This window comes from Caloramator australicus RC3 (assembly GCF_000297115.1).
Taxonomy (GTDB): domain Bacteria; phylum Bacillota; class Clostridia; order Clostridiales; family Caloramatoraceae; genus Caloramator; species Caloramator australicus.
This window is the reverse complement of the sequence record NZ_CAKP01000002.1, coordinates 1-42,264: the sequence shown is the minus strand read 5'-3', so window position 1 is coordinate 42,264 and position 42,264 is coordinate 1. Positions and strand designations below refer to the sequence as shown.

Genomic DNA, 42,264 nt, shown 5'->3' with positions numbered 1-42,264 from the left:
CCTTTTTTCTCTTATCATCTTCTTTAATCGCTTTATCTAATTCTTCTAAAAAGTCTTTTATTATATTCCTTCCAAGTTCATCAGTCGATTCTTTAACTACCTCAACAAGTTTTGTAAAATCCCATTCTTTTGACAGCATTTCTTCTACATTTTTTATTAATTTAGTAGTGAAATTTATTAAATGTTGTTGTATAATATCATGTTGTATAATATTATTCAAAAGAGACACCCCCTTATTGATTTGTGTTTTTTCCACTTTTTATTTTACCACAGGGGTTGTCTCTTTTAAATTTTTTGTCCTTTTTCGTCCTACAATAATTTTACACTATGAACATGCTTTGCTACATAGAAAATTTTCAAAATTCAGGATATAATTAAATTACCTAAGTTTTGGGGGGGACATGTATGGATAAAAAAGTTACAATTTGGGCTAATTTAGCCCTTTTACTTGTTGCAGCGATTTGGGGGGGGGGATTCGTTGCAACTAAGAATGCTTTATCGGAAATCACTCCTTTATATCTTATGGCCTTTAGATTTACTATTGCTTTTTTTATTTTAGCTATTATTTTCTTTAAAAAAGTTAAAAATATTAATAAGGCAGAACTTATAGGTGGGATCGTTATAGGTTTGTTTTTATTTTCAGGCTTTGCAAGTCAGACTATAGGCCTTCAGTTTACAACGCCAGGGAAACAAGCCTTTTTAACGGGAACAAATGTAGTAATGGTTCCATTTTTATATTGGGCCCTTTACAAAAAAAGGCCGGATCTTTATTCCTTTATAGGTGCAATTTTGTGCTTTATTGGGATCGGCGCCCTTACTTATAACAAAGGCATGTCTATAAATTTTGGCGACCTTTTGACCTTAATTTGTGCTGTATTCTTTGCAGGGCATATAGTATCAACGGGATACTATGCCGAAAAGTTAGAACCTATAAATTTAACAGTTATTCAATTTGGAGTTGCTGCTATCCTTTCAATTTTAACAGCTATTTTTATGGAACCTTCCATTAAACATATATCCTTTAACGGATATCTTGCAGTATTATATCTTTCAATTTTATCTACCTGTATTGCCTTTTTACTCCAGACGGTTGCTCAAAAATATACAAAATCAACATCAGCTGCTATTTTTCTTAGCATGGAGGCGGTTTTTGGAAGCATATTTTCTGTAATTTTTATAGGTGAAACCTTTACATTGAGGACTATTATAGGATGTGCTTTAATACTTATCTCAGTTATTACAGTAGAAACAAAATGGGAGTTTTTAAGAGGGCGATAAAATGTGTGGAAGGTATTGGCTTGAGGATGATCTTTTGGAGATTTCAAATTATTTTGGCGCAAGACCTATCGATTTTAAAGATTTCACAAGGGGTGAGGTTTTTCCCACAAATTCTGCACCGATAATCACAAAAAATGTGGATAAAATTTTAGAAGGTGTGGATAAAATAATTTTAATTTATAAATGGGGGTTCCCGCTGCAAAATAAAGCTGTATTTAACGCAAGAACTGAAACGGTTGATAAAAAGCCTTTTTTTAAAGACTCCTTTATAAACAGAAGATGCCTTGCTGTTGCTAATGCTTTTTTTGAATGGAAAAAGGAAGGCAAAGATAAAATAAAATACAAAATAAAAAAGGAAAGTAAATTTATTTTATTTGGTGGCATATATAATAGTTTTAAAGTTGGGGAGAGTATAATTAATGCATTTACTATCCTTACAACATCACCAAATAAAGAAATGAAAGATTTGCATGATAGAATGCCTCTTATAATTGATGAAAGAGATATAGATGCATGGCTTTTTGGTGACTTAAAGGAAGCCTATAGGATAATTGATTCTAACCATAATAATAAATTATTCTTTGAACGGGAAGAAAATGAACAATTGAAATGGATATAATTAACGCTTCTCCTTATTAATTAGGAAGGGTAGTTCATATAAAATGATAGAAAACATAAAGACAGGCGACTAGTATTTTGCCTGTCTTTTAATTTGAATGAAATGGATAAAGTAATTGTAAAGGGCAAAAAAAGCCAAGAATATTGCACAGTATAGGAAATAAAGCCCAAACATTTTGTTAAATATGAGAATACCAATGGCAACATAAAATAGAACTGTTGCAGCCTTGCCATAGTATTTTGCAGCAACTACGGTTTCATATTTTTTAAGTAAAGTAAAGCCCCCTATGATCATAGAAATTTCCTTTATAAGAACAATATAAAAAACCCAATGGGGGATTATATTTGTATAGGATAAGGAGAATAATACAGTTAAGAGCATAAGCTTATCGGCGAGGGGATCAAGCAAAGTTCCCCACTTGGTGACCATGTTATATTTTCTTGCAATATAACCATCTAATACATCTGTGGCACCGGCTATAAAAAATATAATCATGGCAAAAAGAAAAGAATTATTTATTTTAGAGAAGTATACAAATAAATATGTAGGAATAAGGATAAATCTTAATGTAGTTAAAGCATTAGGTATATTCATGGCACCCTCCTTATGCTTTGATAATACAATTATACCACAAAAATTGTAGATTAAAACATAAAAATTATTTGAATGAATATTATTGATATTTTTAATATAATTCGTAATAAGTCGAACATAAGTTAAATTATTATCATCATAATTGACTAAGATGACAGACTATGATAAATTATAAATGCAAACACAAAAAGGGGGAACAAATATGTTTGATGTTATAATAGTAGGCGGAGGACCATCTGGAATCTTTACAGCCCTAGAGCTTATAAAAAATAACCCAAATCTTAAAATCGCTTTATTTGAAAAGGGAAAGAGCATAATAAAAAGAAAATGCCCTATCACTGAAAAAGGAGTTAAATGTCAGCACTGCAAACCCTGTGCTATAGTTTCAGGTTGGGGTGGTGCAGGGGCCTTTTCCGACGGCAAGCTTACTTTAACGACGGAATTTGGAGGAATACTTGATGAATATATTGACATAGATGAACTTAAAAAACTTATAGAATACATAGACGGAATCTATCTAGAATTTGGAGGCCCCGATGAAGTTCATGGGGAGATAAACGATAGGGTTTTAGATCTTATGAAAAGGGCAGCAGCTGCAGATCTTAAGTTTATCCCTGCTAAAATAAGGCATCTTGGGACGGATAACTGCTTTAACATATTAAAAAAGATGGAGGAATACTTAAGGGAAAGGATAGATGTAAGGACAAATACAGAGGTAAAAAGAATAATAGTTGAGGATGGAATAGCAAAGGGAGTAGAGCTAAAAAACGGTGAAGTGGTTGAAGGAAAGTTCATAGTTGTTGCGCCAGGAAGGGAAGGCTCTGACTGGTTTTCTAAAGAAATTGAAAGATTAAAATTAGAAACATCTACAAATCCTGTAGATATAGGTGTTAGGGTTGAATGCCCTGCCATCGTTTTTAAGGATATTACCGATGCCGTTTATGAATCTAAACTTATATACTACACAAAATCCTTCGATGATAGGGTAAGAACCTTTTGCATGAACCCATACGGAGAGGTTGTTGTGGAAAACAACGACGGAATAAAAACGGTAAATGGACATAGCTATGCCCACAAAAAAAGCGAAAACACAAATTTTGCCCTTTTGGTTTCAAAGAATTTTACAAAACCCTTTAATTCACCGATAGAATATGGAAAATATGTTGCGAGCCTTGCAAATATGCTTGGAGAAGGAGTAATAGTTCAAAGGCTTGGAGATCTTTTAGAGGGAAGAAGGACGACGGAGGAAAGACTAAGAAGGGGACTTGTAAGGCCAACCTTAAAGGATGCAACTCCAGGGGATTTAAGTTTGGTTCTCCCATATAGATTCTTAACGGATATTATAGAAATGCTTCAGGCCCTTGATAAAATTGCACCTGGTATTTATTCAAAACATACGCTATTATATGGAGTAGAGGTAAAATTTTATTCTCTAAGGGTTAAGCTTTCATCTAATTTGGAAACACAAGTTAAAAATTTATTTGCTGGAGGAGATGGTGCAGGAATAACAAGGGGGCTTGCACAGGCTTCAGTTTCAGGAGTTATTATCGCAAGGGAAATACTAAAGAGAATTTGAGGTGGTAAAATGAGTTTAGTTGTTATTGGTGCCCAATGGGGAGATGAAGGAAAGGGAAAGATTACAGACTTTTTAGCAGAGGGTGCTGATGTAGTTGTAAGATATCAGGGAGGAAATAATGCAGGACATACTGTTATTGCCAATGATAAAAAATATAAGCTTCATCTTATTCCATCAGGGATACTTTACGATGACAAGCTATGCATTATAGGAAATGGTGTCGTTATAGATCCAAAGGCCCTTTTAGATGAGATTGAATATTTAAAAAATGAAGGCATAAGGGTTGATAATAAAAAGCTTTTAATTAGCGATAGAGCCCATGTTATAATGCCCTACCATAAAAAAATCGATGCCCTTTCAGAAAAGAAAAGAGGTTCAAAGGATATAGGAACTACAGGAAAGGGTATTGGACCTTGCTATACCGACAAGCATGAAAGAACTGGGATAAGGATATGCGACCTATTAAATAAAGAGGTTTTTTATGAAAAGCTAAAAACAAACTTAGAGGTTAAAAATAGGCTCATAAGGGAAATTTACGAAGATGAAGAAATGAATTTTGATGAAATTTATAATACCTACATAGAATATGCAGAAAAGTTAAAGGATTTTATAACCGATACGTCAGTTGTTCTTTATGATAATATAAAGGAAGGCAAAAAAGTATTGTTTGAAGGAGCTCAAGGCACCCTTCTTGACATAGACTATGGAACATACCCCTATGTAACCTCCTCCCATCCAATTGCAGGAGGCGTATGTATAGGCTCTGGCATTGGTCCTACTATGATAGATAGAGTTGTTGGAGTATGCAAGGCTTACACAACAAGGGTTGGGAAGGGTCCCTTCCCAACGGAGCTTTTTGATGAAGTTGGAGAATACATAAGGGAAAAAGGATTTGAATATGGAACTACAACAGGAAGAGCAAGAAGATGTGGCTGGCTTGACCTTGTTATTTTAAAATATGCAGCAAGGATATCAGGACTTACAAGCCTTGCAATAACAAAAATTGACACCCTTGCTGGCCTTGAAAAGATAAAGGTATGTACAGGTTATGAGTTCGAAGGAAGGGTGATTGATAACTTTCCAGCCTCCTTAGAGGATCTTGCAAAATGCAAACCTATATATGAGGAATTTGACGGTTGGGATGAGTCGATAAAGGATGCAAAAACCTATGATGACCTTCCAGAAAACGCAAAGAGATATTTAAAATTCATCGAAGAATATACAGGGGTCAGAATATCAATAGTTTCCGTAGGACCAGAGAGGGAAAATACTATAGTTGTAGGGAAATATTAAAAGGGCCTGGTTTCAGTATTAGTATTGTATTAAGAAATATAATGTTTTCTTTATTAATAGAGAAGGAACAAAAAAGATAATACAAGATAGATGATATAATTTTATAACAAGATAGCCATCAAAAACTTGTATAATCCTTGTTCTGTAACAATAGTTTAATAAAAAAGTCTATGGTTATTTTTAATGAATCACCATAGACTTTTTTAATTATCATTTAATTTTTCTAAAATATAATAGTAGAATGCATAGATTAGTTTATTAATGTATAAATAACCTGATTATATTTCCAAGAATTATTCCAACAACTCCAAAGTCTGCATCACCGAAGGTTGTATTAGCAAAACCTAAATCTCCCAAAACAGGAAGTAGCATTACTGGAAGAAAAGTAATTAAAAGACCATGAGCTAATGCACCCCAAAAGGCTCCCTTTCTTCCTCCTGTTGCATTTCCAAATACTCCAGCAGTTGCTCCACAGAAAAAGTGGGGAACAAGACCTGGCAAGATCACGGGAGCCTTAAGTGTAATTAGTATAAACATACCTATGATACCACCTAGAAAGCTTGATAAGAAACCTATTAAAACTGCGTTTGGAGCATAAGGATATACAACAGGACAGTCTAAAGCGGGTTTTGCATCGGGGACAATAGAAAGAGCAATACCTTTAAATGCAGGAACTATTTCAGCAAGTATTAGTCTTACACCTGAAAGAATTATATATACTCCACCTGCAAAAGTTATTGCTTGGATAGTAGAATAAACAATAAAGTTTTGTCCGCCGCTTAAATTTTTTTCTACGAAATTTTTACCTGCTGTAAAAGCAACAATAAGATATAATATTGTCATTGTTAATCCTATTGCAACTGATGTATCTCTCAAGAAACTAAGCCCTTGAGGTAGTTCTAATTCTTCGGTTGATCTAGAATTTTTACCTACTATTTTACCTATCCATGCTGAAAAAACATATCCAATAGTTCCAAAATGACCAAATGCAACCTCGTCTTGGCCTATAATTTTTTTCATTGTTGGATGTGCAATAGCTGGGAATATTGCCATTACAAATCCTAAAATTATGGATCCTAAAATTATAAGAGCGATTCCTTTTATACCACCTGAGATTAATATGGCTGTTATTAAACATGCCATATATAGTGTGTGATGACCTGTTAGAAAAATATATTTTAACTTGGTGAACCTTGCAATAATTATGTTTACTATCATACCAAATGTCATAATAAGAGCAGTTTGGATTCCATATGTTTTTAAAGCTAAGGCAACAATAGCTTCATTATTTGGAACTATTCCTTTTAAACCAAAGGCCTGTTGAAACATAGAACTAAAATCAGATAAAGATGATACCACTATGCCAGCACCGCCACCAAGGACAATAAATCCCATTATTGTTTTTAATGATCCCTTTATTACTTCAGATTTAGACTTTTTTTGTATTATAAGTCCTATCATAGCAACGAGTCCAACTAAAATAGAAGGAACACTTAATATGTCAAGTAAAAATTTTAACATAAATTATCCCCCTTTAAAAATCAATATCTAATTTTTTAAAAGCATCTATTAATTTTTCTTTTATTTCATTTAAGTTTATTATGCTATTAAGGATAATTACATAGCCGTCTAAAGATATCATTTGATTTGCCAAATCTTTAGTTGCAATATAAATATCTGCTTTAATCGCCTTTGCAGAGGCCAAATCTGAATGCTCAACTTCGGCTTTCAAATTAAGTTCTTTTAAAACTTTATTAACATTCATTTCCAACATAAAGCTGCTCCCAAGTCCGTTACCACAGCATACAAGAATTTTCACCTTCATCCCCCCTTTTTTTTATGTAATTGAATATTTGTTTATTATATTTAAAACTTCTTCTTTTGATTTAGCGTTTATTATAATATTGAGGTCATTTGTATTCATTAATAAATTTATAAGCTGAGATAATGCCTCAAGATGAGTTTTACTATCTATAGCTGCTAATGTAATAATTAATTTTACAGGGTCGTTTAATTCGCTGCCAAAATTGATGGGGTTTTTTAATGTTATTAGACTCATAGAAAGTTTCTTTACACCATTTTCAGGTCTTGCGTGTGCTAAAACTATGCCAGGAGCTATTACCATATATGGTCCTAGAGATTTAAAATTATTTATAATAGCTTCTTCATAGTTTTTTGTAATACAATTATCATTTAATAAAATTTTAGTCCCGGTTTTTATAGCATCTTCCCAATTTTCACAAACAATGTTTAACATAATTCTATCTTTATTTAGTAAATCATTTAACATATATATACCTCTTTCTATAATGTTTTTGAAATATAAGTAAACGTTATAAAAGATTTTCTTAGTTTAATTTTATTCTTACGTTGATAATAATATGTGGATTTAAATAAGTTCATCACATTAAATTTATATAATATAATGTTATTAGAACATTCCTTTTGGGGGTGGAGAAAGTTGGAGTTCTATGAAATCTTAAAAATTTTTAATAACAATGTTGTTTTAGCTAAAAAAGACGAAAAAGAATACATATTAATAGATAAGGGGATAGGATTTAACAAAAGAAAAGGTGAATTAATTAATAAAGATAGATTTGAAAAGATATTTATTCTTGAAAGAGATATTAAAGATAGATTTGATAAATTAATATTAAACATAGATGAAGAAATTGTAGGGGTATGTGAAGAAGTAATTAGTATGATTTCAGAAGAATACGAGGAATTAGACAGAGAAATACATGTAAAATTAGTAGATCATATTGCTTTTGCAATAAAAAGATTAAAAAACAATGACGAGATAGAAAATCCATTTATAATAGAAATAGAAACATTATACAATAAAGACTATGAAATTGCAAAAAAAGCTGCATTTATGATTAAAAAAAGATTAAATATTGAAATTCCTGATGGTGAAATTGGATTTATTGCACTTCATATAAATGCTGCAAAAAATAAAGGTAAGGTTTCAGATACTTTGAAGAATATATATATTTGTAATAGTGTAATTGAAATATTAGAGGATGAATTAAAAGTGGAAATAAATAAACAATCGATAGATTATGCAAGATTTATAACTCATATAAAATTTGCAATTTATAGGATAATTAACAAAATACCGATAAAAAATGAATTAAAGTCAGCTATTAAAAGAAAATATAAGGATTCTTATAAAATAGCACAAATAATAGCAAAATTTATGGAAAATGAATTAAAAGAAAAAGTATCTGATGATGAAATAGCTTATATGGCTATGCATGTTGAAAAATTCAAGAACAAAACCTTATATTGATTAATCCCTTATTATGGATTATAATAATATTGTAAATCAGCGTGTAACTTTAGGCAAAAGCTGAAGGTGAGTCCTTCAGCTTTTTTTGCTTAGGAGGGGTTTTATGAGGATTATTATTGAGGATAGTTATGAATCTATGAGTAAGAAAGCAGCTTTAATGCTTGCAGGTCAAATTCTATTAAAGCCTGATACTATATTAGGACTTGCAACTGGAAGTACGCCTATAGGTATGTATAAAGAACTTGTAAGGATGCATAAGGAAGAGGATTTAGACTTTTCAAATGTAGTTACTTTTAATTTAGATGAGTATGTTGGTTTAGATAAAAATGATAAAAATAGTTATCATTATTACATGTTTCAAAACTTTTTTAATCATATAAACATAAAGAAAGAAAATATTTACATACCAGATGGCATGGCACAGGATTTGGAAGAGGAATGTAAAAGATATGAAAGAATTATTGAAGAAAAGGGTGGAATTGATCTTCAAATACTCGGTATTGGCAAAAATGGGCACATAGGATTTAATGAACCAGATTTAAAATTTGAAGCAACAACCCATGTTGTAAAACTAGATGAAGAAACAATAATGGCAAATTCGAGATTTTTTAATAGCATTGCTGAGGTCCCAAGATTTGCAATAAGCATGGGCATAAAAACAATAATGCATTCAAAAAAAATAATACTTCTTGCAAGTGGGGAAGAAAAAGCGGAAGCAATATATAAAGCAATATATGGGCCGATAGTTCCGAAACATCCTGCATCAGTTCTGCAACTTCATCCAGATGTAACATTCATTTTAGATAAAGATGCAGCAAAGTTTATTAAACTCCGTTGACAGACAGTAAAATATGGTATAAAATAAAATTAATAGAATATTCTTGAAATTTTGGCGTGCAATTGACTTTGTCAAGCAAGAGCCAAAAAGGTAGCATTTTACCTTTTTGGCTCTTTTTGATTTTAAATTTAGGAGGGGGATTTTAATGAGTAACAACAAATTGCTTGCTAATCTTCAAAAGCTTGGGAAGGCTTTGATGACGCCAGTTGCAGTTTTACCTGCAGCAGCACTTTTGTTAAGGCTTGGGGCACCAGATGTTTTTAATTTAAAATGGATGTTTGCTGCAGGAGATGCAATCTTTGGTAACCTTGCTCTTTTATTTGCTATCGGTATAGCCATTGGTTTTGCTGAAGAAAACAATGGAGTTGCTGGACTTGCAGCTGCAGTTGGTTACTTTGTATTAACTAAGGTTGCTACTACATTTAATGACAAGATAAACATGGGAGTATTATCTGGTATTATTGTCGGTATACTTGCTGGATATCTATATAATAAATATAAGGCCATTAAATTACCAGACTTTTTAGGTTTCTTTGGTGGAAAGAGGTTTATTCCTATCGTAACTTCTTTTTATTCTTTAGTTATTGGAGTTATTTTTGGGTATGTATGGCCACTTATTCAAAACTTTATCAGTTCCTTTGGTAATGCTATCGCCTCATCTGGAGCCATTGGAGGATTTTTCTTTGGATTGTTAAATAGGCTACTAATACCATTTGGTCTTCATCATGTTATTAATTCTTTTGTATGGTTCCAATTTGGTGAATTTAAAGATGCAACTGGTAAAATTGTAACAGGGGATTTATCAAGATTCTTTGCTGGTGATCCAAATGCAGGAACATTTATGACAGGATTTTTCCCAATAATGATGTTTGCACTACCTGCAGTTTGCTTTGCTATGATAATGGCTGCTAAAAAAGAGCATAGAAAAGAAGTTACAGGAATGCTGTTAGGTGTTGCGTTTACATCATTTTTAACAGGAATAACTGAGCCTATTGAATTTTTATTCATGTTCCTTTCACCACTTTTGTATGTAATCCATGCTCTTTTGAGCGGGATTTCACTTGCAGTTACGACAGCTCTTGGAATGAGGTGTGGATTTGGTTTTTCAGCAGGGTTAATAGATTATGTTTTAAATTTTGGTATATCAAGTAAACCTATAGGACTTTTAGTAGTTGGGGTTATATTCGGCATAATTTATTACTTTATTTTCTACTATATCATAATTAAGTATGATATACCGACTCCAGGAAGAATTGAGGAGGAATCATCAGTAATATCCAAATTGTCCTCATCAGCTTTAAAAGATAAGGCGGCTGAGATATTAAGTGCCTTAGGAGGAAAAGAAAATATAGTTAATATAGATGCATGTGTGACAAGGATTAGAGTTTCAGTAAACAATCCAGATGTGGTTAACGAAAACGCATTAAAGACTCTTGGGGCCACAGGAGTTATAAAGATGGGTAAAAATAATTATCAAATTGTTGTTGGAACTTCAGCAGACCCACTTGTAACACATATAAAGTCGATTATGAGCAATAAAAATTTAAGCGTATAACATTCCTCGGGCTTTGCCCGAGGATTTTTGGGGTGATAACATGAAAAGATTTATTGATAGTTTCTCATCGGATATTTTAAAGATGAGTAAGAAAGAGTTAATAGAATCTATTATGGCAAGCGAAGGCAGAGTAATTGCAGCTGAAGTGATAAGTCTACTGCAGCCTTTACTTTTAAATATAAGCAATGCTGAATTGGCTGCTGCCTTTGGAGCAGATTTAATCATTTTAAATATGTTTGATTTAAACGAACCATTAGTTCAGGGAATTAAAGTTGAGGATAATTATGACTATATAAAGGAAGTGAAAAGGTTAACAGGCAGACCAGTGGGTATTAATTTAGAACCTGTAGATTTTTCAATGAATATTGAAAGCATAAGCAAAGGAAGGATTGCATCAAAGGAGAACGCTAAAAAGGCAAAAGAAATGGGTGTAGACTTTATAATATTAACTGGCAATCCTAAAACGGGAGTTACTAATAATGAAATAAGTAGATCTATAGAAGAAATAAAATCTGTAGTTGGTGAAAATATAGTTTTGTTTGCAGGTAAAATGCACTCATCAGGGATTAAAAAAGAACAAGGCAGCAAATTGATAACTAAAGAGGACATTTATTCATTTATCGAAAAGGGTGCAGATGGCATTTTAATTCCAGCACCTGGAACTATTCCTGGTATTACATTGGATTATGCAAAAGAACTTATAGATTATGTTCATGATTTAGGAGCGATTGCTATGACTACAATTGGAACTTCACAAGAAGGAGCAGAAGAGAATACTATAAAAAATATAGCTTTAATGTGCAAAATGGCAGGAGCAGATATTCATCATATTGGAGATTGCGGATTACCGGGAATTGCGATCCCTGAAAATATATTAGCTTATTCGATAACTATAAGAGGCAGAAGGCATACATATTTTAGAATTGCAGCATCTATAAACAGATAAAAAGGAGGAGTAAAATTGTTTGGACTTTTTAGTAAGAGACAGATTGAGATAAAATCACCGATAAAAGGAAAAGTAATAGATTTATCACAAGTTCCAGATGAGGTTTTTTCAAGTAAAATGGTAGGAGATGGTTTTGCAATAGATCCAAAAGATAATACTATATATTCTCCAGTTGAGGGAGAAATAATTCAAGTTTTTCCAACAGGACATGCCATTGGAATAAAAACTAAAGAAGGATTGGAGATATTAATTCATATTGGAATTGATACTGTTGAGTTGAAAGGGAAGGGATTTGTCACTTTTGTAAATGAGGGAGATTATGTATGGATTGGAGATAAACTTATAACCTTTGATTTAGAACTTATAAAAAATAAAGCTAAGTCAACTATAATTCCTGTTTTAATTACTAACATGGAAAAGGTTAAGGAAATGAACGTAAATTTTATAGATGCTGAAGAAGGCGATGTTATTGCTAATGTAAGATTAAAATAAGGAGGTATTTCTGTGAAGGAAATTTTAGTAAAAATAAATAACCCAACGGGGCTTCATGCAAGGCCGGCAAGTATACTTGTAAAAGAGGCTATGAAGTTTAAGTCGAATATTTATTTAATCAAAAATAACAAAGAATATAATGCAAAGAGCATAATGAATGTTATGGCAATGGGAGCAGCAATGGGAGATGAAATAAGGATAAAAGCTGAAGGTGAGGATGAAAAAGAGGCTATAAATTCACTACAGAAACTCTTAGAAGATTTAAAGGATTGAGGTGGGAGAATGTATAAAGGCATTGCTGCTTCTTCTGGAGTAGCGATTGGACGGGCACATATTATAAAAAAAGAAATAGAAGTTAAAAAATATAAAGTAGAAAATGCTAAAGAAGAGATTGATAGGCTAGATAGAGCAATTTCTATAACTAAGGATGAAATAGAAAAAATAAAAGATGCTTCAGTTAATACAATAGGAGAAAAGATTGCTAAAGTTTTTGAAGCACATTTGATGATTTTAGAAGATGTTGAATTTATTAATTCAATTAAAAATAGAATTTACGACGATAAAATTAATGCTGAATATGCAGTAAAATTAGTAAGCCATGAATATGCTCAAATATTTCTTAATATGGAAAACGAATACTTTAAGGAAAGAGCGTCTGATATAAAGGATGTTGGAAATAGAATAATAAATATTTTAAGTGGAAGCAATAACAACTCTATAGCCAATATACCTGAAAAATGCATCATCGTAGCTGATGATATTACTCCATCTGAAACAGCACAAATGAATAAAGAATTAGTTTTGGGAGTTGCAACTAATTTAGGTGGGAAAACATCTCATGCTGCAATTATAGCAAGAACACTTGAAATACCAGCAGTTTTAGGATTGGGGAATATAACAGATGTAGTAAAAGAAGGTGACATTTTAATACTTGATGGTGATGAGGGTATTATAGTTGTTAATCCTGATGATGAAACTGTAAAAAGGTATAAAGAAAAACAGCAGAAAATTAATGATGAAAAAAGTGAACTTTTAAAGTATAAAAATATTATAGTAAACAAAAATGGAAGGTTAATAGAAATAGCAGCAAATATAGGAAGAAAAGAGGAAGTTGATTTAGCTATAAAATATGGTGCAGATGGAATTGGACTTTTTAGAACGGAATTTTTATATATGGACAAAGAGACTCTACCAACAGAAGATGAACAATTTGAGGCATATAAGTATGTTTTAGAAAAGATGGATGGGAAACCAGTTATAATAAGAACTCTTGATATAGGTGGAGATAAACATTTGCCATATTTAAATTTAGAAAAGGAACAAAACCCATTTTTAGGATTGAGAGCAATAAGGCTTTGCCTTAATAGAATAGATTTATTTAAAACACAGTTAAGAGCTATCCTAAGAGCATCAGTTTATGGTAATCTTAAAATTATGTTTCCAATGATTTCGGGCTTGGAGGAGTTAAGGAAAGCAAAAGGGATATTAAAGGAAGCTGAAGAAGAATTATCTTTTCAGGATATTAAATATTCTAAAGATTATAAACTTGGAATAATGATAGAGGTTCCTTCGGCTGCAATAATATCTGATATACTTGCAAAGGAAGTTGACTTTTTTAGTATAGGAACAAATGATCTTATACAATATACATTAGCGGTTGATAGGATGAATCAAAATGTATCATACCTATATGAACCATCACACCCTTCAATATTGAGATTGATTAAAATTGTTATTGATAATGCACATAGAGAAGGAATATGGGTTGGAATGTGTGGAGAGATGGCATCGGATTTAAGTATGACAGAAACTCTATTTGAAATGGGATTGGATGAGTTTAGTGTATCTCCACCTATGATTTTAAACTTAAAAAAGAAATTAGGAGGGACCTATGAAGGGAATTAAAAACGGTAAAATAATCCTTGAAAATGGTGTATTAGAGGACAGGGTTATACTTTTTGAAGATAAAATAATAGATATAGTTTCAGAAAAGGAATATAATCTATCAACGATAGAGCTTATGGATGTGGGAGGAAACTTCGTTTCACCAGGATTTATAAACATTCACGTTCATGGATGTTCAGGATATGATTTTATGGATGAGGAAGGATTAGAGGAAATATCGAAGGACCTTTTAAAAACAGGGGTTACATCCTTTCTTGCAACAACGATGTCGTTGGAGTTTGAAAAAATTGAAAAAGCACTAAGAAGAATTAAAGATTTTATGCTAAGGGGAAGATATAAAGGCTTACTAGGAGTTCATCTAGAGGGACCCTTTATAAGTAAAAAATATAAGGGTGCCCATGATGATAGATTTTTAATAGATCCTGATTTTAAGTTGATAGAACCCTATAAGGATGTTATTAAAATAGTTACTATAGCACCAGAGCTTGAAGGGGCAGAGGAATTTATCAAAAAATGTTGTAAAGAAGGTATAATAATATCAATCGGACATAGTGGTGCAAGCTATGAGAAGACGATAAAGGCAATAGAGCATGGTGCTAAAAGTATAACTCATACCTTTAACGCAATGCCTCAGATTCATCATAGAAATCCTTCGGTTTTAGGTGCTGCCTTTATAACTGATGTTTATTGTGAAGTAATACCTGATAATATTCATATCCATCCTTATCTTTACGAAGTCTTAATTAGAATTAAAGGAAAAAATAGAATAATTCTTGTTACTGATTCAAACAGGGCTTGCCTTCTTGGGGATGGGGAATATGAGCTTGGAGGACAGGCTGTAATAGTAAAGAATGGCAAGGCAACTTTAAAGGATGGAACTATTGCAGGAAGCGTTCTTAAGATGAATGAGGGAATAAGAAACTTTTACAAAAACACAAACCTTGAGATGTGGGAAGCAGTAAAATTAGCTACAATTAATCCTGCAAGACTATTGGGGATTTACGATAAAAAGGGAAGTATTGAAGCTGGGAAAGATGCGGAGTTTTGTATTTTAGATGAGGAATTTAATATCGTAGATGTTATTATATAAGCTTGAGGTTTTATAGGTGATCTAAGCACTTTTTCAGAAATTTTATTCTGATAAAGTGCTTTTTTATGCGAAATTGTTAGAAAAATTTAATATTTTTAGAATATTTAAAGATAATTTCTATAAATAAGAACCTAACTATTTGTAATGTCAATATTTAAGGAGTATAATGGTTATTGTTAAACTTTTAACTTAAGGACGGGGGGATTCTATGTTAGATCTTGTAAAAAATATCAATAGCATTCTTTGGAGCTATGTTTTAATTTTTCTATTATGTGGGACTGGAATCTATTATACTATTATTTTAAAGGGAGTCCAAATAAGAAGATTTAAGGATGGGTGGAAAAGGGTTTTTGGTAATATAACATTAAAGGGAGAAAAGGCAGGAAAGGAGGGCATGACATCCTTTCAAGCTCTTGCAACGGCAATAGCAGCTCAAGTTGGAACAGGCAATCTTGCCGGTGCAGCAACAGCCATTGCATCAGGTGGACCAGGTGCAATCTTTTGGATGTGGTTAAGTGCCTTTTTTGGAATGTCAACCCTTTTTTCAGAAGCAGTTCTTGCACAAACTTTTAAGGATAAGGTAGAGGATGAGGTTACGGGTGGACCTGCCTATTATATTAAAAAAGGTTTAGGAAGCAATTTTCTTGCTTATTTATTTTCGGTTTCAATTATTTTAGCGCTAGGATTTATGGGCAACATGGTTCAGTCAAATTCCATCGGAGCAGCCTTTAGTAATTCCTTTGGAATAAAGCCTATTTACGTTGGGATAGTTCTTGCAGTTATAGCAGGTTTTATTTTTATAGGCGGGATAAAAAGGATTGCCTCAGTAACAGAAAAGATGGTTCCTTTAATGGCCTTATTTTATATAATAGGAGGAATAATAGTTATTGTTTTAAACATAGACTCACTTATTCCTGCTTTTAAGATGATATTCCTTGGAGCTTTTAATCCTAAGGCAGCAACAGGAGGAATAATAGGTGCAACTGTTAAAGAAGCCGTAAGATATGGTGTTGCAAGGGGACTTTTCTCCAACGAAGCAGGTATGGGTTCAACACCCCATGCCCATGCTGTTGCAAAGGTAAATCATCCAGTTGAACAAGGGGTTGTTGGTATTATAAGTGTATTTATAGATACATTTGTTATTTTAACTTTAACTGCCCTTGTAATTTTAACTACAGGCTCAATTGAAACTAAAACAACAGGGATAAAGTTAACTCAGGAGGCTTTTATTAGAGGTTTAGGATCCTTTGGAGGAGTGTTTGTCGCAATTTCCCTTTTATTCTTTGCCTTTTCAACAATAATAGGTTGGTATTTCTTTGGAGAGGCCAATGTTAAATTCTTATTTGGCAAAAAAGGGTTAATGCCATATAGAATATTGGTTATTATATTTATTGCATTAGGAACAGTCCTTGAAGTTCCCTTAGTATGGGAACTTGCCGACCTTTTCAATGGAATAATGGTTATTCCAAACCTTATAGCCTTACTAGCTCTTTCAAGGACAGTTAAAAAGGCACTTGAAGATTATGAAAAAAAGAATTAGACCTTGGGTCTAATTCCTTAATTTTCTAAAGAATTTTGAAAAAATTTTTAGAGCAAATTATTGACTATTTTTTTATGTCATTGTATAATAGAAAATGTTGTGTGGCCCCTTGGTCAAGTGGTTAAGACACCACCCTTTCACGGTGGTAACAGGGGTTCGAATCCCCTAGGGGTCACCATTTGGGCGCCTAGCTCAGCTGGGAGAGCATCTGCCTTACAAGCAGAGGGTCACAGGTTCGAGCCCTGTGGTGCCCACCATACGGCCCAGTAGCTCAGTTGGTTAGAGTGCCGGCCTGTCACGCCGGAGGTCGAGGGTTCGAGCCCCTTCTGGGTCGCCATATGCCGGCTTAGCTCAATCGGTAGAGCAACTGACTTGTAATCAGTAGGTTGTAGGTTCAAGTCCTATAGCCGGCTCCATAAAAGCCCTAGCTTTTGCTAGGGTTTTTAGTTTTTACAAAAAAGGTAGGCTCTTGCCTACCTTTTTATGATACGGAAGATTTAGTTATCCACTTTTTAATTCTTATATCGTCTCCAAAGAATTTATAAACATCAAAGGAACCGAATATCCTTGATTTTATCCTCTCGGCATATATGGAGTCAAAGTCTTCAAGGGGAAGATTTGTGGAAATTATCATCTTTTTATTCTTTAAAAGCCTTGCATTTAATATGTTAAATAGTTCTAATTGAGATAAACCTGTGCTGTTAGGTTCGGTTCCTAAGTCATCTATAATTAAAAGATCGCAGTCTAATATATCTTCAATTACTTCCCTTTGAGAATTATCGTCGTATCTAGAATTTTTAATAATGTTAATTAGATCTGGCGCAGTCTGATATATAACAACCTTTCCCATATCCAAAAGGTCCTTTGCTATACAGTGGGATAAAAAGGTCTTACCAAGACCAGAACCTCCATAGAAAAAGAGGCTTCTGTCTATATTATCAAAGTTTTGGACAAAATTAAGACAATCGGTAAAAATCCTTTCCATGTTTTTTCTTGGTGATGTAGCTTCTCCAGGATAAATTTCAGTTGAATAAAGACTTATATCAAAGGTATCGAAGTTTTCCCTTTTAAGAATTTCTTTTAAATTTGACTGCTGGTAAAGTTTATCTATCAGCTTTTGTTTAAAGCAGGAGCACTTTTCCGAACCTATAAATCCAGTGTCTTTACATTTTTCACATTTATATTTGATTTCCATGTAATCAAGTGAAATTTTATAAAAGGATAAAAGCTCCCCTTTTTCTATTTTTAAATTAGTTATTTTTTCCTTTGTTTCTTGTATTATTTTCTCTGCTTGTTCACCGCTTACAACAGCCATTGCCATCGAAATTCCAAGCTTTTTTATTTCATCATCTATTTCTTTAATTCTTGGGATTTTTGAATAAACCTTTTCAATTCTTTCCTTTTGTTTTGCCTTTGCCTCATTTTGAAGCTTTTCATACTCCTCCATAATTTCAGCTATTATCCTGCTTCTCACTGTTATCCCTCCTTGAAAGGAGCATTTTTTCAAGTTCCTTTATATCGTATTTTCTCTGACCGCCGTAGCTGTTGAAATAATTTTGAGTTTGCTTGTTTGCAACCTTTTGTTTTTTATCATATCTTTTTATTTTATCCAATGAATCTATGTTGTTTTTGTGCCAGTCGTTCAATATGGCATCTATATAATTAAAATTAATTTCATTTATCCTTTTAACGCAAATTCTACAGGCTTCCTTAATAAGTTCATCGGAAAATTTATAATCATAAATCCATTTATCAAGAAGTTCCTCTTGAGGTTTTGATATTTCTAAATCTTTAATCCCCATAAAATTAAGTATTTCTTTAAATCTATTCCACCTTTCATCAAATCGGTTTAAATGTGCCTGTGCATCTTCAATGGTTTTAATATTGCTTTCATGCCAAGCAATAGCAACCTTTTCTATGTATCTTATGTCGGTTTTTTGCTTTGATGCACAGTATTCTACCAAAAGATTAACAACCTCCGGTGGAAATTTAAAATCCTCTACAAATCCAATAAACGTTGAAATTTCCTTAGTTGACAAAGGCCTTGCAATTATTTTTTCTATATTTATAAGCATTTCTTGAAGGCTTTGGGAAAAATCGTTTCTCCTTGAGTGGGTAAAGGACAAGGAGCCGTCGCTGTTAACAAGTAGTATTCCTATTTCCTGAAGGTATTCAATTGCCTTTATAACATCACCCTCGAGCATATTAAGATCCTTTGCTAATTTATATGTTGGGATTTCAAGACCATCATAGGCTAATTTTAATATCATAAGGTAAACCTTTAAAAAGTCACCGTTTATATCCTTGAGATGTTTTTCAAAAAATTCATAGGGAACAGGAATAAAATCCAGCAATGGAGAATTAATTTTAATATTTGCCATGGTGATACACCTCTTTTTATTGCTTTAATATATTATATCAGTTTAAGGGGGTTAAAACAAATAGAAATAAATAGTTAAAATGTTGCATAAAATATACTAGGTTGCAAAAATTTTTTTATTATTGTATACTAAAAAATGTGAGCTAAAGAGAAAGGGGGAAAGAAGGTGCAAGGAGAAGGTAAAGTTGATTTTTTATCAAAATTATCCAAAAACCTTAAATTTTACAAAAAAATCGACATTTTTTCTATCCTGGGCTTTTTAGTTGGAATATTCGTTGCAATAAGCTGCATTGATATAAATATAGACAAGGAGTCTGCCTACATAATAAAGATAAACGGCAGCAATATTGGTGTGGTTAAAGGTATTGAGACATATAAAAATGTTTTAAATTCCATTAAGGAAACCGAGGGTGAAACTCCTTTAAATTCAATATCCTATGAAAGGGTAAATTTTCTAAAGACTAACTTTTTATCTGAAAAGGAATTGGAATATAATATAAGAGAAAGGCTGGGACTTAAGGCAAGGGTATATAGCATCAAGATAAACGGAGAGGAAATAGCAAAGGTAAAATATTATGAGGATTATCAAAATCTCTTAGACAAAATTAAAAAATACTATTATCCAAAGGTTCAGGGGGATGTGAAGATAATCTCAGCTACTATAAAGGAAAACATTGAGGCTGTTGAAACCTTTGACTACTACAAAAATACAATGGATATAGATGATATCCTTCAAAAGATTGCAGACGGACAAATGCTAACCTATGAATATGAAGTAAAACAGGGAGACACCGTTTGGGACATTTCCTTGAAAAACGACATTTCTATCGAGGATATTAAACTTGCAAACCCTGATCTTAATATAGATAAGATCCAGATAGGACAAAAGATTAAATTCATAAAGAAAAAGCCATACGTTAATGTTGAAATTGTAGCTATTATAAATGCCAAGGAAGAAATACCCTACGATACAAAGAAGATAATCGATAAAAGCTTAAAACAAGGCATAGAAAAAGTTAAGGAAGAAGGAAAAAATGGTCTTGCCCATGTTGAAAAGAAGGTTTATATATTAAACGATGACGTAATTCAAGAGGATGTTTTATCTTCCAAAGTTTTAAAAGAACCTAAGGACGAAATTTTAATCGTTGGTGGGAAGAAAACAAGTTCCTCCTACATGGCCTTTGGAGGCTTTATAAGGCCATCAAGGGGAAGGATAACATCAAGATTTGGATATAGATGGGGAAGAATGCATGAGGGTGTAGATATTGCAGCCCCAACAGGGACACCTATATACGCTGCAGCTTCAGGGAAGGTTGTATTTGCCGGCTGGAAAAGTGGCTATGGAAAGTGCGTTATTTTAAAACATGGTGATGGCTACCATACAGTATACGGACATGCAAGTAAAATATATGTTAGCATAGGCGAATATATAGATAGGGGACAAAAGATAGCAGCAGTAGGAAGCACAGGTCGTTCAACAGGGCCCCACCTTCATTTTGAGGTTAGAAAAAACGGCGTTCCTAAAAACCCTTTAAAATATATAAGATAACAAGAGCCCTTTATCTTTTATATAAGATAAAGGGCTCTATCTTTTACTTTAATATCTTGTCAAAAACAAATAATCCTTTCCCTTGTGAGTATTTATCTTCCCCAATTCCTATTGTTGAAAGGCTTAAAATTGATTTTATGTCCTTTGGAGTTAAATCGGGGGTTTTCTCTAAAATTACTGCAATTGCACCTGAAATTATAGCAGAAGCGATGGACGTCCCGGATTTAACAGTATATGCATTTAACAAATTTGATGTTCTGCCAGGGATATATGTTATATCGGAAGCCAATGATTTAACGTTGGATGCCAGCATTACAATATCTGGCTTTACGGTTTTTTTAAAAGTAGGTCCCCTTCCAGAGAAACTACAAACTCTTATATTTTTCATATTTCCACCGAACTCGACACCGCCGACGGTTATTACCTCATCGATATTTCCCGGGCAATAAATGGAAAAACTTTGGGGTCCTGAGTTTCCGGAAGGAACCACTACTGTGATATTCTTTGAAAGAGCTATTTTAATTATCTCCTCTAATGGATTGATGTTTACATTTATGTCGAATTCAAAGGGAAGATTAATTATCCTTATATTGAGACTTTCAGAATTGCTTATTAGAATATCAATAGCCTTAATTACATCCGATAAAAATCCCTTTCCAGAGGCATCGAAGGCCTTTATCATAACAATATTAGAATCAGGTGCTATTCCTTCGATATCTGAGGTATATTTAGAGGCTGCAATACACCCTGATATAAATGTTCCATGTCCATTATCGTCATAGGGCTTTTCAATTCCGTTTATTAAATCCTTAAAAAAAATTATAGCATTTCGCTTAATTGTAAGGTCTGGATGAGGATATACTCCAGTGTCTACTATACCTATTCCTATACCCTTTCCTGTTAATTTGAAAAGTTTAGGATAACTTAAACCTATAAGTTTTTCAGCATTTTTCAAGCAAAGATTACCCTTATAGTCATAACATATAAAGGAAACCTCGGGATATTCAGTTATATAATCTATAGAAAGGGATGAAAGCTCACAGGATATAGCTTTTATGTTTTCATATTCCCATTTTATTTTACCGTTTGATGAGGTTATTTTACTTTTTATTTTTTTAGAGTCTTCCCTTAAGGATATGATAACTGGAATTTTGCTTTTTAAATTGATCTTCATTAAGTTTTTTAAATAGGGGTCAATTTTTTATTTAAAAAAACATATTAACCCTCTAAAAATTTATGCATTATATTATATGCAAAATTCCTTTAAATGTTACTTATAAATTCCTTAAAGGCCCTTGCTGCAGGTGAAAGGGTCCTTTTTTGATGGAGGACTAAATAAATATTCCTTTTTAAGTCTAGATTTTTGACATCATGCTTTTTTATATAACCTGCCTTAATATAATCTTCACAGGCAAGTTCAGAAACGACAGAAACGCCAAGTCCATTCTTTACAAATTGCAATACTGCCTCGAGGCTACTTGTTTCAATAGCAACTTTTATCTTTTCTAAAAGTCCATTAGAATTTAAAAATTCTTCGAAAACATTCCTTGTGGCAGAACCGCTCTCCCTTAAGATGAATTTTTCTTTAATCATATCTTCTAAGCTATCTATTGAAGGAACATCGGGAGAACTTATCAGTATAAGATTATCATCAGCTATTTTTTTATACTCAAGTCTTTCATCGCATATAGTCTCTCCAACTATACCAAGCTCAACATCTCCATTTAAAACAAGTTCTATTACGTTTTTAGTGCTGTCCTCCTTAACGTCAAAGTCTACAGAGGGATAATTTTCTGTGAATTTTTTAACCAAAGATGGTAATAAAAATCTACAGGGCGTTGTGCTGGAGGCAATATTTAATTTTCCTGAAATATTTTTTTGAAATTCGTTTATGGAATATATTGCGTTGTTTCTAATGTTTAAAAGGTTTAGGGCATAGTCGAAAAATATTTTTCCTGCGGGAGTTAAATTAACTTCCTTGCTGCTTCTGTCAAACAAAGTTGTATTAAGTTCCTTTTCAAGGTTTGATATATGGGCGCTTATAGTCGGCTGGGATAGGAATATTGCTTCGGCTGCTTTAGAAAAACTTTTAAATTTAGCTACGTTGATAAAAGCTTCAATTTGTTTAAAATCCATTGATCCACCCCCTAATTTAAATATATTTTATTTTATAAATACTTTCAATAGTAAATATTTAAAAAAACGATAAACTTTATAATTTACCAGAAAAAAGTAGTTACATTAAGAAGAAGAAAATGATATAATAAAAGTTACGGATTTATAGTTTATAGAAGAGCAAAGGATGGGTGGAGATGGATAAACTACAGATAGAAGGTGGAAAAAGGCTGTTTGGAGAAGTGAATATAAGCGGTGCCAAAAATGCTGCTGTTGCTATACTTCCTGCTTCTATTTTAGCGGATGATGGCCTTTGTAATATAGATAATATCCCTGATATACATGATGTTAAATGCCTTGAAAATATAATGATAGATATGGGGATATCTTTAACTTCTGAAAGGGATGGGCATGTTAAGATAAATCCAAATACAATTAAAACATATAGCGCCCATGGTGAAAATGTAAGGACGATGAGGGCATCCTATTACCTTTTAGGGGCACTTCTTGGAAAATATAAAAAAGCAGAAGTTGCCTTCCCAGGAGGATGTTCAATAGGGGTAAGGCCTATAGATCAGCATATAAAGGGATTTGAAGCCTTAGGAGCAAAGGTTACAATAGAACATGGATATATCAAGGCTGAAGCACCAAATGGGCTTAAGGGTGCAAATATATATCTTGATGTTGTTTCAGTTGGTGCTACTATAAATATAATGCTTGCAGCCTGCAAGGCAGAAGGAATCACTGTAATTGAAAATGCTGCAAGGGAGCCTCATGTCGTTGACGTTGCAAACTTTTTAAACTCGATGGGAGCAAATATAAAGGGTGCTGGAACTGATGTTATAAAAATAGTTGGGGTAGATAAGCTAAGGGGATGCGACTATACTGTAATACCGGATCAAATAGAGGCAGGAACATACATGGTTGCGGCAGCCATCACAAAAGGAGATGTTCTAATTAAAAACGTTATCCCAAAGCATCTTGAATCTATGACTGCAAAGCTTATAGAAATGGGAGTTAATGTTGAAGAGTGTGAGGACTCTATAAGGGTTAGCTGCGATAAAAGACCAAAGGCAGTAAATATAAAGACCCTTCCTTATCCAGGATTCCCAACGGACATTCAGCAGCCCTTTACAACATTACTTTCAGTATCAGAAGGAAGAAGCATTGTTACAGAGAGCATTTGGGAAGGAAGATTTAAACATGTTGATGAGCTAAAGAGGATGGGAGCGAATATAAAGGTTGAAGGGAAAATAGCAATAATAGATGGAATTGAAAGGCTCTCAGGGGCTGAGGTTATGGCAACTGACCTTAGGGCAGGTGCAGCCCTTGTTATAGCTGGTCTTGCAGCGGAAGGGACGACAACAGTTACACATGTAAGGCATATAGATAGAGGCTACGAAAAAATAGAAGAAAAGTTAAGAAAACTAGGTGCTAGCATAATTAGGATAACCGACAATAGAGAATATTTTGAATAAAGGTGGGATTTTCCCACCTTTATTTTATTGCCTTATTTTTTATAGCAGCATCGTAAACAGCCTTTGCAACTTCCTTTTGTACTTTAAGGTCAAAGGCCTTTGGAATAATATAATTTTCATTTAATTTATCTTCTTCTACGGAATTTGCAATAGCAAGGGCTGCTGCTATTTTCATATCTTCATTAATTTCCCTTGCCCTTGCATCTAGGGCACCTCTAAAAATTCCAGGAAAGGCAAGGACGTTGTTAATTTGATTATCAAAGTCAGACCTTCCTGTTCCTACAATTCTTGCCCCGGATTTTTTTGCCTCATCAGGGAAAATCTCTGGCGTTGGGTTTGCCATGGCAAAAATTATTGAATCTTTGTTCATAGTTTTTACCATTTCAGCTGTTAAAACATTAGGAGCAGAAACTCCAATAAATACATCAGCACCCCTTATAACATTCTTTAAAAGGCCCCTTTCACCGTTTGGGTTTGTAAGGTTTGCAAGTTCCCTTTTAGCATTATCAATATCACTATTAGGATCTAAAACTCCTTTTTTGTCGCAAAGTATAATGTTTTTAGCGCCTGCCGACAAAAGAAGTTTAGTAATTGCTGTTCCTGCGGCACCTGCACCGTTTACAACGATTTTTATTTCATTTAGTTTTTTATTTACTATCTTAAGGGCATTAGTAAGGGCAGCTAATGTTACAACTGCCGTTCCGTGCTGATCGTCGTGAAACACTGGAATGTCAAGTCTTTCCTTGAGTTTTCTTTCTATTTCAAAACATCTTGGTGCAGATATATCCTCTAAATTTATGCCACCAAATCCCTTTGATATTCTAACGATTGTTTCAACTATCTCATCAACATCTTTAGAATCTATGACAATAGGAAATGCATCAACATCTGCAAATTTTTTAAAAAGGACGCATTTACCCTCCATGACTGGAAGGCTTGCTAAAGGACCTATATCACCAAGGCCTAATACGGCACTTCCGTCGGATATTACAGCAACAGTATTCCACTTTCTTGTATATATGTAGGCTTTATCTGGATCTTTTTGTATCTCAAGACAGGGCTGTGCAACTCCAGGCGTATAGGCGAGGGACAGTTCATTAGAATTATTAACTTCAACCCTTGATATTACTTCTATCTTTCCTTTTACTTTTTCATGAAAGGATAGGGCTTCATCGTAAATCGACATAATATCACTCTCCTTATAATAAAAAAACTTATATTCTAATGATATTATACGATATTTGAACCCTCCCCAACCTAAAGAGGTTGTGGATTCTGTTTGCACTAGAGGGTATTATACATACGCACTCTAGTCGGGATGTTCAAATTCCCTCTACTCCTACCTAATGTTAGGTTCGGAGATACCCTTTTTAGTATATTTATCCCTCCGTTTACATCTGCATTTATTACATTCCCACATTTACAAATATATAGACCTCTATACTTCCTGTTTGTTTTATTTACATCTCCACATATTGAACAAGTTTGTGATGTATATCCTTCATTTACATATATTACGTTTATACCTACTTCTTTAGCTTTATACTCTATCATATTACAAAGTTTTCCAAAAGGTATCTTGTGTAGTTTTTCGTTGTTTTGTCTGCCTATATCTATTTTAGTTATATTTTTGCTTAACTTACCTATTGCTATGGTTTTTACATCTTTACTTAGGGCTTCTCTTACTATGAAAGTTGAAACTTTATGAATATAGTCCCTAACATAGTTCCTTTCTTTAATTATTAGGTAATGTAACTTTTTAGAGGAAGGTGGTTTTATCTCAACTTCTTGCACACCATTAAGCGATAAGTTTTTCGGTAAACTTATCCATAGGTAATCGGACTTAATGGAGTGCATATTTTTTAGATATTGTTTTGTCTGTTTAGAAAGGGAAAGCCTGATTTGTCCATTATTAATCTGTAACCCTTGTTTTTTCCACCTAACAGGGAAATGCCCATCTTTTGGTTGGAATCTTGGTTCTTTTGTATGCTTTTTATAGCAGTTTTCCCAAGCGATTTGTAACTTTTCAAGCACTGCCTGGGCAGATTGAGAATGTAAATTTTTATACCAAAAGTTTTCCTTGAGGGTAGGTTTTAACTCCTTAGGTTTTATGTTCCCCTGCTTTATATTGTAGTTTGCTATATTCCAAAGTTTAGAGGCAGAATATGTTAGATGCTTTAATATTATTTTTTGTTCCTTTGTAGGTTTAAGCTGGATTACTATTACTCTTGTTACTTCCATCATTGCACCCCCTTTCGTTTAGTATATACTTCTTATTATATACTATATTTTCAATTTTCCAAGTTAGTATATACAATTCATCTCCCACCTAAAGAGGTGGGAGTTTTCTTGCAGTAAATTGTGATAAATTTTATTGGCTGCCCTAGGAGAAAAGGATTATGTAACTAAAGGGCATACTGAAAGGGTAAAGAAAATGGTCCAAAGGATGGCAGAAAAATTAAAATTGGGAGAAGTTCAAAAAAATAATCTATTGCTACTTGCTGATATGCATGACATTGGAAAGGTTGCAATATCAGATGATATATTAAATAAAAAAGAGCCACTTACAGAAAAAGAATGGGAAATATTAAAAAGTCACTCTGAAAAGGGATATAGAATAGCAGTATCCTCTCCAGAGCTTGCAGGAATAGCAGATCTTATACTTAAACATCATGAAAGATGGGATGGAAAAGGCTACCCATTAGGCCTTAAAGGGGAACAAATTCCAATAGAATGTAGAATACTTGCTGTTGTTGATGCATACGATGCAATGACAAATTCAAGACATTACAATATAGTTAAAACCCACGAGGAGGCCATAGAGGAGATAAAAGGATGTTCAGGCACTCAATTTGACCCTAAGATTGCGAATGTGTTTTTGGAGGTTTTTGAATAATAATGCAATCCTAAAAGGCAAAAAGTCTTTTAGGATTTTTTATTGACAAGAGCAAAAATTATGATATAATGATTATTGTTAATACTTGAAAATGAATATCATTACATAAAAGGAGGAAAAACATGAAGAAAATATTGGTTATTGCACTATCATTAATGATTTTAGTAGTTATTTTTTCTGGATGCTCTAAGCAAACACAAACAGCAAATCAAAATAACGAAAAGAGAGTAGTTAAAACTATAAAGGGTGATGTTGAAATACCAGCTAATCCTCAGAGAATAGTTGATATTTCTGGATCCAGCGAAATATTGTTGATTTTAGGATTTACTCCAGTTGCCACTGCAAACACTGATCCTTATAAACCGACGGAATTCCCTTCATATTTAAAGGACAGGCTAAATGGTTCAAAGATAGTCGGCTTCTATATGTCAGACACAATGGATGTTGAGGGAATTATAGAGACTAATCCTGATCTTATAATAATGAGCCAAAGACAGGAAAAAATTTATAATCAATTAAAGGAGATAGCACCTGTTATTGTATTAAAGGAATATGACAATGATTGGAGAAGCAGGATGGTAGATGTTGCAACACTTCTTAATAAGAAAGATGTTGCAATGAAGTGGTTAGAGGAATATGACAAAAAGGCCCAGGAAATAGGAAATAAAATTAGAGAAAAAAGAGAAAATGAAAGTTACCTTTCTGTGCTTGCAAGTGCAGGACAATTCTTTGTATTTAGTAACGCAGGAATTGGAGATATTATCTATAATGATATGAAATTAAACAAACCAGCTAATCTTCCTAAACAAGAAAATATTAGTCTTCCTGTTGTAACCCTTGAAGGTTTATCACAGATAGACTCAGATAATTTAATAGTTTTAGCTACAGAGACTGATAAGAAAGCACTTGAAGAAAGTTCAATATGGAAAAATATAAAAGCTGTTAAAGAAGGAAGGGTAGTTTATCTTGATAGTTCTCCATATTTTGGTCAAAGTTACGAACCAATCGGAAAGGAGTTGCTTTTAGATATTTTAAAAACTCAATTAACAAAATAACAGGTTAGTGAAAGGGTGACTTAAGGTTAACTTATGTCATCCTTACTTTTCTTACGGGAGTGATGAAATGCATTTTAATATAAGAAAAAGTTTTTTATATATAAATTTAATTCTCATTCTAATCTTGTTTTTTGGAATAATTCTATCCATATCCCTTGGAGCTAAAAATATAAGGTTTACTGAGGTAGTAAATAGCATTTTTATATCAAGGGGAGGAATAAATTCACAGATTATTTGGGACATTAGAATTCCAAGGGTTCTTTCAGCTGCTTTAGTTGGGGCTTATTTATCTGTATCGGGTGCAATATTGCAGGGGATTACAAGAAACCCTTTAGCAGAACCGTCGATAATAGGAATTACTCAGGGAGCAATATTTACAATTGCGGTTTTTCTTGCGATGGAAAAAAACCTAGCAAGCTTAGAATTGATGTTAATATCCTTTTTAGGATCTTCCTTTAGTGGTATGTTGGTTTATTTTATTAGTTCGAGAAGGATAAAAAAAGTGGATCCTATAAGGCTTGCCCTTGCAGGCGTTGCAATAGGAACTTTACTCATATCCTTAGCAACTGCGATTGCTATGATATTTAATCTTTCACAGCAGCTTAGCTTTTGGATTTCTGGGGGATTGTCAACAGCAAGATGGACTTCATTAAAATTGTTGTTTTATTTAGGTATTGTAGGGATAGTGATATCAATTCTTATTTCACATAAGATAACAATTATAAGTTTAGGAGATGAGGTTGCAACAAGTTTAGGTGTTAGAATTAATTTAGTAAGGCTAATAGCAATTGTTGCAGTTATTTTATTAAGTGGAAGCTCGGTTTCAGTGGCAGGAAATATTGCCTTTGTAGGACTTATAGTTCCACACATTGTAAAATTTTTGGTGGGAACTGACTATAAACGTATTATACCTACGTCAATCTTAATGGGGGCAAACCTACTTGTTTATAGTGATATAGTTGCAAGAATGATAAATAAACCATATGAGACGCCAATAGGTTCATTAACAGCTTTAATTGGTGCTCCTATTTTTATTTATCTTATCAGAAGGGGGCATAGAGGAATTTGAAAAATATAAAAGGGAAATATAAAAGATTTTTTGCTACTTTTGCAGTATTATTAATTATTATCCTGATTACAATAATTATTAGTTTGAGTGTAGGTTCTTACAAAATACAACCTATTGATATATTAAGAACCTTTATAGGACAAGGAAGTAAAAAACATAATTTGATTATTTGGAATATAAGATTGCCAAGGATTATTATGGCTATTTTAGTTGGAACCGCCCTTTCCATATCAGGGGTTATATTACAAGGAATAACAAGAAATGACCTTTCGGATCCTGGAATAATTGGAATTAGTTCAGGTTCAGCCCTTGCGGTTGTTATGTATATATACTATATGAATGGAAATGTTTATGATGGAATAAGCAACTTTACGATTTTTACGATGCCTTTAGTAGCTTTTGTAGGGGCTTTTGTAGGAGCTCTTTTGATATACATTTTTGCATGGAAAAAAGGGATGGATGCAAATAGATTGATTTTAACGGGAATTGGAATTAATGCCATATTTACTGCCCTTTTAATAATATTTCAACTTAGATTTACAACTCAAGAATTTAATAGAGTTATTATTTGGACCCTTGGAAGTTTGTGGGGAACTGATTGGAGATATGTTTTGGCTGTTTTCCCAGGGATAATAGTGATTTCGTTTATAGCTTATTATAAGTCAAGGTATATTGATGTTATTAGTTTAGGGGATGAAATTTCGGTAGGGCTTGGAATAGAACTAGAGAAAGAAAAAAGAAAGCTTTTAATAATTTCTGTATTATTAGCATCAATGGCAACTTCGATTTCTGGAACCCTTGCATTTATAGGACTTATTTCACCGCATATTGCAAGAAAATTGATTGGAGCAAAACATAAATATTTGATACCTATATCTGCATTGATAGGGATAATAATTCTTTTGGTTTCAGATATTTTTTCAAGAAACTTAATTTTAATTGGAGAAATGCCAGTAGGTATAATAGTATCTTTTATAGGAGTTCCGTATTTTATATATTTAATGTTAAAACAATGATTAGGGGAGATTTGTATGCATATTATAAAAACTGAAAACTTAAGTATCGCTTATGATAATTATGAAATAGTAAGAAATTTAAACCTAAATATACCAAAAGGTAAAATAACTGCAATAATTGGTGCCAACGGATGTGGTAAATCAACGATACTAAAAACTATCGCAAGAGTTATTAATCCTAAAAATGGTAAGATATATATTAAAGGTGAAGATATATTAGAAAAACATCCTAAGGAAATTGCAAAGATAATGGCATTTTTACCCCAAAGCCCAGTTGCACCTTTAGGGCTTTGTGTTGAAGATTTGGTTTCCTATGGAAGATTCCCTTATAAAAGTGGATTTGGAAGTTTAAATAAAGATGATAGGGAAATTATAGACTGGTCAATTGATGTGGTTGGTATGAAGGAATTTAAGGATAGACCTTTAGAGGAGCTATCGGGGGGACAACGACAAAGGGCATGGATTGCTATGGCACTTGCCCAACAAACAGAGATTCTTTTGCTAGATGAGCCGACCACTTATCTCGATATACAACATCAACTGGAAATTTTAAGATTACTTGAACAATTAAACAAAAAAGAAAAAAGAACTATAGTAATGGTAATACATGAACTTAACAATGCAGCAAGATTTTCTGATTATATTATAGGTATTAAGAGTGGCAAAATAGTTTGTGAAGGAAAACCTGAAGATGTTATAACAAAAGAAAATCTAAGAGAAATATTTAATATTGATGCTGAAATAATTTATGATTCTAAATATAATAAACCTGTATGTGTGACATATGATTTGATGAGTTAATCAATCCCTTTATTTTACTTATTGTTATTTCAATAATAAAGAATTATAATATAGCTTGATATATTTTATTTGAAAGAGGAGATTCTATGGAGTTTTGCTCAATATACAGCGGAAGCAGCGGAAACTGTCTTTATGTAGGAACAGAAAGGACTAAGCTTTTAGTAGATGCAGGTCTTACAGGGAAAAAAGTTCAAGAAGGATTAAAGGAAATTGGAATAGATCCTACGGAAATAAAAGGAATACTGATAACCCATGAACATGACGATCATATTAAGGCGGTAGGAATTTTATCAAGAAGGTTTAATATTCCTATTTATGCTAATACTAATACATGGAATGCAATTTATAAGGCCATAGGAGAAGTAAAGCTTCACAATATAAAGGTATTTGAAGGCTATGAAGGTTTTGAAATTGGAGATATATTCATAAAACCCTTTAAAATACCCCATGATGCGGTGGACCCTGTTGGATATTCCTTTTACCATAAAAACAAAAAATATCCATAGCAACAGATATAGGGCACTCCAGCAAAGAGGTTAAAGAAAACATAAAGGATTCTGATTTTATACTTTTAGAATCAAACCATGATGTTGAGCTTTTAAAGATAGGTCCATATCCATATCATTTAAAAAGAAGAATACTTAGCGACAGGGGGCATCTTTCCAACGAAGATGCAGCAAAAACGATTTTAGAAATATTAAACCAAAGGATAAAAAAGATTATGCTAGGACATTTGAGCAAAACTAATAACTATCCGGAGCTTGCCTTAAGGACGGTTATTTCAATTTTGGAGATGAATGGAGTAAGGGATGGAGAAGATATAATAATCGATATTGCCCATAGAGATAGGGTTGGGAGGGTTCAATCTATCTAAAAGGTGGTTTGTATGGAGGAGAGAAGACCTTCCCTTTTTTCTTATTTTGTGGTTTCACTTTTAGGTGCAGTAATTGGTGCTTTTTTGATGGTTACCTTTTTCCCTGCTGCAACACAAGGTAAAGAGGAAAACAAAATTGAGAACAGGATTATCATTGAAAAAACTACTGACTTTTCCTATGCTGCAAACAAGGTTTTACCTTCGGTAGTTTCAATATCCAGCAAAGGACAAGTTGCATCTGGCTTTATAATCGACCAAGACGGATTTATCGCCACCAACAGCCATGTCCTTGATAAGAATATGATCATAACCTTAACGGATGGTAGAGAATTTACTGGCAATGTTGTTTTTCAGGACAGGGTCTTGGACCTTGCTATCATAAAGATAGAAGCGGACAATCTTAAGGAGGTAACCTTAGGGGATTCAAACCTTATAAATATCGGGGATAGCGTTCTTGCCATAGGGAACCCTTTAAATTTAAGGTATCATAGGACTGTAACGGCTGGTATCATAAGCGGTAAGGATATAACCATCGAGATCGAGAAGGGAAAGTTTATGGAGGATTTGATCCAAACGGATGCAGCAATAAACAAGGGAAACAGCGGAGGCCCCCTTATAAATCTTAGGGGTGAGGTTATAGGTATAAACTCCGTTAAAGCTTCTGAATATGAGGGAATAGGTTTTGCTATTCCAATAAATATAATAAAGCCGATATTAAAATCTCTAAGGGAAAAGGGAGAATTTAAGCCACCAACGCTAGGGCTTAAGATATTTGATGTTGAAACAGCACGATATTATAATTACAACATAGACAGAGGAATATACGTTTATGAGGTTGTGGAGGATGGTCCAGGTTTTAAGGCAGGAATTAAAGAGGGGGATGTAATTCTTTCCATCGATGGTGTTGAGGTAAATAAAGTTGTAGACCTTAAAAGGGAATTATATTTAAAGGAAATTGGAAGCAAGGTAATTTTAAAGATAAAAAATCCAATAGGCATGGTAAGAGAAGTTGAAGTTCTTTTGGATTCCATCGATAACCTTTCAGTTGATGTTTTTAGATAAAGCTATTGATTTTTATTAAATAATGTGTTATTATGTAAAAGATAATAAAAGAGGTCTTTAAATCAGTCCCGTGAGGCTGGTAAGATGTTAAAGGTTTTGCATAATATTGGATACAACTTCTTACCTCCCATGGTAGGAAGTTTTTTTATGCCCAAAACTTTTAAATCAGTCCAGCGAGGCTGAAAAAGGAGGTTTTAAAATGCAAGAAAAAATAGTATTAAAAGGACAGTTAGCTCAGGAAATTACTTTACTTGAAAGACTAAAAAGAATAATCTTGGCAGTTCAGCATCTTATCGCGATGTTTGGTGCCACAGTTTTGGTTCCTATCTTAACAGGTCTTGACCCATCGGTGGCTATATTCTCAGCAGGTCTTGGAACCATGATATTCCATCTTTGCACAAAGAAAAAGGTTCCGGTTTTCTTAGGTTCATCCTTTGCCTTTATACCAGGTATAATTGCGGTAAAAGAATCCTTCGGAGATTTAAGATATGCACAGGGCGGGATAGTAGTTGCAGGACTAATCTATGTTTTAGTGTCCTTAGTAGTTCATAAGATAGGGGTAGAAAAAATAAAAAAATTCCTACCTGCACAGGTTGTAGGGCCTATGATAATGGTAATAGGTTTAAACTTGGTTCCTGTAGCCTATAACAGTGCAAAGACGAATTATTTGGTTTCAATAGCAACCCTTTTAGTTGCAGTTATGATAACCTTGTTTGGCAAGGGACTATTAAAACAGCTTTCAATTATAGTAGGGGTTGCCTTTGGGTATATTCTATCAGCTGCCTTAGGAATAGTTGATACATCCAGCATATCTGCAGCAAAATTAATAGAAATCCCACACTTTACTTTACCTAAATTTGACTTAGCAGCAATAGCAATTATAGCACCAGTAGTTCTTGCGGTGTTAATGGAACATATAGGCGATATTACGACAAACGGACAGGTTGTAGGACAGGATTTTATAAAGGACCCAGGTCTTAATAGAACGCTTTTAGGCGATGGTTTGGCAACTATGGCAGCAGGATTTATAGGAGGACCTGCCAATACAACCTATGGCGAAAATACAGGAGTTTTAGCGATTACAAAAAATTATGACCCATCAATTCTTAGAATGACTGCAGTCTTTGCGATGATTCTGGGATTTATAGGTAAGGTTGGAGGAGTTTTAAAGTCCATTCCGGTCCCAGTAATGGGTGGAATTAGCTTTATGTTATATTCGATGATAGCCCTAATAGGGGTTCAGACGATAAAAAACAGCAAGGTTAAATTTAATGTAAAGAATATCATAGTAATGGCTACAGTTCTTATTCTAGGACTGTTACCATCATATACAGGAATAAATATAGGTATTCCTGTAACAGAAACGGTAAAAATACAAGGTCTTAGCTTTGCAGCAATAGTTGGGGTTATAGTGAATTTAGTTTTAAACAGAGAATAAAATATAAGTAGGCTACCCCTTAAGGTGGGGGTAGCTTTTTTACTTTACAATAGTTTTCATTGTAAATAAAATTGTATTATAAACAAAAGCTTTTAAAGGAGGAGAGTATGAACTTAACTATAATTTCTGTAGGTAAGCTAAAGGAAAAATATTTAAAAGAAGGGATAAGTGAATATTTAAAAAGGCTTTCAAAATATGCTAAGGTTGAAATAATAGAAGTTCCTGATGAAAAGGCCCCGGAGAATTTATCTGAAAGGGAAGAGGAAAACGTAAAGGATAAGGAAGGACAAAATATTTTAAAACACATCAAGGACAACATGTATGTTATTGCCCTTGACATAAACGGAAAAAATTTATCCTCCGAAGAATTTGCACAATTTTTAAATCAAAGGGCAATAGAAGGCAGTAGCAGCATCGCCTTTATAATAGGAGGATCTATAGGATTATCAAAGGATGTTTTAAACAGAGCTGACTTTAAGCTTTCCTTTTCTAAAATGACCTTCCCCCACCAGCTTATGCGTTTGATTTTACTTGAACAAATTTATAGGGCCTATAGGATAATTAGCGGTGAACCGTACCATAAGTAGTCGCAAAATTTTTTCTGGAATTAAGAGCCTGAATTTCTTCAGGCTCAGGATATTGTTTCATCCTTAAATTTAAAACATCGTAAAATTTTTCTGACAACATTAACTGAGTTTTGTCGTTTTATGATGAAGGTTATTTTTTTAACTTTTAGTAATTATATTGAAAATTCTTGAAATTATGTGTTAGAATATAAGCGTAGATGGCAGAGATTTGAGAGCCGCAATACTACAATTGTAGTGTTGCGGCTTTTTTTGGGAGGTGGGTTTTGGAAAAATAATACCTTTTATCAAAAGAAAAAGTAAAATCTATTGAGGGGGATGAAAAAATGCAAAAAAGTTATTTAGGGGAATTGATTTCTGAATTTATCGGTTCATTTATTCTTATCTTTATAGGTGCTGGTGTTGTTGCAGCACTTGTTTTAGAGGGTGCGGGAATTGGACAATGGGAAATTTCGATAGTTTGGGGTATGGCAGTTGCGATGGCTATATTTGTTACAGGCTCAATCTCAGGAACACACATTAACCCGGCAGTTACACTTGCACTGGCAACATTTAAAGGTTTTGACAAGAAAAAGGTTATACCATACATAATAGCTCAGATGCTCGGAACATTTGCTGCTGCGGCTGTTGTATATGGCTTATATAGAAGTTCATTCTTGCTTTATGAACAGACAAATAATCTTGTTAGAGGAACTCAAGAAAGTGCTAAATTAGTTGGTATTTTTTCTACTTTCCCAAAACCACATCTTTCAACAATGGAAGCTCTTTTAGTTGAAATTGCAATTACAGCTTTCCTTTTGATTGTTGTTTTAGCAGTTGGTGATACAAGAAATCAGGCGGCTCCAACTCCTGGTATGGCAGCAGTTATGATAGGTATTACTATAGCAATAATAGGTTCATCCTTCGGTCCACTTACAGGATTTGCAATGAATCCAGCCCGTGATTTAGGACCAAGATTGTTTGCAATATTTGCTGGATGGGGAAGTGCAGCAATTGGACCAAATAATTATGGTTTTATAGTTCCAATATTTGGGCCAATCATTGGTGCACAGTTAGGAGCATTTATTTACGAAAAGATAATAGTTCCATACTTTCCAACTATGCAAGTAGTTGCTAAGAGCAAAGTAGAAATCAAAAAGTGATGGGGGGATATAAATGTCAAAGTATATATTAGCACTAGACCAAGGAACAACAAGCTCAAGGGCAATAGTTTTTGATAAAGGTGGAAACATAGTTTCAGTTGCACAAAAGGAATTTACTCAAATATACCCTAAGGCTGGTTGGGTTGAGCATGACCCTATGGAAATCTGGGCAACACAAATTGGGGTTGCAAATGAAGCTCTTGCAAAGGCAAGCCTTACTGCAGAAAATATAGCTGCAATAGGTATAACAAATCAAAGAGAAACAACAGTTGTTTGGGATAAGACTACAGGAAAACCAATATACAATGCAATAGTTTGGCAGTGTAGAAGAACTGCTGAAATATGTGATGATTTAAGAAGTAAAGGCTATGCCGATATGCTAAGGGACAAGACCGGTCTTGTTTTGGACGCATATTTTTCAGGAACAAAAATAAAGTGGATACTAGACAATGTTGAAGGTGCAAGAGAAAAGGCTGAAAAGGGTGAGCTTTTATTTGGAAACATCGATACATGGCTTATATGGAATTTAACAGGTGGTAAGGTTCATGTAACTGATTATTCAAACGCTTCAAGAACATTGCTTTATAACATTTATGAATTAAAATGGGATGATGAAATATTAGAAATAATGAACATACCAAAATCAATGCTTCCAGAAGTTAAACCTTCAAGCAGCGTTTATGGCAATACTACAGTTGATGTAATCGGTGGAGAAATTCCAATAGCAGGTATTGCTGGCGACCAACAGGCTGCATTGTTTGGACAAGGATGCTACAAAGAAGGTATGGCAAAGAATACTTACGGTACAGGCTGCTTCATGCTTATGAATACAGGAGAAAAACCAGTTAAGTCAAAGAATGGACTATTAACTACAATTGCTTGGGGAGTTGACGGAAAGGTTGAATATGCACTTGAAGGAAGTATATTCATCGCAGGAGCTGTTATACAATGGTTAAGAGATGAATTAAGGATGATAAGGAATGCTGCAGAAAGCGAAGAATATGCAACTGCAGTTGAAGATTCAAATGGTGTTTATGTAGTTCCTGCGTTTGTAGGAATGGGAGCTCCATATTGGGATATGTATGCAAGAGGAACTATAGTTGGACTTACAAGAGGAGCAAAGAAAGAACATATTATAAGAGCGGCTCTTGAATCTATGGCTTATCAGACTATGGATGTTTTAAAGGCAATGGAAGAGGATTCAGGAATAAAGCTTTCAGCTCTTAAGGTTGATGGCGGTGCTGTTGCAAACAACTTCTTAATGCAGTTCCAATCAGATATATTAAATGTTGATGTTTACAGACCAAAGGTTGTTGAAACAACAGCACTTGGAGCAGCATACCTTGCTGGTCTTGCAGTTGGATACTGGGAAAACAAAGACGAAATATTAAACAACTGGTCGGTAGACAGAAAGTTTGAACCAAATATGGACGAAGAAAAGAGAGCAAAGCTTGTTAAGGGATGGCATAAGGCGGTTAAAAGAGCTCTCTCATGGGAAAATGAAGAATAATTGATTTAGTAAATAGAATGTGATAATATAAAAATAACAGAATAATTGGCGAGAGTTGAGAGCCATGAAAAAAGCCACAGAATTGTGGCCTTTTTTCCATGGCTTATTTTATTAAGGGGAGGCTTTTTTATGTTTGATGTTGCGATAATTGGGGCAGGTATTGTTGGAACAAGTATTGCAAGGGAACTTTCAAAATATGATTTGAGCTGCGTGGTCATTGAAAAGTCTAATGATGTCTCAAATGGCTCAACTAAGGCTAACAGTGGAATAGTTCACGCAGGGTATGATGCCAAGGAAGGAACTTTAAAGGCAAAATTCAATGTATTAGGCAGTGAGATGTATGAAAAAATTTGTGAAGAGCTGGATGTTCCTTATAAAAGAAACGGTTCTCTTGTCCTGGCATTTAACGATGATGATTTAAGGCATATTGAAATGCTATACGAAAGAGGTTTAAAGAATGGAGTTAAGGAACTTTCTATAATAGATAAAAATACGGTTTTATCGTTAGAGCCCAATATACAGGATAATGTCGTTGGGGCACTTTATGCGAAAACAGGCGCAATCGTTTCACCCTTTGAACTTGCAATAGCGCTTGCAGAAAACGCAAATGAAAATGGCGTTGAATTTATGTTTTCAACAACTGTAACTAATATTTACAAAGAAAACGATGTATTTAACATAGAGACAAACAATGGAAAATTTAAATCAAGATATTTAGTTAATGCAGCGGGGCTTTTTTCCGATGAAATAAATGATATGCTTGGAGGAGAAAAGTTTAAAATAATCCCAAGAAGGGGAGAGTATTGCCTTTTTGACAAATCGGTTGGAAATATTGTTACAAGAACAATATTCCAGACTCCTTCAAACAAAGGAAAAGGAATACTTGTATCTCCAACGGTTCATGGAAATTTATTTGTAGGGCCTAATGCGATTGAAATGGATAAGAAAGACGATGTTTCTACTACAAAGAAAGGAATTGAGGAGATATTAAAAGGGGGAAGCCGAAGCGTAAAAAATATAAACCCAAGAGATATTATAACCTCTTTTGCAGGAATTAGAGCAACGTCTGACACTGGAGATTTTGTAATAAACGTTCCTACAAAAAATGCAGTGAATGCTGCGGGAATAGAATCACCAGGTTTGACTGCATCGGTTGCAATTGCTCCTTATGTAGTTAGTCTGCTTGAAAATGAGGGATTAAGATTAACTTTGAAGAACAATTTCATAAAACACAGAACAAATACAAAGCTATTTATACAAATGACCGATGATGAGAAAAAATTAGCTCTCTCTTCAAACAGCGCCTATGGAAGAATAATCTGCAGATGTGAGCACATAACAGAGGGAGATATAATAAACGCAATAAAAAGACCCCTTGGAGCAAGGACAGTAGATGGAGTAAAAAGAAGAGTAAGAGCTGGAATGGGAAGGTGCCAGGGAGGATTCTGCATGCCAAGGGTAGTTGAGATACTTTCAAGAGAACTTAATATTCCTATGACGGAAATATTAAAATCAGAAGAAGGAAGCTATATTTTAACCGGAAGGACAAAATAAAGGGGTGGGAAAATGGAAAGGGATTTAGTTATAATCGGAGGAGGCCCTGCAGGGCTTGCTGCTGCAATAGAGGCAAAGAAAAATGGAATTGATGATATATTGATACTCGAAAGGGACAAAAGGCTGGGTGGAATACTTCAACAATGCATCCACAATGGTTTTGGACTTCATGTATTTAAGGAACAGCTAACCGGTCCTGAATATGCCCAAAGGTTTATTGATGAAGTTGAAAAGCTAGGAATAGAATATAAACTAGAGTCGATGGTTTTGCATTTGGGTGAAGACAAAAAGATAATTGCTCTAAATCCAAAGGATGGACTTTTTGAAATAGAAGCAAAAGCAGTAGTTCTTGCTATGGGTTGCCGAGAAAGAACAAGAGGAGCACTAAACATACCTGGAAGTAGGCCGGCAGGAGTTTTTACAGCAGGAGCAGCCCAGAGGTTTGTAAATATGGAAGGTTATATGGTTGGTAAAAAGGTTGTTATATTAGGCTCCGGTGATATAGGGCTTATCATGGCAAGAAGAATGACATTAGAAGGTGCCGAAGTTAAAATGGTAGTTGAACTTATGCCTTACTCAACAGGTTTAAAAAGAAACATAGTTCAGTGCCTTGAGGATTTTGACATCCCACTTTTGTTTAACCATACTGTAACTAAAATACATGGCAAAGAAAGAGTAGAAGGAGTTACAATTGCAAAGGTGGATGATAAAAGGCAGCCCATCGAAGGGACTGAATTATTTGTTGAATGTGATACGCTTTTATTATCTGTTGGATTAATACCTGAAAATGAACTGACAAGAGAAGCAAAAATAGAGATAAACCCTGTAACAAATGGAGCTTATGTGAATGAGCTTATGGAAACAAGCATAGAAGGGATTTTTGCGTGTGGAAATGTCGTTCACGTTCACGACCTTGTGGACTTTGTAACACAGGAGAGCTTCCTTGCAGGATACGGCGCAGCAAAATATATCAAAGGCGAAAAATCAAATAGCGCTAATAAATTTAAGACTAAAGGGTTAAATGGAATTAGATATGTCGTTCCTAATATAATCCATCCTGAAAATGTAAAGGATGCTGTTAATTTTTACATGAGGGTTAGCGATGTATACCACAATGTAAACTTGATTGTAAAAGATGGAGATAAGGTATTATATAAGTCAAGAAAAAATCATGTATCGCCTGGAGAGATGGAGAATGTAAAATTATCTAAGGATATTCTTCAAAAGGTTGAGGGAGATGAATTGGTATTTGAACTTGAGGAGGTGGCGATATGATAAAAAATATGACCTGCATAAATTGCCCACTCGGTTGTCAGCTGAAAGTTGAAGTAGATGGAGAAATAAAGGTGAGCGGCAATAAGTGCAAGAGGGGCGAAGAATACGCAAAAAATGAAATTACAAACCCTCTTAGAATAATAACTACAACGGTTAAGGTTGAAGGTGGAGATAGGCCGCTTTTATCGGTTAAAACCGATAAAGAAATTCCAAAAAGCAAAATTTTTGATATAATGAAGGAGATAAATAAGGTGAAGATAAATGCGCCGGTAGAAATTGGTGACATAATAATTGAAAATGTCCTTGGAACTGGCGCAAATATAGTTGCTACTTCCAAAATACAAAGGGCTGATTAAAATTTAGGGGGATAATGATGAAGATTTTGTTGGATAGTTTAAGTGAGAATCCTATAATTGCTGCAATAAAAAGCGTTAGGGATATTGATGTTGTCCTCGAGAGGGATGTTAAAGTAGTTTTTTTGCTGTGCGGAAACATACTAAATATGAAGAGCATTGTTGCTGCAATAAAAAATAGCGGTAAGAAAGTCTTTGCTCATATCGATTTGGTAGAAGGTTTAGGGAAGGACGAATATGCTGTAAAATATCTAAAACTTGTTGGTGTCGACGGTATTATTACAACAAAGCCAACATTGATAAAATGCATAAAGAATGAAGGGTTAATTGCTGTCCAAAGAATATTTCTGCTGGATTCAAGGTCGCTTGAAACCGGCATAAAAAATATATTAGAGGACAAACCTAATGCTGTTGAGATAATGCCAGGGCTTGCGCATAAGGTTATTGAAAAAATACACGAGAATGTAAAAATACCTGTTATTGCAGGTGGACTGATTTGGGATAAAATTGATATAGAAAACGCCATTTCAAATGGTGCGGTAGGTATATCAACTTCATGTAAAGATTTATGGTAAGTCGGGTTAAATGCCTGGCTTTTAAAGACAAAAATAAAAATAAAACAACACAGACAATTTGAAGGAAAAATTAAATCCGTAACTATATCAAAAACGCCAACAGGCAAATATTATGCTTCTATACTTGTAGAAGAAGAAATTAAAGAATTACCTAAAATAGATAAAAAAGTAGGTATAGATTTAGGAATTAAAGAATTTGCTATTTTATCAGATGGAACAAAGGTAGAAAATCCAAAATGGTTAAGAAAAACAGAAAAAAGAATTAAAATTATACAAAAATCATTATCAAGAAAGCAAAAGCAAAGTAAAAACTATGAAAGGACAAGACAAAAACTTGCAAAACTACACGAAAAAATATCAAATCAAAGGAAAGATTTTCTTCACAAATTATCTTCTAAAATTATACACGAAAACCAAGTGATAGTTTTAGAAGATTTACAGGTAAAAAATATGCAACAAAATCATAAATTAGCCAAAGCAATAACAGAAGTATCATGGGCAGAATTTAGAAGGATGTTAG

39 protein-coding genes, 4 tRNA genes and 3 pseudogenes are annotated in these 42,264 nt (G+C 33.7%); 35 read left to right on the top strand and 11 right to left on the bottom strand.

Features of this window, described 5'->3' with window-relative positions:
• Positions 1–220 (bottom strand): annotated as a pseudogene (locus CAAU_RS00660) (UPF0236 family protein); the annotation flags it as partial.
• Positions 221–405: 185 nt separating this feature from the next.
• Between CAAU_RS00660 and CAAU_RS00655 the strand changes: the two are divergent.
• Positions 406–1,278, top strand: a complete 873-nt coding sequence (locus tag CAAU_RS00655) for a DMT family transporter (RefSeq protein ID WP_008907506.1) — start codon at positions 406–408, stop codon at positions 1,276–1,278.
• A 1-nt stretch (position 1,279) separates the two neighbouring features.
• Positions 1,280–1,897, top strand: coding sequence for an SOS response-associated peptidase (locus CAAU_RS00650; RefSeq protein ID WP_008907505.1), 618 nt, complete (start codon positions 1,280–1,282; stop codon positions 1,895–1,897).
• Between the two features lie 69 nt (positions 1,898–1,966).
• Here the strand turns inward: CAAU_RS00650 and pgsA are convergent, their stop codons facing one another.
• Positions 1,967–2,491, bottom strand: a complete 525-nt coding sequence (gene pgsA, locus CAAU_RS00645; protein WP_008907504.1) for a CDP-diacylglycerol--glycerol-3-phosphate 3-phosphatidyltransferase — start codon at positions 2,489–2,491, stop codon at positions 1,967–1,969.
• Between the two features lie 202 nt (positions 2,492–2,693).
• On the opposite strand from pgsA, the gene CAAU_RS00640 reads away from it, so the two are divergent.
• Both CAAU_RS00640 and CAAU_RS00635 read left to right on the top strand, forming a co-directional pair.
• The gene (locus CAAU_RS00640; RefSeq protein ID WP_008907503.1) at positions 2,694–4,067 is read left to right on the top strand and encodes an NAD(P)/FAD-dependent oxidoreductase; all 1,374 of its coding nucleotides are present in this window, start codon (positions 2,694–2,696) and stop codon (positions 4,065–4,067) included.
• 9 nt (positions 4,068–4,076) lie between these two features.
• On the top strand, positions 4,077–5,360 hold the full coding sequence (locus CAAU_RS00635) for an adenylosuccinate synthase (RefSeq protein ID WP_008907502.1): 1,284 nt from the start codon (positions 4,077–4,079) through the stop codon (positions 5,358–5,360).
• Positions 5,361–5,618: 258 nt separating this feature from the next.
• Here CAAU_RS00635 and CAAU_RS00630 read toward each other — a convergent pair whose 3' ends face one another.
• The 3 genes from CAAU_RS00630 to CAAU_RS00620 are packed head-to-tail and all read right to left on the bottom strand — an operon-like array spanning position 5,619 to position 7,650.
• Positions 5,619–6,881, bottom strand: coding sequence for a PTS ascorbate transporter subunit IIC (locus CAAU_RS00630; RefSeq protein WP_008907501.1), 1,263 nt, complete (start codon positions 6,879–6,881; stop codon positions 5,619–5,621).
• Positions 6,882–6,894: 13 nt separating this feature from the next.
• The gene (locus CAAU_RS00625) at positions 6,895–7,185 is read right to left on the bottom strand and encodes a PTS sugar transporter subunit IIB (RefSeq protein WP_202801030.1); all 291 of its coding nucleotides are present in this window, start codon (positions 7,183–7,185) and stop codon (positions 6,895–6,897) included.
• Positions 7,186–7,197: 12 nt separating this feature from the next.
• Positions 7,198–7,650, bottom strand: a complete 453-nt coding sequence (locus CAAU_RS00620; protein WP_008907499.1) for a PTS sugar transporter subunit IIA — start codon at positions 7,648–7,650, stop codon at positions 7,198–7,200.
• A gap of 171 nt (positions 7,651–7,821) precedes the next feature.
• Between CAAU_RS00620 and CAAU_RS00615 the strand changes: the two genes are divergently transcribed.
• From CAAU_RS00615 to CAAU_RS00555, 13 genes are all read left to right on the top strand, one after another.
• Positions 7,822–8,652, top strand: a complete 831-nt coding sequence (locus CAAU_RS00615; RefSeq protein ID WP_008907498.1) for a PRD domain-containing protein — start codon at positions 7,822–7,824, stop codon at positions 8,650–8,652.
• A 103-nt stretch (positions 8,653–8,755) separates the two neighbouring features.
• A complete protein-coding gene (gene nagB / locus CAAU_RS00610; RefSeq protein WP_008907497.1) occupies positions 8,756–9,490 on the top strand; it encodes a glucosamine-6-phosphate deaminase in 735 nt (244 codons plus the stop codon).
• A gap of 145 nt (positions 9,491–9,635) precedes the next feature.
• Positions 9,636–11,045: an N-acetylglucosamine-specific PTS transporter subunit IIBC gene (nagE, locus tag CAAU_RS00605; RefSeq protein ID WP_008907496.1), complete on the top strand. Its 1,410-nt coding sequence runs from the start codon at positions 9,636–9,638 to the stop codon at positions 11,043–11,045.
• 40 nt (positions 11,046–11,085) lie between these two features.
• Entirely contained in the window at positions 11,086–11,991 is a 906-nt protein-coding gene (locus CAAU_RS00600) for a DUF7916 family protein (protein WP_008907495.1), read from the top strand.
• 15 nt (positions 11,992–12,006) lie between these two features.
• Entirely contained in the window at positions 12,007–12,483 is a 477-nt protein-coding gene (locus CAAU_RS00595) for a PTS sugar transporter subunit IIA (protein ID WP_008907494.1), read from the top strand.
• A 12-nt stretch (positions 12,484–12,495) separates the two neighbouring features.
• Positions 12,496–12,756: an HPr family phosphocarrier protein gene (locus tag CAAU_RS00590; protein WP_008907493.1), complete on the top strand. Its 261-nt coding sequence runs from the start codon at positions 12,496–12,498 to the stop codon at positions 12,754–12,756.
• Positions 12,757–12,765: 9 nt separating this feature from the next.
• The gene (gene ptsP / locus CAAU_RS00585; RefSeq protein ID WP_008907492.1) at positions 12,766–14,388 is read left to right on the top strand and encodes a phosphoenolpyruvate--protein phosphotransferase; all 1,623 of its coding nucleotides are present in this window, start codon (positions 12,766–12,768) and stop codon (positions 14,386–14,388) included.
• Entirely contained in the window at positions 14,375–15,478 is a 1,104-nt protein-coding gene (gene nagA / locus CAAU_RS00580; RefSeq protein WP_008907491.1) for an N-acetylglucosamine-6-phosphate deacetylase, read from the top strand. Before ptsP ends, nagA begins: the two co-directional genes overlap by 14 nt.
• Before the next feature lie 208 nt (positions 15,479–15,686).
• A complete protein-coding gene (locus tag CAAU_RS00575; protein WP_008907490.1) occupies positions 15,687–17,018 on the top strand; it encodes an alanine/glycine:cation symporter family protein in 1,332 nt (443 codons plus the stop codon).
• Between the two features lie 103 nt (positions 17,019–17,121).
• A tRNA-Glu gene (locus tag CAAU_RS00570) sits at positions 17,122–17,196 on the top strand.
• A gap of 3 nt (positions 17,197–17,199) precedes the next feature.
• Positions 17,200–17,275, top strand: a tRNA-Val gene (locus CAAU_RS00565).
• A 3-nt stretch (positions 17,276–17,278) separates the two neighbouring features.
• Positions 17,279–17,355, top strand: a tRNA-Asp gene (locus tag CAAU_RS00560).
• Between the two features lie 3 nt (positions 17,356–17,358).
• Positions 17,359–17,434 (top strand) — tRNA-Thr (locus CAAU_RS00555).
• 65 nt (positions 17,435–17,499) lie between these two features.
• Here CAAU_RS00555 and CAAU_RS00550 read toward each other — a convergent pair.
• The gene (locus CAAU_RS00550) at positions 17,500–18,492 is read right to left on the bottom strand and encodes an ATP-binding protein (protein ID WP_008907489.1); all 993 of its coding nucleotides are present in this window, start codon (positions 18,490–18,492) and stop codon (positions 17,500–17,502) included.
• Complete coding sequence (locus tag CAAU_RS00545; protein WP_008907488.1) at positions 18,470–19,399, bottom strand: DnaD domain protein; 930 nt, start codon at positions 19,397–19,399, stop codon at positions 18,470–18,472. Before CAAU_RS00545 ends, CAAU_RS00550 begins: the two co-directional genes overlap by 23 nt.
• A 165-nt stretch (positions 19,400–19,564) precedes the next feature.
• Between CAAU_RS00545 and CAAU_RS13770 the strand changes: the two genes are divergently transcribed.
• The gene (locus CAAU_RS13770) at positions 19,565–20,947 is read left to right on the top strand and encodes a M23 family metallopeptidase (protein ID WP_008907487.1); all 1,383 of its coding nucleotides are present in this window, start codon (positions 19,565–19,567) and stop codon (positions 20,945–20,947) included.
• Between the two features lie 43 nt (positions 20,948–20,990).
• Here the strand turns inward: CAAU_RS13770 and CAAU_RS00535 are convergent, their stop codons facing one another.
• Positions 20,991–22,121: a S8 family serine peptidase gene (locus tag CAAU_RS00535; RefSeq protein WP_008907486.1), complete on the bottom strand. Its 1,131-nt coding sequence runs from the start codon at positions 22,119–22,121 to the stop codon at positions 20,991–20,993.
• A gap of 89 nt (positions 22,122–22,210) precedes the next feature.
• Complete coding sequence (locus tag CAAU_RS00530; protein WP_008907485.1) at positions 22,211–23,083, bottom strand: selenium metabolism-associated LysR family transcriptional regulator; 873 nt, start codon at positions 23,081–23,083, stop codon at positions 22,211–22,213.
• Positions 23,084–23,259: 176 nt separating this feature from the next.
• Here CAAU_RS00530 and CAAU_RS00525 point away from each other — a divergent pair, with 176 nt between their 5' ends.
• The gene (locus CAAU_RS00525; protein WP_008907484.1) at positions 23,260–24,540 is read left to right on the top strand and encodes a UDP-N-acetylglucosamine 1-carboxyvinyltransferase; all 1,281 of its coding nucleotides are present in this window, start codon (positions 23,260–23,262) and stop codon (positions 24,538–24,540) included.
• A 19-nt stretch (positions 24,541–24,559) separates the two neighbouring features.
• Here the strand turns inward: CAAU_RS00525 and CAAU_RS00520 are convergent, their stop codons facing one another.
• Positions 24,560–25,726 carry an NAD(P)-dependent malic enzyme gene (locus tag CAAU_RS00520; RefSeq protein ID WP_008907483.1) on the bottom strand — a complete coding sequence of 389 codons (1,167 nt, stop codon included), beginning with the start codon at positions 25,724–25,726 and terminating at the stop codon, positions 24,560–24,562.
• Between the two features lie 98 nt (positions 25,727–25,824).
• The gene (locus CAAU_RS00515) at positions 25,825–26,781 is read right to left on the bottom strand and encodes an RNA-guided endonuclease InsQ/TnpB family protein (RefSeq protein ID WP_040305563.1); all 957 of its coding nucleotides are present in this window, start codon (positions 26,779–26,781) and stop codon (positions 25,825–25,827) included.
• A gap of 133 nt (positions 26,782–26,914) precedes the next feature.
• Here CAAU_RS00515 and CAAU_RS00510 point away from each other — a divergent pair, with 133 nt between their 5' ends.
• From CAAU_RS00510 to CAAU_RS14085, 16 genes and pseudogenes are all read left to right on the top strand, one after another.
• Positions 26,915–27,436, top strand: a complete 522-nt coding sequence (locus tag CAAU_RS00510) for an HD-GYP domain-containing protein (protein ID WP_008907481.1) — start codon at positions 26,915–26,917, stop codon at positions 27,434–27,436.
• A 122-nt stretch (positions 27,437–27,558) separates the two neighbouring features.
• Complete coding sequence (locus tag CAAU_RS00505; RefSeq protein ID WP_008907480.1) at positions 27,559–28,491, top strand: ABC transporter substrate-binding protein; 933 nt, start codon at positions 27,559–27,561, stop codon at positions 28,489–28,491.
• Positions 28,492–28,558: 67 nt separating this feature from the next.
• Positions 28,559–29,560, top strand: a complete 1,002-nt coding sequence (locus tag CAAU_RS00500) for a FecCD family ABC transporter permease (RefSeq protein ID WP_008907479.1) — start codon at positions 28,559–28,561, stop codon at positions 29,558–29,560.
• Entirely contained in the window at positions 29,557–30,576 is a 1,020-nt protein-coding gene (locus CAAU_RS00495; RefSeq protein ID WP_008907478.1) for a FecCD family ABC transporter permease, read from the top strand. The genes CAAU_RS00500 and CAAU_RS00495 overlap by 4 nt, the downstream gene beginning before the upstream one ends.
• A 15-nt stretch (positions 30,577–30,591) precedes the next feature.
• A complete protein-coding gene (locus tag CAAU_RS00490; RefSeq protein WP_008907477.1) occupies positions 30,592–31,377 on the top strand; it encodes an ABC transporter ATP-binding protein in 786 nt (261 codons plus the stop codon).
• Between the two features lie 86 nt (positions 31,378–31,463).
• Positions 31,464–32,251: pseudogene (locus CAAU_RS00485) on the top strand (MBL fold metallo-hydrolase).
• A gap of 12 nt (positions 32,252–32,263) precedes the next feature.
• Positions 32,264–33,313, top strand: coding sequence for a S1C family serine protease (locus tag CAAU_RS00480; protein ID WP_008907474.1), 1,050 nt, complete (start codon positions 32,264–32,266; stop codon positions 33,311–33,313).
• Between the two features lie 199 nt (positions 33,314–33,512).
• Positions 33,513–34,751: a uracil-xanthine permease family protein gene (locus CAAU_RS00475; RefSeq protein ID WP_008907473.1), complete on the top strand. Its 1,239-nt coding sequence runs from the start codon at positions 33,513–33,515 to the stop codon at positions 34,749–34,751.
• A 107-nt stretch (positions 34,752–34,858) separates the two neighbouring features.
• On the top strand, positions 34,859–35,338 hold the full coding sequence (gene rlmH / locus CAAU_RS00470) for a 23S rRNA (pseudouridine(1915)-N(3))-methyltransferase RlmH (RefSeq protein WP_008907472.1): 480 nt from the start codon (positions 34,859–34,861) through the stop codon (positions 35,336–35,338).
• Between the two features lie 323 nt (positions 35,339–35,661).
• A complete protein-coding gene (locus CAAU_RS00465) occupies positions 35,662–36,477 on the top strand; it encodes an MIP/aquaporin family protein (RefSeq protein WP_008907471.1) in 816 nt (271 codons plus the stop codon).
• A gap of 13 nt (positions 36,478–36,490) precedes the next feature.
• Positions 36,491–37,987: a glycerol kinase GlpK gene (gene glpK / locus CAAU_RS00460; RefSeq protein ID WP_008907470.1), complete on the top strand. Its 1,497-nt coding sequence runs from the start codon at positions 36,491–36,493 to the stop codon at positions 37,985–37,987.
• 129 nt (positions 37,988–38,116) lie between these two features.
• Positions 38,117–39,541, top strand: a complete 1,425-nt coding sequence (locus CAAU_RS00455) for an NAD(P)/FAD-dependent oxidoreductase (protein ID WP_008907469.1) — start codon at positions 38,117–38,119, stop codon at positions 39,539–39,541.
• Between the two features lie 12 nt (positions 39,542–39,553).
• A complete protein-coding gene (locus CAAU_RS00450) occupies positions 39,554–40,816 on the top strand; it encodes an NAD(P)/FAD-dependent oxidoreductase (protein ID WP_008907468.1) in 1,263 nt (420 codons plus the stop codon).
• The gene (locus CAAU_RS00445; RefSeq protein WP_008907467.1) at positions 40,813–41,172 is read left to right on the top strand and encodes a DUF1667 domain-containing protein; all 360 of its coding nucleotides are present in this window, start codon (positions 40,813–40,815) and stop codon (positions 41,170–41,172) included. The genes CAAU_RS00450 and CAAU_RS00445 overlap by 4 nt, the downstream gene beginning before the upstream one ends.
• Before the next feature lie 17 nt (positions 41,173–41,189).
• Positions 41,190–41,744, top strand: coding sequence for a glycerol-3-phosphate responsive antiterminator (locus tag CAAU_RS00440; RefSeq protein ID WP_008907466.1), 555 nt, complete (start codon positions 41,190–41,192; stop codon positions 41,742–41,744).
• A gap of 21 nt (positions 41,745–41,765) precedes the next feature.
• Positions 41,766–42,264, top strand: a pseudogene (locus CAAU_RS14085) (RNA-guided endonuclease TnpB family protein); the annotation flags it as partial.

Excerpts from the sequence above, each read along its gene's own strand:
- CAAU_RS00655 (WP_008907506.1), top strand. The coding sequence starts at position 406 with ATGGATAAAAAAGTTACAATTTGGGCTAATTTAGCCCTTTTACTTGTT.
- CAAU_RS00650 (WP_008907505.1), top strand. The coding sequence starts at position 1,280 with ATGTGTGGAAGGTATTGGCTTGAGGATGATCTTTTGGAGATTTCAAAT.
- pgsA (WP_008907504.1), bottom strand. The coding sequence starts at position 2,491 with ATGAATATACCTAATGCTTTAACTACATTAAGATTTATCCTTATTCCT.
- CAAU_RS00640 (WP_008907503.1), top strand. The coding sequence starts at position 2,694 with ATGTTTGATGTTATAATAGTAGGCGGAGGACCATCTGGAATCTTTACA.
- CAAU_RS00635 (WP_008907502.1), top strand. The coding sequence starts at position 4,077 with ATGAGTTTAGTTGTTATTGGTGCCCAATGGGGAGATGAAGGAAAGGGA.
- CAAU_RS00630 (WP_008907501.1), bottom strand. The coding sequence starts at position 6,881 with ATGTTAAAATTTTTACTTGACATATTAAGTGTTCCTTCTATTTTAGTT.
- CAAU_RS00625 (WP_202801030.1), bottom strand. The coding sequence starts at position 7,185 with ATGAAGGTGAAAATTCTTGTATGCTGTGGTAACGGACTTGGGAGCAGC.
- CAAU_RS00620 (WP_008907499.1), bottom strand. The coding sequence starts at position 7,650 with ATGTTAAATGATTTACTAAATAAAGATAGAATTATGTTAAACATTGTT.
- nagB (WP_008907497.1), top strand. The coding sequence starts at position 8,756 with ATGAGGATTATTATTGAGGATAGTTATGAATCTATGAGTAAGAAAGCA.
- nagE (WP_008907496.1), top strand. The coding sequence starts at position 9,636 with ATGAGTAACAACAAATTGCTTGCTAATCTTCAAAAGCTTGGGAAGGCT.
- CAAU_RS00600 (WP_008907495.1), top strand. The coding sequence starts at position 11,086 with ATGAAAAGATTTATTGATAGTTTCTCATCGGATATTTTAAAGATGAGT.
- ptsP (WP_008907492.1), top strand. The coding sequence starts at position 12,766 with ATGTATAAAGGCATTGCTGCTTCTTCTGGAGTAGCGATTGGACGGGCA.
- nagA (WP_008907491.1), top strand. The coding sequence starts at position 14,375 with ATGAAGGGAATTAAAAACGGTAAAATAATCCTTGAAAATGGTGTATTA.
- CAAU_RS00575 (WP_008907490.1), top strand. The coding sequence starts at position 15,687 with ATGTTAGATCTTGTAAAAAATATCAATAGCATTCTTTGGAGCTATGTT.
- CAAU_RS00545 (WP_008907488.1), bottom strand. The coding sequence starts at position 19,399 with ATGGCAAATATTAAAATTAATTCTCCATTGCTGGATTTTATTCCTGTT.
- CAAU_RS00535 (WP_008907486.1), bottom strand. The coding sequence starts at position 22,121 with ATGAAGATCAATTTAAAAAGCAAAATTCCAGTTATCATATCCTTAAGG.
- CAAU_RS00530 (WP_008907485.1), bottom strand. The coding sequence starts at position 23,083 with ATGGATTTTAAACAAATTGAAGCTTTTATCAACGTAGCTAAATTTAAA.
- CAAU_RS00525 (WP_008907484.1), top strand. The coding sequence starts at position 23,260 with ATGGATAAACTACAGATAGAAGGTGGAAAAAGGCTGTTTGGAGAAGTG.
- CAAU_RS00520 (WP_008907483.1), bottom strand. The coding sequence starts at position 25,726 with ATGTCGATTTACGATGAAGCCCTATCCTTTCATGAAAAAGTAAAAGGA.
- CAAU_RS00515 (WP_040305563.1), bottom strand. The coding sequence starts at position 26,781 with ATGGAAGTAACAAGAGTAATAGTAATCCAGCTTAAACCTACAAAGGAA.
- CAAU_RS00505 (WP_008907480.1), top strand. The coding sequence starts at position 27,559 with ATGAAGAAAATATTGGTTATTGCACTATCATTAATGATTTTAGTAGTT.
- CAAU_RS00500 (WP_008907479.1), top strand. The coding sequence starts at position 28,559 with ATGCATTTTAATATAAGAAAAAGTTTTTTATATATAAATTTAATTCTC.
- CAAU_RS00490 (WP_008907477.1), top strand. The coding sequence starts at position 30,592 with ATGCATATTATAAAAACTGAAAACTTAAGTATCGCTTATGATAATTAT.
- CAAU_RS00480 (WP_008907474.1), top strand. The coding sequence starts at position 32,264 with ATGGAGGAGAGAAGACCTTCCCTTTTTTCTTATTTTGTGGTTTCACTT.
- CAAU_RS00475 (WP_008907473.1), top strand. The coding sequence starts at position 33,513 with ATGCAAGAAAAAATAGTATTAAAAGGACAGTTAGCTCAGGAAATTACT.
- rlmH (WP_008907472.1), top strand. The coding sequence starts at position 34,859 with ATGAACTTAACTATAATTTCTGTAGGTAAGCTAAAGGAAAAATATTTA.
- CAAU_RS00465 (WP_008907471.1), top strand. The coding sequence starts at position 35,662 with ATGCAAAAAAGTTATTTAGGGGAATTGATTTCTGAATTTATCGGTTCA.
- glpK (WP_008907470.1), top strand. The coding sequence starts at position 36,491 with ATGTCAAAGTATATATTAGCACTAGACCAAGGAACAACAAGCTCAAGG.
- CAAU_RS00455 (WP_008907469.1), top strand. The coding sequence starts at position 38,117 with ATGTTTGATGTTGCGATAATTGGGGCAGGTATTGTTGGAACAAGTATT.
- CAAU_RS00450 (WP_008907468.1), top strand. The coding sequence starts at position 39,554 with ATGGAAAGGGATTTAGTTATAATCGGAGGAGGCCCTGCAGGGCTTGCT.
- CAAU_RS00445 (WP_008907467.1), top strand. The coding sequence starts at position 40,813 with ATGATAAAAAATATGACCTGCATAAATTGCCCACTCGGTTGTCAGCTG.
- CAAU_RS00440 (WP_008907466.1), top strand. The coding sequence starts at position 41,190 with ATGAAGATTTTGTTGGATAGTTTAAGTGAGAATCCTATAATTGCTGCA.